The sequence below is a fragment of the Streptomyces showdoensis genome (assembly GCF_039535475.1).
GTDB classification, from domain to species: domain Bacteria; phylum Actinomycetota; class Actinomycetes; order Streptomycetales; family Streptomycetaceae; genus Streptomyces; species Streptomyces showdoensis.
This window is the reverse complement of the sequence record NZ_BAAAXG010000026.1, coordinates 2141406-2195754: the sequence shown is the minus strand read 5'-3', so window position 1 is coordinate 2195754 and position 54349 is coordinate 2141406. Positions and strand designations below refer to the sequence as shown.

56 protein-coding genes (2 of these 56 only partly in view) are annotated in these 54349 nt (G+C 72.0%); 25 read left to right on the top strand and 31 right to left on the bottom strand.

Translation table 11 applies throughout. From position 1 onward, the window contains the following. Nucleotides 1–470, top strand: the 3' portion of a protein-coding gene (locus ABD981_RS23065) for a GNAT family N-acetyltransferase (protein WP_046909959.1). 64 nt of this gene lie to the left of the window's left edge; 470 of the gene's 534 nt are visible here — the last part of the coding sequence; its start codon lies beyond the left edge, outside the window; the stop codon is at nucleotides 468–470. 6 nt (nucleotides 471–476) lie between these two features. On the opposite strand, the gene mqnE is transcribed toward ABD981_RS23065, so the two are convergent. Both mqnE and ABD981_RS23055 read right to left on the bottom strand, forming a co-directional pair. Beyond that, entirely contained in the window at nucleotides 477–1640 is a 1164-nt protein-coding gene (gene mqnE, locus ABD981_RS23060) for an aminofutalosine synthase MqnE (protein WP_046909960.1), read from the bottom strand. 93 nt (nucleotides 1641–1733) lie between these two features. Further along, nucleotides 1734–2189, bottom strand: coding sequence for an Lrp/AsnC family transcriptional regulator (locus ABD981_RS23055; RefSeq protein ID WP_046909961.1), 456 nt, complete (start codon nucleotides 2187–2189; stop codon nucleotides 1734–1736). 113 nt (nucleotides 2190–2302) lie between these two features. Between ABD981_RS23055 and ABD981_RS23050 the strand changes: the two genes are divergently transcribed. After that, nucleotides 2303–2440: a hypothetical protein gene (locus ABD981_RS23050; protein ID WP_165590983.1), complete on the top strand. Its 138-nt coding sequence runs from the start codon at nucleotides 2303–2305 to the stop codon at nucleotides 2438–2440. Here the strand turns inward: ABD981_RS23050 and ABD981_RS23045 are convergent. The 3 genes from ABD981_RS23045 to ABD981_RS23035 are packed head-to-tail and all read right to left on the bottom strand — an operon-like array spanning nucleotide 2437 to nucleotide 5495. After that, on the bottom strand, nucleotides 2437–3114 hold the full coding sequence (locus tag ABD981_RS23045) for a UbiX family flavin prenyltransferase (protein WP_123954858.1): 678 nt from the start codon (nucleotides 3112–3114) through the stop codon (nucleotides 2437–2439). The genes ABD981_RS23050 and ABD981_RS23045 overlap by 4 nt on opposite strands. 30 nt (nucleotides 3115–3144) lie before the next feature. Then, nucleotides 3145–4047 (bottom strand): menaquinone biosynthesis prenyltransferase MqnP, encoded by a 903-nt coding sequence (mqnP, locus tag ABD981_RS23040; protein WP_046909963.1) that lies wholly within the window; start codon nucleotides 4045–4047, stop codon nucleotides 3145–3147. Continuing rightward, on the bottom strand, nucleotides 4044–5495 hold the full coding sequence (locus tag ABD981_RS23035; RefSeq protein WP_046909964.1) for a menaquinone biosynthesis decarboxylase: 1452 nt from the start codon (nucleotides 5493–5495) through the stop codon (nucleotides 4044–4046). The genes mqnP and ABD981_RS23035 overlap by 4 nt, the downstream gene beginning before the upstream one ends. 90 nt (nucleotides 5496–5585) lie before the next feature. On the opposite strand from ABD981_RS23035, the gene ABD981_RS23030 reads away from it, so the two are divergent. Continuing rightward, on the top strand, nucleotides 5586–6041 hold the full coding sequence (locus tag ABD981_RS23030; protein WP_046909965.1) for a PLD nuclease N-terminal domain-containing protein: 456 nt from the start codon (nucleotides 5586–5588) through the stop codon (nucleotides 6039–6041). Further along, on the top strand, nucleotides 6041–6931 hold the full coding sequence (locus ABD981_RS23025) for a LysR family transcriptional regulator (RefSeq protein ID WP_046909966.1): 891 nt from the start codon (nucleotides 6041–6043) through the stop codon (nucleotides 6929–6931). Before ABD981_RS23030 ends, ABD981_RS23025 begins: the two co-directional genes overlap by 1 nt. Here ABD981_RS23025 and ABD981_RS23020 read toward each other — a convergent pair. After that, complete coding sequence (locus ABD981_RS23020) at nucleotides 6828–7757, bottom strand: DMT family transporter (RefSeq protein ID WP_123954851.1); 930 nt, start codon at nucleotides 7755–7757, stop codon at nucleotides 6828–6830. The two genes, ABD981_RS23025 and ABD981_RS23020, sit on opposite strands and share 104 nt — an antisense overlap. A 118-nt stretch (nucleotides 7758–7875) precedes the next feature. Here ABD981_RS23020 and ABD981_RS23015 point away from each other — a divergent pair, with 118 nt between their 5' ends. From ABD981_RS23015 to ABD981_RS23000, 4 genes are all read left to right on the top strand, one after another. Further along, nucleotides 7876–8418, top strand: coding sequence for a nucleoside deaminase (locus tag ABD981_RS23015; RefSeq protein ID WP_240495359.1), 543 nt, complete (start codon nucleotides 7876–7878; stop codon nucleotides 8416–8418). Next, a complete protein-coding gene (locus tag ABD981_RS23010) occupies nucleotides 8411–9319 on the top strand; it encodes an isopenicillin N synthase family dioxygenase (protein ID WP_046909967.1) in 909 nt (302 codons plus the stop codon). The genes ABD981_RS23015 and ABD981_RS23010 overlap by 8 nt, the downstream gene beginning before the upstream one ends. A 136-nt stretch (nucleotides 9320–9455) precedes the next feature. Further along, nucleotides 9456–11507 (top strand): hypothetical protein, encoded by a 2052-nt coding sequence (locus ABD981_RS23005; protein ID WP_240495360.1) that lies wholly within the window; start codon nucleotides 9456–9458, stop codon nucleotides 11505–11507. A gap of 4 nt (nucleotides 11508–11511) precedes the next feature. Continuing rightward, nucleotides 11512–13044 (top strand): ABC transporter substrate-binding protein, encoded by a 1533-nt coding sequence (locus ABD981_RS23000; RefSeq protein WP_046909968.1) that lies wholly within the window; start codon nucleotides 11512–11514, stop codon nucleotides 13042–13044. A gap of 34 nt (nucleotides 13045–13078) precedes the next feature. Here ABD981_RS23000 and ABD981_RS22995 read toward each other — a convergent pair whose 3' ends face one another. The 8 genes from ABD981_RS22995 to hemL form a co-directional block, all read right to left on the bottom strand. Further along, nucleotides 13079–13609 carry an SRPBCC domain-containing protein gene (locus ABD981_RS22995; RefSeq protein ID WP_046909969.1) on the bottom strand — a complete coding sequence of 177 codons (531 nt, stop codon included), beginning with the start codon at nucleotides 13607–13609 and terminating at the stop codon, nucleotides 13079–13081. Nucleotides 13610–13657: 48 nt separating this feature from the next. Further along, nucleotides 13658–14740, bottom strand: a complete 1083-nt coding sequence (gene ccsB, locus ABD981_RS22990) for a c-type cytochrome biogenesis protein CcsB (protein WP_046909970.1) — start codon at nucleotides 14738–14740, stop codon at nucleotides 13658–13660. Further along, nucleotides 14737–16434: a cytochrome c biogenesis protein ResB gene (resB, locus tag ABD981_RS22985; protein WP_046909971.1), complete on the bottom strand. Its 1698-nt coding sequence runs from the start codon at nucleotides 16432–16434 to the stop codon at nucleotides 14737–14739. Before resB ends, ccsB begins: the two co-directional genes overlap by 4 nt. Before the next feature lie 11 nt (nucleotides 16435–16445). Continuing rightward, nucleotides 16446–17183: a cytochrome c biogenesis CcdA family protein gene (locus ABD981_RS22980; protein WP_046909972.1), complete on the bottom strand. Its 738-nt coding sequence runs from the start codon at nucleotides 17181–17183 to the stop codon at nucleotides 16446–16448. 10 nt (nucleotides 17184–17193) lie between these two features. Next, a complete protein-coding gene (locus ABD981_RS22975) occupies nucleotides 17194–17799 on the bottom strand; it encodes a TlpA family protein disulfide reductase (RefSeq protein WP_046909973.1) in 606 nt (201 codons plus the stop codon). A gap of 77 nt (nucleotides 17800–17876) precedes the next feature. Continuing rightward, nucleotides 17877–19127, bottom strand: coding sequence for a polysaccharide deacetylase family protein (locus tag ABD981_RS22970; protein WP_046909974.1), 1251 nt, complete (start codon nucleotides 19125–19127; stop codon nucleotides 17877–17879). A 162-nt stretch (nucleotides 19128–19289) separates the two neighbouring features. Continuing rightward, nucleotides 19290–19997: a histidine phosphatase family protein gene (locus ABD981_RS22965; protein ID WP_046909975.1), complete on the bottom strand. Its 708-nt coding sequence runs from the start codon at nucleotides 19995–19997 to the stop codon at nucleotides 19290–19292. Further along, nucleotides 19994–21301 (bottom strand): glutamate-1-semialdehyde 2,1-aminomutase, encoded by a 1308-nt coding sequence (gene hemL / locus ABD981_RS22960; RefSeq protein ID WP_123954852.1) that lies wholly within the window; start codon nucleotides 21299–21301, stop codon nucleotides 19994–19996. Before hemL ends, ABD981_RS22965 begins: the two co-directional genes overlap by 4 nt. A gap of 244 nt (nucleotides 21302–21545) precedes the next feature. Between hemL and ABD981_RS22955 the strand changes: the two genes are divergently transcribed. Next, nucleotides 21546–22178, top strand: a complete 633-nt coding sequence (locus tag ABD981_RS22955) for a hypothetical protein (RefSeq protein ID WP_123954853.1) — start codon at nucleotides 21546–21548, stop codon at nucleotides 22176–22178. A 78-nt stretch (nucleotides 22179–22256) separates the two neighbouring features. On the opposite strand, the gene ABD981_RS22950 is transcribed toward ABD981_RS22955, so the two are convergent. Then, a complete protein-coding gene (locus tag ABD981_RS22950; protein ID WP_046909977.1) occupies nucleotides 22257–24224 on the bottom strand; it encodes an APC family permease in 1968 nt (655 codons plus the stop codon). Between the two features lie 138 nt (nucleotides 24225–24362). On the opposite strand from ABD981_RS22950, the gene ABD981_RS22945 reads away from it, so the two are divergent. Beyond that, the gene (locus ABD981_RS22945) at nucleotides 24363–24752 is read left to right on the top strand and encodes a MerR family transcriptional regulator (RefSeq protein ID WP_046910013.1); all 390 of its coding nucleotides are present in this window, start codon (nucleotides 24363–24365) and stop codon (nucleotides 24750–24752) included. 420 nt (nucleotides 24753–25172) lie between these two features. Here ABD981_RS22945 and ABD981_RS22940 read toward each other — a convergent pair whose 3' ends face one another. Then, a complete protein-coding gene (locus tag ABD981_RS22940) occupies nucleotides 25173–26021 on the bottom strand; it encodes a hypothetical protein (protein WP_046909978.1) in 849 nt (282 codons plus the stop codon). A 252-nt stretch (nucleotides 26022–26273) separates the two neighbouring features. Here ABD981_RS22940 and ABD981_RS22935 point away from each other — a divergent pair, with 252 nt between their 5' ends. Genes ABD981_RS22935 through ABD981_RS22925 form a run of 3 tightly spaced genes read left to right on the top strand, consistent with a single transcriptional unit; the run spans nucleotide 26274 to nucleotide 27995 of the window. Continuing rightward, nucleotides 26274–26516: a hypothetical protein gene (locus ABD981_RS22935; RefSeq protein ID WP_046909979.1), complete on the top strand. Its 243-nt coding sequence runs from the start codon at nucleotides 26274–26276 to the stop codon at nucleotides 26514–26516. Between the two features lie 40 nt (nucleotides 26517–26556). Next, complete coding sequence (locus ABD981_RS22930; protein ID WP_046910014.1) at nucleotides 26557–27393, top strand: helix-turn-helix domain-containing protein; 837 nt, start codon at nucleotides 26557–26559, stop codon at nucleotides 27391–27393. Nucleotides 27394–27407: 14 nt separating this feature from the next. Further along, nucleotides 27408–27995 carry a GNAT family N-acetyltransferase gene (locus ABD981_RS22925; RefSeq protein ID WP_123954854.1) on the top strand — a complete coding sequence of 196 codons (588 nt, stop codon included), beginning with the start codon at nucleotides 27408–27410 and terminating at the stop codon, nucleotides 27993–27995. On the opposite strand, the gene ABD981_RS22920 is transcribed toward ABD981_RS22925, so the two are convergent. Then, a complete protein-coding gene (locus ABD981_RS22920; RefSeq protein WP_046909980.1) occupies nucleotides 27976–28419 on the bottom strand; it encodes a GNAT family N-acetyltransferase in 444 nt (147 codons plus the stop codon). The genes ABD981_RS22925 and ABD981_RS22920 overlap by 20 nt on opposite strands. A gap of 79 nt (nucleotides 28420–28498) precedes the next feature. Between ABD981_RS22920 and ABD981_RS22915 the strand changes: the two genes are divergently transcribed. Then, nucleotides 28499–29248, top strand: a complete 750-nt coding sequence (locus tag ABD981_RS22915; RefSeq protein WP_046909981.1) for a Mut7-C RNAse domain-containing protein — start codon at nucleotides 28499–28501, stop codon at nucleotides 29246–29248. Between the two features lie 190 nt (nucleotides 29249–29438). Here the strand turns inward: ABD981_RS22915 and ABD981_RS22910 are convergent, their stop codons facing one another. Further along, nucleotides 29439–29942 (bottom strand): MarR family winged helix-turn-helix transcriptional regulator, encoded by a 504-nt coding sequence (locus ABD981_RS22910; RefSeq protein ID WP_046909982.1) that lies wholly within the window; start codon nucleotides 29940–29942, stop codon nucleotides 29439–29441. Nucleotides 29943–29968: 26 nt separating this feature from the next. Further along, nucleotides 29969–30529 carry a TetR/AcrR family transcriptional regulator gene (locus ABD981_RS22905; RefSeq protein ID WP_046909983.1) on the bottom strand — a complete coding sequence of 187 codons (561 nt, stop codon included), beginning with the start codon at nucleotides 30527–30529 and terminating at the stop codon, nucleotides 29969–29971. Between the two features lie 139 nt (nucleotides 30530–30668). Between ABD981_RS22905 and ABD981_RS22900 the strand changes: the two genes are divergently transcribed. Further along, nucleotides 30669–32294: an FAD-dependent oxidoreductase gene (locus tag ABD981_RS22900; protein ID WP_123954859.1), complete on the top strand. Its 1626-nt coding sequence runs from the start codon at nucleotides 30669–30671 to the stop codon at nucleotides 32292–32294. A gap of 12 nt (nucleotides 32295–32306) precedes the next feature. Here ABD981_RS22900 and ABD981_RS22895 read toward each other — a convergent pair whose 3' ends face one another. Then, the gene (locus ABD981_RS22895) at nucleotides 32307–32786 is read right to left on the bottom strand and encodes a hypothetical protein (RefSeq protein WP_046909984.1); all 480 of its coding nucleotides are present in this window, start codon (nucleotides 32784–32786) and stop codon (nucleotides 32307–32309) included. A gap of 74 nt (nucleotides 32787–32860) precedes the next feature. On the opposite strand from ABD981_RS22895, the gene ABD981_RS22890 reads away from it, so the two are divergent. The 3 genes from ABD981_RS22890 to ABD981_RS22880 all read left to right on the top strand — a co-directional run bounded on the left by ABD981_RS22890 (nucleotide 32861) and on the right by ABD981_RS22880 (nucleotide 35033). Beyond that, the gene (locus ABD981_RS22890) at nucleotides 32861–33196 is read left to right on the top strand and encodes a YnfA family protein (RefSeq protein ID WP_046909985.1); all 336 of its coding nucleotides are present in this window, start codon (nucleotides 32861–32863) and stop codon (nucleotides 33194–33196) included. Between the two features lie 65 nt (nucleotides 33197–33261). Further along, nucleotides 33262–34026 (top strand): SDR family NAD(P)-dependent oxidoreductase, encoded by a 765-nt coding sequence (locus tag ABD981_RS22885; RefSeq protein ID WP_046909986.1) that lies wholly within the window; start codon nucleotides 33262–33264, stop codon nucleotides 34024–34026. Between the two features lie 146 nt (nucleotides 34027–34172). Further along, entirely contained in the window at nucleotides 34173–35033 is an 861-nt protein-coding gene (locus tag ABD981_RS22880) for an LAGLIDADG family homing endonuclease (protein ID WP_046909987.1), read from the top strand. 53 nt (nucleotides 35034–35086) lie between these two features. Here ABD981_RS22880 and ABD981_RS22875 read toward each other — a convergent pair whose 3' ends face one another. Next, complete coding sequence (locus tag ABD981_RS22875; protein ID WP_046909988.1) at nucleotides 35087–36280, bottom strand: RtcB family protein; 1194 nt, start codon at nucleotides 36278–36280, stop codon at nucleotides 35087–35089. A 175-nt stretch (nucleotides 36281–36455) separates the two neighbouring features. Here ABD981_RS22875 and ABD981_RS22870 point away from each other — a divergent pair, with 175 nt between their 5' ends. From ABD981_RS22870 to ABD981_RS22860, 3 genes are all read left to right on the top strand, one after another. After that, nucleotides 36456–37337 (top strand): hypothetical protein, encoded by an 882-nt coding sequence (locus tag ABD981_RS22870; RefSeq protein WP_046909989.1) that lies wholly within the window; start codon nucleotides 36456–36458, stop codon nucleotides 37335–37337. Between the two features lie 117 nt (nucleotides 37338–37454). After that, nucleotides 37455–38186 carry a DUF3558 domain-containing protein gene (locus ABD981_RS22865; RefSeq protein ID WP_046909990.1) on the top strand — a complete coding sequence of 244 codons (732 nt, stop codon included), beginning with the start codon at nucleotides 37455–37457 and terminating at the stop codon, nucleotides 38184–38186. Between the two features lie 116 nt (nucleotides 38187–38302). Further along, nucleotides 38303–39559: a DUF2637 domain-containing protein gene (locus ABD981_RS22860; protein ID WP_046910017.1), complete on the top strand. Its 1257-nt coding sequence runs from the start codon at nucleotides 38303–38305 to the stop codon at nucleotides 39557–39559. A 19-nt stretch (nucleotides 39560–39578) separates the two neighbouring features. Here ABD981_RS22860 and ABD981_RS22855 read toward each other — a convergent pair whose 3' ends face one another. Continuing rightward, nucleotides 39579–39785: a hypothetical protein gene (locus ABD981_RS22855; protein ID WP_046909991.1), complete on the bottom strand. Its 207-nt coding sequence runs from the start codon at nucleotides 39783–39785 to the stop codon at nucleotides 39579–39581. A gap of 212 nt (nucleotides 39786–39997) precedes the next feature. Beyond that, on the bottom strand, nucleotides 39998–41719 hold the full coding sequence (lysS, locus tag ABD981_RS22850) for a lysine--tRNA ligase (RefSeq protein WP_046909992.1): 1722 nt from the start codon (nucleotides 41717–41719) through the stop codon (nucleotides 39998–40000). Nucleotides 41720–41953: 234 nt separating this feature from the next. On the opposite strand from lysS, the gene argS reads away from it, so the two are divergent. Beyond that, complete coding sequence (argS, locus tag ABD981_RS22845) at nucleotides 41954–43723, top strand: arginine--tRNA ligase (RefSeq protein WP_046909993.1); 1770 nt, start codon at nucleotides 41954–41956, stop codon at nucleotides 43721–43723. A gap of 67 nt (nucleotides 43724–43790) precedes the next feature. Here argS and ABD981_RS22840 read toward each other — a convergent pair whose 3' ends face one another. Next, nucleotides 43791–45035, bottom strand: coding sequence for a helix-turn-helix domain-containing protein (locus ABD981_RS22840; RefSeq protein ID WP_240495362.1), 1245 nt, complete (start codon nucleotides 45033–45035; stop codon nucleotides 43791–43793). 269 nt (nucleotides 45036–45304) lie between these two features. Here ABD981_RS22840 and ABD981_RS22835 point away from each other — a divergent pair, with 269 nt between their 5' ends. Next, nucleotides 45305–46006: a DUF4232 domain-containing protein gene (locus tag ABD981_RS22835; protein WP_046909994.1), complete on the top strand. Its 702-nt coding sequence runs from the start codon at nucleotides 45305–45307 to the stop codon at nucleotides 46004–46006. A 41-nt stretch (nucleotides 46007–46047) separates the two neighbouring features. Here the strand turns inward: ABD981_RS22835 and ABD981_RS22830 are convergent, their stop codons facing one another. The 7 genes from ABD981_RS22830 to ABD981_RS22800 all read right to left on the bottom strand — a co-directional run bounded on the left by ABD981_RS22830 (nucleotide 46048) and on the right by ABD981_RS22800 (nucleotide 52841). Next, nucleotides 46048–46320, bottom strand: a complete 273-nt coding sequence (locus tag ABD981_RS22830; RefSeq protein WP_046910019.1) for a DUF1876 domain-containing protein — start codon at nucleotides 46318–46320, stop codon at nucleotides 46048–46050. Between the two features lie 37 nt (nucleotides 46321–46357). After that, nucleotides 46358–47365 carry a porphobilinogen synthase gene (gene hemB / locus ABD981_RS22825; RefSeq protein WP_123954856.1) on the bottom strand — a complete coding sequence of 336 codons (1008 nt, stop codon included), beginning with the start codon at nucleotides 47363–47365 and terminating at the stop codon, nucleotides 46358–46360. A 131-nt stretch (nucleotides 47366–47496) separates the two neighbouring features. Beyond that, complete coding sequence (locus ABD981_RS22820) at nucleotides 47497–49167, bottom strand: bifunctional uroporphyrinogen-III C-methyltransferase/uroporphyrinogen-III synthase (protein ID WP_046909996.1); 1671 nt, start codon at nucleotides 49165–49167, stop codon at nucleotides 47497–47499. Next, nucleotides 49164–50150 carry a hydroxymethylbilane synthase gene (hemC, locus tag ABD981_RS22815; RefSeq protein WP_046909997.1) on the bottom strand — a complete coding sequence of 329 codons (987 nt, stop codon included), beginning with the start codon at nucleotides 50148–50150 and terminating at the stop codon, nucleotides 49164–49166. Before hemC ends, ABD981_RS22820 begins: the two co-directional genes overlap by 4 nt. Beyond that, a complete protein-coding gene (locus tag ABD981_RS22810) occupies nucleotides 50147–51511 on the bottom strand; it encodes a glutamyl-tRNA reductase (RefSeq protein WP_046909998.1) in 1365 nt (454 codons plus the stop codon). The genes hemC and ABD981_RS22810 overlap by 4 nt, the downstream gene beginning before the upstream one ends. After that, a complete protein-coding gene (locus ABD981_RS22805; protein WP_046909999.1) occupies nucleotides 51508–52293 on the bottom strand; it encodes a redox-sensing transcriptional repressor Rex in 786 nt (261 codons plus the stop codon). The genes ABD981_RS22810 and ABD981_RS22805 overlap by 4 nt, the downstream gene beginning before the upstream one ends. 272 nt (nucleotides 52294–52565) lie before the next feature. Next, nucleotides 52566–52841 carry a glutaredoxin family protein gene (locus tag ABD981_RS22800; RefSeq protein ID WP_046910000.1) on the bottom strand — a complete coding sequence of 92 codons (276 nt, stop codon included), beginning with the start codon at nucleotides 52839–52841 and terminating at the stop codon, nucleotides 52566–52568. Nucleotides 52842–52947: 106 nt separating this feature from the next. Between ABD981_RS22800 and ABD981_RS22795 the strand changes: the two genes are divergently transcribed. Both ABD981_RS22795 and ABD981_RS22790 read left to right on the top strand, forming a co-directional pair. After that, complete coding sequence (locus ABD981_RS22795) at nucleotides 52948–53907, top strand: HAD family hydrolase (protein ID WP_046910020.1); 960 nt, start codon at nucleotides 52948–52950, stop codon at nucleotides 53905–53907. A 441-nt stretch (nucleotides 53908–54348) separates the two neighbouring features. Continuing rightward, on the top strand, nucleotide 54349 holds a 1-nt sliver of the coding sequence (locus ABD981_RS22790) for an ECF subfamily RNA polymerase sigma factor, BldN family (RefSeq protein ID WP_046910001.1). It continues 785 nt past the right edge of the window; only 1 of the gene's 786 nt is visible here; only part of the start codon is in view: it crosses the right edge, with 1 base visible at nucleotide 54349; its stop codon lies off the right edge, out of view.

Genomic DNA, 54349 nt, shown 5'->3' with positions numbered 1-54349 from the left:
TCTGGGCGGACGTCTCCAACGCGGGCGGCTCCGTCGGTTTCGTCCCGCCCGTGACGCCCCAGGAGATCCGGCCCGCGCTGCTCGACCACCTGGTCGGGATGGCGAAGGGCACCACCCGGCTGCTGGTCGGCCGGGACGAGGGCGGCGAGGTCGCCGCGACCGCCTTCTTCCGGTACAACGACCACCCCCTGATGACGCACTGGGTGTGGCTGTACACGGTGATGGTGCACCCCCGGCACCAGGGCAGGGGGTACGGGCGCGAGCTGATGGCCGCGGTCGAGCGCGCCGCGCGGACCGCCGAGGGCTTCGAGCACGTCGAGGCCGTCCGGCTCACCTGCCGGGGCGGCAACGGGCTCGAAGCCTTCTACGCGCGGGCCGGCTACAAGGAGGTGGGACGCGTCCCGGCCGCCATCCGGGTGGCCCCGGGCGACGACCGCGACGACGTCATCATGCTGCTGACGCTGTCCTAGCGAGGATCAGAACCGCATGGGCTGCGGGGTCTCCCGCCGCTCCGCGTCCGGACCCGGGTACTCGCGGATGACCTCGTAGCGCGTGTTGCGCTCCACCGGGCGGAAACCGGCGTCCCGGATGAGCTCCAGGAGGTCCTCACGGCCGAGCTTGTTCGGGGTGCCGTAGTTGTCGGCGTCGTGCGTGATCTTGTACTCGACGACCGAGCCGTCCATGTCGTCCGCGCCGTGCTGGAGCGCCAGCTGCGCGGTCTGGACGCCGTGCATCACCCAGAACACCTTGACGTGCGGCACGTTGTCGAAGAGCAGCCGCGAGACGGCGAAGGTCTTCAGCGCCTCGGCCCCGGTGGCCATCGTGGTGCGGGCCTGGAGCTTGTTGCGGATCTTGCCGTCCTGCATGTCCACGAAGTCGTGCTGGTAGCGCAGCGGGATGAAGACCTGGAAGCCGCCGGTCTCGTCCTGGAGCTCGCGCAGCCGCAGCACGTGGTCCACGCGGTGGCGCGGCTCCTCGATGTGCCCGTAGAGCATCGTCGCCGGGGTCTTGAGCCCCTTCTCGTGCGCGAGGCGGTGGATCCGGGACCAGTCCTCCCAGTGGGTCCGGTGGTCCACGATGTGCTGCCGGACCTCCCAGTCGAAGATCTCGGCGCCGCCGCCGGTCAGGGACTCCAGACCCGCCTCGATCAGCTCGTCGAGGATCTCGGAGGCCGACAGGCCCGAGATGGTCTCGAAGTGGTGGATCTCGGTGGCGGTGAAGGCCTTGAGCGAGACGCTCGGCAGCGCCTTCTTCAGCTCGGAGAGCGAGCGCGGGTAGTAGCGCCAGGGCAGGTTGGGGTGCAGCCCGTTGACGATGTGCAGCTCGGTGAGGTTCTCGTTCTCCATCGCCTTCGCGAGGCGCACGGCCTCCTCGATGCGCATGGTGTACGCGTCCTTCTCCCCCGGCTTGCGCTGGAAGGAGCAGTAGGCGCAGGAGGCGGTGCACACGTTCGTCATGTTCAGATGACGGTTCACGTTGAAGTGCACCACGTCGCCGTTCTTGCGGGTCCTGACCTCGTGGGCCAGTCCGCCGAGCCAGGCGAGGTCGTCCGACGCGTACAGCGCGATGCCGTCCTCACGGCTCAACCGCTCGCCGGCGAGGACCTTCTGCTCCAGCTCCCGCTTGAGCCCCGCGTCCATACGGTCGCCTCCCACTCTCATCCGCTGCGTTCAGGCGCCCGGAACGGCGCCTCCCCACCGTACTCCCCCACCCTTCGGGCGGAGGGACCCCCATCAGCCCTCGTCAGGCAGGTCCCCGACCCGGTTCTCCCACTTCGTGGAGAGCACGATCGTGGTACGGGTCCGCGACACGCCCTTGGTCCCGCTGAGCCGGCGGATCGTCTTCTCCAGGCCGTCCACGTCGTCGGAGCGGACCTTGAGCATGAAGGAGTCGTCGCCGGCGATGAACCAGCAGTCCTCGATCTCGGCCAGGTCCTTCAGCCGGCGGGCCACGTCCTCGTGGTCGGCGGCGTCGGAGAGCGAGATGCCGATGAGGGCGGTGACGCCGAGGCCGAGCGAGGCGGCGTCGACGGTGGCGCGGTAGCCGGTGATGACTCCCGCCGCCTCGAGACGGTTGATGCGGTCGGTGACGGAGGGGCCGGAGAGCCCGACGAGCCGGCCGAGCTCGGCGTACGAGGCCCTGCCGTTCTCGCGCAGAGCCTGGATGAGCTGCCTGTCCACGGCGTCCATAGGTATGAAGCCTTCCATTGTCCAGCGATACCGCGAGTTTAGGTATAGAATCTAAGGTACACAGGGGCGACACCCTGTGAATCTTTCAGTGGATCAAAGACGATCTTTCAGGAGTGGTGATCACCGTGTACACGATCGAGATGGCCTACGCCCGTATGCGCGAGCTGCAGGAGATGGCCAACCGCTCGCGTGCCCACCAGTCGAACCCCGCCTCGAAGCGCGCCGCGAAGAAGCGCGCCAAGAAGCGCTAATCACCCGGGCGGAGGGCTCCACCGAGCTCTCCCTCCCACCGGCGGTACAGCGCGTGCGGCACCCCTGCCGCGTCGAGCACCCGCCCGACGACGAAGTCCACCAGATCCTGGATGTGCGTCGCCCCCGCGTAGAACGCCGGAGAGGCGGGCAGCACCACGGCGCCCGCCTCGTCCAGCGTCACCATGTGCTTGAGGGTCTGTCCGTTCAGCGGGGTCTCCCGCACCGCGACGACCAGCGGGCGCCGCTCCTTGAGCGTCACGCTCGCCACCCGCTGCAGCAGGTCCTTCGAAAGCCCGAGCGCGACCCCCGCCACCGCGGCCGTCGACGCCGGCACGATCAGCATCCCCTTGACGGCGTACGAGCCGGAGGACGGCCCGGCGGCCAGATCCCCGGCCGGCCAGTAGCGCACGTCCTCCAGGCCCTCCGGCACGCCGAAGGTGTCCGGCTTCCCGTCGGCCCCCCGGGCCAGCCACGTCGCCAGGTCCTCGCGCCAGTGCGCGTCCCGGAAGGCGATCCCGGTCTCGTCGAGCAGCGTCAGCCGCGAGGCCCGCGACACGACCAGATCGACGCTCTCCCCCGCTGCGAGCAGCCCTCGCAGCACGGCGGCGGCATACGGCGTCCCCGACGCCCCCGACACCCCGACGACCCACGGACGACGCTGTTGCTTGTTCACCTGCTCCACGCCGACGAGCCTAGCCGTCCCCTACAGGGACAGCCCGCGCACCAGCAGGTCGAGCAGCGCGCACACGAACAGCGCGATCCCGATGAAGCCGTTGACCGTGAAGAACGCCCGGTTCAGCCGGGACAGGTCGTGCGGCTTCACGATCGAGTGCTCGTAGCAGAAAGCCACCGCCACGATCACCAGACCGGCCCAGAAGAACACGCCCGCGTCGGTGGCCAGGGCGTACCAGACCAGCAGGCCCGTGGTCAGCACGGCCGAGACGCGGGCGCCCCACAGGGCGGCCGGGATGCCGAAGCGGGCCGGGACCGACATCACGCCGTGCGCGCGGTCCGCCTGGACGTCCTGGCAGGCGAAGATCAGGTCGAAGCCGCCGATCCAGATGCCGACCGCCAGACCCAGGATCACCGCGTCCCAGGACCACTCGCCGCTGACCGCCAGCCAGGCCCCGACGGGGCCGATCGCCTGGGCGAGGCCCAGGATCGCGTGCGGGAAGTTGGTGAACCGCTTCCCGTACGGATAGATCACCATCGGGATCACGGCGAGCGGCGCGAGCGCCAGGCAGAGCGGGTTGAGCAGGGCCGCGGCGCCCAGGAAGACGACGACGGCGACCCCGGCGCCGGTCCACGCCGACCGCACCGAGACCGCGCCCGTGACCAGCTCGCGCTGGGCGGTGCGCGGGTTACGGGCGTCGATCTCGCGGTCGATGATCCGGTTGCAGGCCATCGCGAAGGTGCGCAGGCCCACCATGCAGACCGTGACCAGGAACAGGGTCCACCAGTGGATCTCCCGGTCCAGCTGGTACATCGCGGTCAGCGCGGCGATGTACGCGAAAGGCAGCGCGAAGACCGAGTGCTCGATCATCACCAGCCGGAGGAACGCCTTCGTCCGTCCCGGCTGCGCGCCGGGCACCGCGGCCGTGGTCACAGCCCGTACTCCTTCCAACGGCGGTCCACCAGGGCCGCCGTCGCCGGGTCCGACTCGACCATGTCCGGCCAGCCGCCGTCGCGCGTGTAGCCCTCCTCGGGCAGCTTCTTCGTGGCGTCGATGCCCGCCTTGCCGCCCCAGAACTGCTGGTAGGAGGCGTGGTCGAGGTGGTCGACCGGGCCCTCGACGACGGTCAGGTCACGGGCGTAGTCGGTGTTCCCGAGCGCCCGCCAGGACACCTCGTGCAGGTCGTGCACGTCGCAGTCCTTGTCGACCACGATGATCAGCTTGGTGAGCGACATCATGTGCGCGCCCCAGATGGCGTGCATGACCTTCTGCGCGTGCTTCGGGTACTTCTTGTCGATCGAGACGATCGCGCAGTTGTGGAAGCCGCCGGACTCGGGCAGGTGGTAGTCCACGATGTCCGGGATGATGATCTTGAGGAGCGGCAGGAAGAAGCGTTCGGTGGCGCGGCCCAGCGGGCCGTCCTCGGTCGGCGGGCGGCCGACCACGATCGACTGGAGCAGCGGGCGCTTCCGCATGGTGATGCAGTCGATCTTCAGCGCGGGGAACGGCTCCTGCGGCGTGTAGAAGCCGGTGTGGTCGCCGAACGGGCCCTCGGGCAGCGTCTCGCCCGGCTCCAGCCAGCCCTCGATCACGACCTCCGCCTGCGCGGGGACCTGCAGCGGCACGGTCTTGCAGTCGACCATCTCGATCCGCTTGCCCTGCACGAAGCCGGCGAAGAGGTACTCGTCGATGTCCCCCGGCAGCGGCGCCGTCGAGGCGTACGTCACGGCCGGCGGGCAGCCGAAGGCGATCGCGACCGGCAGCCGCTCGCCCTTCGCGGCGGCGACCGCGTAGTGGTTCCGGCTGTCCTTGTGGATCTGCCAGTGCATGCCGATGGTGCGCTTGTCGTGCCGCTGGAGGCGGTAGAGGCCGAGGTTGCGGACCCCGGTCTCGGGGTGCTTGGTGTGGGTCAGCCCCAGGTTGAAGAAGGAGCCGCCGTCCTTGGGCCAGGTGAACAGCGCCGGCAGCAGGTCGAGGTCGACGTCGTCGCCGGTCAGGACCACCTCCTGCACGGGGGCGTCCTTCACCTTCTTCGGCGGCACGTGCACCATCGAGCCCAGCTTGCCGAAGGCCTCCCGGACCCCGACGAAGCCGTGCGGCAGCTCGGGCTTGAGCAGCCCGCCGATCTTCTCGCTGATCTCCTCGTACGACTTCAGGCCGAGCGCCTTGAGCAGTCGGCGGTCCGTCCCGAAGACGTTCATCGCGAGGGGCATGGCGGAGCCCTTCACGTTCTCGAAGAGCAGCGCCGGGCCTCCCGCCTTGTTCACCCGGTCGACGATCTCCCCGACCTCCAGGTACGGGTCGACTTCGGCCTTGATGCGCTTGAGGTCGCCTTCACGCTCCAGAGCCCTGAGCAGCGAGCGGAGATCGTCGTAAGCCATACGGGCAAGTATCGGTCACCGGCTACGCTGGCTGTGTCACCGGGGCCGTCGAAACGCGCTCCCGCCGCTGCTTCCAGGGGGCTGTCCCACATGCTCAGGGCGTTGATGTACATCCTGCCGCTGGCGCTGACGATCTACGCGTTCATCGACTGCCTCAACACCCCCGAGGAAGAGACCAAGCACCTGCCCAAGGTGGTCTGGGTCATCATCATCCTGCTCTTCTGGATCGTCGGCCCGATCGTCTGGTTCGCGGCCGGCAAGCAGCGCCGCGCCGTCCGCGGCGCCGCGGGCGGCTCCGGCGGCTGGGTCGCCCCGGACGACAACCCCGAGTTCCTGAAGTCGCTGAAGGAAGAGGCCGCGCCTGACGAGAAGCGGGCGAAGGACGAGTCCCTCCTCAAGGACTGGGAGGCCGACCTGCGCCGCCGCGAGGAGGAGCTGAAGCGCCGCGAGCAGGGCGACGGCGCCGGGGACGCCCGGGAATCCAAGGACTCCAGGGACTCCAGGGACGCCAAGGACGCCAAGGACGCCAAGGACACCGACGGCTGATGGAGCTGCGGCTCCTGGTCACCTTCGAGAAGGTCGCCACCGTCCTCTCCTTCACCCGCGCCGCCGCCGAGCTGGCCTACGCCCAGTCCAGCGTCACCTCGCAGGTCCGGGCCCTGGAGGCCTCGCTGGGCGTCGAGCTCTTCGAGCGGCTGGGCTCCCGGATCCGCCTCACCGAGGCCGGGGAGCGCCTGCTGCCGTACGCCCGGCAGATCATCGACCTCGCCGACGAGGCCAGGGCCGCGGTCACGGCGACCGACGAGCCGGCCGGCACGATCGCCGTCGGCACCGTGGAGTCGCTCACCTCCTACCGGCTGCCGCCGCTGCTGGAGCTCTTCCACCACCGCTACCCGAAGGTCCAGCTGACCCTGCGCCCGACGCTCGGCGACGCCACCCTGCGGGCGCTGCGCGAGGGCACGTTCGACCTGGGGCTGCTGCTGGAGCGGGAGACCCGGCACGAGGGCCTGGAGAGCGAGGTGCTGGGCGAGGAGCCGCTGGTCCTGGTCGCCGCCCCCGGTCACCCGCTGGCCGGTCGGAGGGGGCTGACCGCGGCGGAGCTGGCGGCGGTGGGCCTGGTGGGCACCGAGCCGGGCTGCGCCTACCGGGACCTGTTCGAGGCGGAGCTGGGCCCCTGGTCCCCGGCGTTCCTGGAGTTCGGCACGATCGAGGCGAGCAAGCGGGGCGTGGCCGCGGGGCTGGGGATCGCGCTGCTGCCCCGGATCACCGTCTCCGGGGAGCTGGCGTCCGGGGCGCTGACGGCGCTCGACTGGGAGCCGCCGTTCACCCTGTTCACGCAGATCGCGTGGCGGCGGGGGAAGCGGCTTCCGGCGCACGTGCGGCTGTTCGTGGAGCAGCTGCGGCGGCTCGTGTCCGAGTCGCCCGGGTCACCCTGAGGCTGGCGAGGACGATCAGCGGGACGCCCAGGGCCTGGACGGGGCCGATGTGGTGTCCGTACACGAGCCAGTCGGCGAGCATCGCGACGGCGGGGTAGGTGAAGGCGAGGACCGCGATCCGGGCGGTCGGCAGCTTGGCGTAGGCCGCGTACATGAGGACGTACATCAGTCCGGTGTGGATCAGGCCGAGTCCGGCGAGCCAGGCCCAGCCGGTGCCGAGCCGGGCGGCCTCGCCGAGGTCGGCGAAGGGCAGCAGCAGCGGGATGCCGACGGTGACCTGGACGAGCGCGACGAGGTGCGGCCGGACGCCGGTGATCCGCTTGGTGACGACCGTGGACAGGGCGTAGAGGACGGCGGCGGCCAGGGCGAGGCCGAGCCCCTTGAGCGAGGCGGTGTCCCCGGGGCGCACGCCCGACACCAGGACGAGCCCGGCGAAGGCGACCGCGAGCCAGCCCAGCTTGGCCGCGCTGATCCGCTCCCGCAGGACGACGGCGCCGAGCAGCACCAGGAAGAACGGCTGGGTGTGGTAGACGACGGTGGCGAAGGAGATCGAGGTGGCCTCGTAGGCCTCGAAGAGGAACACCCAGTTCAGCACGATGAACGCGCCGCCGAGCGCGGCGAGCCCCAGCTTCCGCGGGGTGAACCCGTGCCCGGTGAAGAAGCCGCGGGCCAGGCTGTAGGCGCCGAGGGCGGCCGCGCCGAAGACGCACCGGAAGAACACGACCGTGAAGGGCGAGGCGCCCGACTCCACGACGAAGACGCCGAGGGTGCCGGAGAGCACCATGGCGAGGGTCAGTTCGAGGGTTCCCCTGGTCTCGTTTCTCATGCCGACGACGCTACGAACGGGGGCCCGGGGCGGTCCACGGGCCAGTGGGGCGTCCTGCCGATGGCCCCATCGGGGGAGCCGATGGCTGGCCCGGCCGTCACCGGGGAAGGGTCCTCCCATGGACACCGTCGATCCCGCCGATCCGGCCGGCCCCGCCGATCCGGCCGGTCCCGCCGATGCCGCCGGTCCCGGCACGCCCCTCGGCCGGCTCGGCCCGGAGCGGGCCCGCCGCTGGCTGGCCGTCGCCCTCGACGAGGCGCGGGCCGGGCTCGCCGAGGGCGGGGTCCCGATCGGGGCCGCGCTGTACGGCGCGGACGGCGCGCTGCTCGGGCGCGGGCACAACCGGCGGGTGCAGGACGGGGATCCGTCGGCGCACGCGGAGACCGACGCCTTCCGGGCGGCCGGACGGCAGCGCTCCTACCGGGGCACGACGATGGTGACGACGCTGTCGCCGTGCTGGTACTGCTCCGGTCTGGTGCGGCAGTTCGGGATCGCACGGGTGGTGGTCGGGGAGGCCCGGACCTTCCACGGCGGCCACGACTGGCTGGCCGAGCACGGCGTGGAGGTCCTGGTGCTCGACGATCCCGACTGCGCCGCCCTGATGCGGGAGTTCGTCGAGCGGAACCCGGCCCTGTGGAACGAGGACATCGGCGATGACTGACGGCGGCATTCCGACCGTGGACCTCTCCGCCGCGGAGCCGGACCTCGGCACGATCGACCGGGCGCTGCGGAGGGCCGGCTTCCTGCTGGTCACCGGGCACGGCATCGACCCCGCGCTGCCCGCGGCGATCCGGGAGAGCGCCGGCGCCTTCTTCCGGCTGCCCGGGGAGACGAAGGAGCGGTACGCGGTGCGGGTCGGCGGGCGCGGCTGGCTCGGGCCCGGCGCCGAGGCCAACGGCTACGCGGAGGGCACCGCGACCCCGCCCGACCTGAAGGAGTCGCTCTCCTTCGCCGCGGACCGGCCCACCGGGCGCCCGGAGGTGGACGCCGAGTGGTTCCTGCCGAACACCTGGCCCGCCGAGGTCCCGGAGCTGAAGCCGCTGGTGGAGACCTACCTGGAGCGGATGCGGGCGCTGTCGGACCGGGTGCTCGACCTGCTCGGGCTCGCGCTCGGCGAGGGCGCGGACTTCTTCACCCGGCACACCGGCCACCCCACCTTCGGCTTCAACGTCAACTGGTACCCGGGCCGGGAGCGGCTCGGCGAGCCGGAGCCCGGGCAGTTCCGGATCGGCCCGCACACGGACTTCGGGACGGTGACCGTCCTGGACCGGCAGGCGGGCAGGGGCGGGCTGCAGGTGTACTCGGACGCGGAGGGCTGGCGGGACGCCCCGTACGACCCGGCGGCGCTCACGGTCAACATCGGCGACCTGATGGCGGGCTGGACCGGCGGGCGCTGGCGCTCGGGACGGCACCGGGTCCTGCCGCCGCCGGCGGACGCGCCGGCCGAGGAGCTGATGTCGCTGGTCTACTTCTACGAGTGCGACCCGGGCACCACGATCCACGGCATCGAGTCCCACGCGTACCTGCGCGCCCAGCTCGACGCGATCAGCGCGGACCGGTGAGACCCGCGAGACCGCATCGCAAACCGTACTGGATTCCCAACACCCTGTAGTTATCCTGGACTTGAGGATGTGACGGGGCACGTCTGGTGGGATGCGGGGGTGGCGGGTGGACAGAGTCCTCTACGGTCGCGAGGCGGTGTTCCACGACTCGGGACTCGCGGCGCGGCTCATCGGGCTCCGCGGCGGCGACTTCGCGCGGGTCCCGTTCGAGCACGGCGAGGACCCGCCCGTCGTGGTCTTCACCGGCGGGCGCGGCATGGGCAAGACCGCCCTGCTCAAACAGCTCCGCAACACCTACAAGGGCGCCACCCCGCTCGCCCTGGTCGACTGCGCCCGCATCGAGCCGCCCGCCGACCACGGGCCCGGCTGGACCGAGCTCACCGGCGCGCTCGCCGAGCTCGCCGTCCAGCTGTCGCCGCGGGTGACCGGGGCGAAGTCCGTGCAGTTCCCGCGGCTCTCGCTCGGCCTGGTCGCGGTCGCCTCCATCAGCTGGACCCAGGAGGACGAGGAGCGGGCCCAGCGCGACCTCCAGCGGCTCGGCCCGGTCCTGTCGACCGTCGACGCCACCAAGGGCGCCGCCACCAACTGGGTCACCAAGGTCCTCACCAAGCTGGCCGCCACCTTCGCCGACGCCGCCGCCCCGCTGGCCGGACTGCTCGCCGAGGCCACCGTCGAGACCGTCCTGGAGGAGGTGTTCGGCCGCTTCCACCAGAAGTCCGAGAACTGGTACGGGAGTTACCGCAACGCCGGCGGCCGCGGCAAGGCCGGGCTCCAGCAGCTCGCCATGGACTTCGACCAGGGCGGCCGGCGCCGCCAGGAGGCCGAGGACTTCCTCGTCGGCGCGCTCGTCGAGGACCTGGGCCAGGCCTACAAGGGGCTGACCCGGGTCGGCACCCGCCGCGGCCGGCCCGTCCTGCTCCTCGACAACGCCCACGTCGAACTCGGCCGCCGGCTCGTCGAACCGGTCCTCCGGGCCCGCCACGACGGCCGCCGCGACAAGGTCGTCGTCCTCGCCACCTCCCGCGTCCGCCGGCACGAGGGCATGCGGCACGCCCGCCGGGTGCGGCTGCCCGAGACCATGCACCGGGCCGCCTGCGAGCGCGGCGCCGACATCACCTCCGGCATCCTCGCCGTCGAGCTCACCCCGCTGTCCGCCGCCCAGACCCAGGCCGCCTTCGACCGCCTCGACCCCTCCGGGCTCACCCCCGCCGACCTGGCCCGGGGCGTCCACCGGCTGACCGGCGGCAGGCCGCTCGGCGTGACCCTGCTCGGGCAGGCCGCCGCCGAGACCCCGCGCACCGAGCGGCCCCGGCTCACCCCCGGCGCCCTGCTCGACCTGGACGTGGAACTCCGCGAGGACGCCCACCCGGTGCCCGTCGCCCCCACCCTGCTCGCCGCGCTCCTCCCGCAGCCGCGCCTGGAGCCCTTCACCGTGCTCGCCGCAGCCCACGACGAGGTCTCGGCCCGGCTGCTGGCCAGGACCCGGCTGCACACCGCGTCCCGGGACGGCGACATGGCGCTGCGGGTCCGCGACGAGCTGCGGGCCGAGGACTGGCCGGACGGCACCGAGCACTTCGTCGGCGACCCGCTGCTGCGCGCCCTGCTGCTGCACCGGCTGCGCTTCGCCGACGGCGACCACCCGCGCCACGCGGCCTGGCGGGCGGTCCACGAGACCCTGCACCGGCACTACGAGCAGGGCGAACAGGAGGGTCAGGACACGGCCCGCCCGTACCGGCTCCACCACGAACTCGCCCTGGGCCGGGCCGAGGGCGCCGTCGCCCATCTGAGCGGCACCTTCCACGAGCTCGACGTGCTGGGCTGGCTCGGCCGGCTGCGGTTCATCGCCGCCGCCCCCTATCCGCGCACCGCCGGCCACACCGGCCCCGACCCGCGCCGCGACGCCGCCCTCGGCCGCCACGTGCCCGACCTGCCCGACGGGCTCGACGCCGAGGCGACCGAACTCCACCTGTCCGTACGGCGGCTGCTGCACGCCGTATGGCTGCTCACCGATCCGCTCGCCCTGCCCGACGAGGACGTCACCGAGAAGCTGGCGCACGAACTGCGCCAGCTGTCCGGCCGTCATCTGACCGGCAACAGCCCGTTGTGGGACGCGGCCACCCACTGGCCGAGGGACATTCGAGCCTGGCGCCGCCCGTCGCTGCCGCCGGGCCGCGAGGACGGAGTCTGAGGCCATGCCCAACCGGCTGCGCAACCGCTACCTCTTCACCCCGAGGCAGAAGCTCTTCGCCGGACTGATCGCCCTGGTCGTGCTCGGCGTGCCGCTGTTCTACGGGATCAGGGCCTGGGTCACCCCGGAGGACCGTTCCTGCGCGGCGGGCGTCGAACGCCCCCAGGGCTCCGCCGAGTGCATCGGCGTCAACGGCGACGGCTACGCCTTCGGCGTCCCCGGCCTCGCCGAGGTGGCCGGGCTCATCCAGCGCGAGAACGCCACGCTGAAGCCCGACGAGTACGCCACCGTCGCCGTCCTCCTCCCCCTGACCTCGCCCGACCCGGGCATGCGGGTCAAGGTCCTGCACGAGCTCCAGGGCGCCTACGCCCGCCAGTACCGGGCCAACCACGAGTCCAACAGCGAGACCCCGAAGATCCGTCTGGTCCTCGCCAACACCGGCAAGGGCAACGCCCACTGGCAGACCACCGTCGAGCAGCTGAAGGGCATGACCGACGCCCCCGCCCGGCTGCGCGCGGTCACCGGCGTCGCCACCTCCTCCACCCCGATACGCCAGGCGGTGGCGGCCCTGACCGGCGCGGGCATCGCCGTCGTCGGCACCACCATCACCGCCGACGACATCGCCAACGGGCCCGGCCACAACCTCTACCCCGGGCTCGCCCGGGTCTCCCCCACCAACAGCGACGAGGCCAAGGCCCTCGCCCACTTCGGCAAGGTGAACGCCGCCAAGGCCCTGCTCGTCCAGGACACCCGCACCGGCGACCACTACACCGACACCCTGAAGGCCGCGTTCGCGGCCTCCCTCAAGGGCGCCCCCTACGAGCCGCAGCTGTTCACCTCGCCGCCCGACCCGACCGAGGAGGGCACCACCGCCAACACCTTCCGGCAGATCACCCACCTCATCTGCGACACCCGCGCCGAGACGGTCTTCTTCGCCGGCCGCCACACCCAGCTGCGCCAGTTCATCAACGCCCTGGGCGCCCGCGGCTGCGCCGAGCGCCGGTTCACCGTCCTCACCGGCGACGAGGGCTCCTACCTGGGCGGCGACGCCCGGCTCAACCGCGCCGCCCTCAAGGCCCGGCTGACCGTCCGCTACGCCTCGCTCGCCCACCCCGACGCCTGGCGCCCCGCCCCCGGCCGGCCGGTCCCGGCGACGGGCGGCTCCACCGTCGCGTACGACACCTTCGTCGGCGACATCGCCCGCGCCTCGAAGAAGCCGGTCGCCCTGGCCGACGGGCAGGCGATCATCGCCTACGACGCGATGGCGACGGCCGTCCACGCGATCCGGCAGGCCACCCCCGACAAGGCCGCCTACCCGGAGCTCGCCGACGTCCCGGTGCAGTGGCCGCAGGTGAAGGGCTCGCTGCGGGTGCAGGGCGCGAGCGGCTGGATCTGCCTGGACAACTTCGGCAACCCGTACAACAAGGCCGTTCCGATCGTGGAACTCGCCCAGGACGGCACCCAGCGCTTCGTGGAGATCGCCTGGCCCGAGGGCAGGCCCCCGGCGGAGAGCTGCCTGCCGCCCGGGCAGGGCTAGCCCCGGCGCCCACGACGGCGGCGCACGCCCCCGCCTACGGCTCCCACCGGGGCCAGGGGGCGTCGTCCCGCGCGTAGAGCTCCCTCAGCTCCCGCCACCGCTCGGGCGACCAGTCCCGCCACTCCGTGGGCCGCCCGTCCAGGGCCCGGACGAGTCGCTCCAGGTGCTCGTGCCACCCCGCCAGCATGTCCACCTTCGCGCCCCGCGGCCCCCGGAACTCCGCGGTGAAACGCAGCACGGCCGACCCGCCGCCGTCCGGACCCGGTTCCAGGTGGAAGCGGATCCGGCCGTGCGGCGGGCCGACCGTGTACTCGGCGACGACGTCGGGGTCCCAGGCGGTCACCCGGCCCGAGACGACCGTGTCGCCGTTGAGCCAGCGGAGAGTGACGCGTCCGTCGAGCCGCGGCTCCAGCGGGTCGGCCGCGCAGAGCCACTGCGGCAGGCCCTCGGGCGAGGCGACGGCGGCCCATACCAGGGGCACCGGGTGCGGGAGCCCGACCGTGAAGCGCAGCACGTGCGTGTCGCCGTCGTGGGTCTCGCTCCGGCCCCGGGGGATCTCGCTCATACCTCCAGCGTGACCCCGGGGCCCGCGCCCCGCTAGCTCGGAGCCGGCTCAGACGCCGGCGTAGGAGTGCTTGCTGCTGACGAAGATGTTGACGCCGTAGTAGTTGAAGAGGAAGCAGCCGAAGGCGATGAGCGCGATGTACGCGGCCTTGCGGCCCTTCCAGCCGGCCGTCGCCCGGGCGTGCAGGTAGGCGGCGTAGCCGACCCAGGTGATGAAGGCCCAGACCTCCTTGGCGTCCCAGCCCCAGTAGCGGCCCCACGCGTCGCCGGCCCAGATCGCGCCCGCGATGATCGTGAAGGTCCACAGCGGGAAGGTCGCCGCGTTGACCCGGTACGCGAACTTGTCGAGCGTCGCCGCCGAGGGCAGCCGCTCCATCACCGAGGTGGTGAAGGCGCTGGGCTTGCCGCCGTTCGCGAGCTTGTTCTCGTAGGAGTCGCGGAGCAGGTAGGCCACGGTGCCGACGGCGCCGAGGAAGAGCACCGAGCCGCAGATGATCGCGGTGGAGACGTGGATCCACATCCAGTACGAGTGCAGCGCGGGGACGAGCTGGTCGCTGGAGGTGTAGAGCACGGTGGTGGCGACGCCCAGGTCCAGCAGGACGACCGTGACCAGCGGCAGGCCGATCCAGCGGACGTTCTTCTTCGCGGCGAGGAAGCCGAGGAACGCGCCGACCGCCACCGTGGAGAAGGTGGTGGAGAACTCGTACATGTTGCCCCAGGGGGCACGCTGCACGGCGAGCGCGCGGACGACCACGCTGGTGGCCTGGATCGCGAAGGCGAGGACGGTCAGCGAGATCGCCATCCGGCCGTAGAGGTCGCCCTTGGCGGTGCCGCCGGCAGCGCCGGGGCCGTCCGGGACGTCCCGGGTGCCGGCCGCCGAGCGGACGACGACCTTCGGGCGGTCGAGGACGGCGGTGCCGCCCGCCGCGGCCCGCACGGTGACCGACGGGGCCGTGCCGGCCGCCTCGGGGCCGGTCAGCGCGGCTGCCGTGCGGGCGACCTTGCTGCGGCTGCCGAGCACCCACTCGGCGATGTAGAGCAGGAAGGCCAGGGTGTAGACGGCCATCGAGGAGTAGATGAGCGTGTTGCTCATCTGCGCCATGCTCTCGTTGGTGGTGGCGGCGAGATTCACTTCTCAGCCCCTTCGGCAGGTTCTTCCGCGGCTTCCGCGGTTCGTTCGGAGGGTTCCGGCGCGGTCGGCGCCTCGGTGTTGAGCGTGACCGCGAGCTCGGCCAGCTCCTCGGGCAGCTTGGCGGACTCGCTCCGGCCAAGGCCTGCCATCTCGACGACGGTGACGCCGTCCTCGCCCCGGACGGCCCGGACCCAGACCCGGCGGCGCTGGATGAACAGCGAGCCGCTGAGGCCGAGGATCGCGGCGACCGCGCCCGCGAGGGCGAGGCCGTTGCCGGGCTGCTGGGTGATGGAGAAGCTGGCCCACTCCTTGATCTCCTTCTCGAAGGTGATCGAGCCCGCTCCGTCCGGCAGCGTCATGGTCTCGCCGGGCAGCAGGCGGTTCGCGCTGCCCGTGCCTCCCTGGACCTTGAACTGCTTCATCTTGGAGGTGTCCAGCTGGTACACGTTCTGCGGCAGGCCGGAGTTCACGCGCAGGTCGCCGTGGTAGCCGGTGACGGCCATCACGGGGAAGTCGAGCGCGGGGAACTGCGAGAACATCTGGCCTTTGCCGGCGCCGGCGAAGGTCGGCACGAAGAAGGCGTTGAAGCCCAGCTGTTCCTTCTTGCCGTTCTTGTCGCGGTAGCCGTCCATCACCTTGATGGCGCCGGTCGAGGTGACGTTGTTGTCGAAGGGCAGCAGCGGGACGGCGCCGTGGTAGACGACCTTGCCGCGGCCGTCCTTGACGGTGACCACGGGCGCGTACCCGTGGGCGATCAGGAAGACCTTGGCGTCGCCGACCTTCAGCGGCTCGTTGACCCGGATGATCGCCTTCTTCTCGGGCTTGCCGACCTCGGAGTAGCGCACGGCCGCCTCGAAGGTGCGCGGGGTGCCGCGCTGCGGGCCGCTCTTCTCGTACGTGCCGGTGAAGCTGTCGAGGGTGAAGCCGAAGGGTTCGAGCTCGTCGGTGCCGAACTGCGAGCCGGACTTGAAGTCGTCGTACTGCGTGAGCGTGTTGGAGAAGCCGTCGCCCTCGACGATCAGCTTGCCGCCCTCGGACTTGAACATCACGCCCCAGGCGAAGGCCACCAGCATGACGATCAGCGCGATGTGGAAGACCAGGTTGCCGGCCTCGCGCAGATAGCCCTTCTCGGCGGCGACCGCGTCGCCGACGGTGTGGGCCCGGTAGCGGCGGCCCTTGAGCATCGCGAGGGCGGCCTCGCGGACCCGCTCGGGCTCGGCCTCGGTGCGCCAGGTCGTGTACGCGGGCAGCCGGGTGAGCCGCTTGGGGGCACCCGGCGGGCGGCTGCGGAGCTGGCCGACGAACTGCCAGGTGCGGGGCACGATGCAGCCGATGAGGGAGACGAAGAGCAGGATGTAGATCGCGGAGAACCACACCGAGCTGTAGACGTCGAAGAGCTGGAGCTTCTCGTAGATCGGCGTGAGCGTCTCGTGGGCCTCCTTGAAGGCACGCACCTTCACCTCGTCCGCGCTGGTCTGCGGGATGAGGGAGCCCGGGATCGAGCCGAGCGAGAGCATGAAGAGGAGGATCAGAGCGACCCGCATGGAGGTCAGCTGACGCCAGAACCAGCGCACCCAGCCGAACGGCCCCAGGGTGGGGCCGCCGATGACGGTCTCCTCCCGGGGCGCGGTGGACAGCTGGGCCCCGGCCTCGCCGAGGTGGTCCTGCTGCCCTGTCGTTTCGGTCTTGCTCATGTCGAAAACCCTCAGATCCCCACCGTGAAACCGCTGGACCAGCTCTGCATGTCGGCGACCATGCTGTCCCACACTCCTGTGAGGAGCAGCAGACCGGTGACGATCATCATCGCGCCGCCGATCCGCATCACCCACACGTAGTGCTTCTTGACCCAGGCGAACGCACCGAGCGCCTTGCGGAAGGCGATGGCGGTGAGGATGAACGGAAGCCCGAGACCGAGGCAGTACGCGACGGTCAGCAGGGCCCCGCGCCCTGCGCTGGCCTCGTTGGCGGCGAGCGCGGTGACGGAGGCGAGGGTGGGGCCGATGCAGGGCGTCCACCCGATGCCGAAGAGCGCGCCGAGCAGCGGCGCGCCGACGAGGCCGGTGACGGGCTTCTTGTGGAAGCGGAACTCGCGCTGGGTGAACCAGGGCATGAGGCCGACGAAGAAGACGCCCATGAGGATCATGAGCACGCCGAGCACGTCGGTCAGCGTCCCGCGGTACTCCTGGAGCGTCGAGCCGAAGTAGCCGAAGAGCGCGCCGCCGGAGACGAACACGACGGTGAAGCCGAGCACGAAGAGGCCGGCGCCGGCGGTCATCCGGCCGCGGCGGGCCTCGGCGAGGTCGGTGCCGGTGACCCCGGTGACGTAGCTCAGGTAACCGGGGACGAGCGGCAGCACGCACGGCGAGAAGAAGGAGACCAGACCGCCGAGCACGGCGATGGGCAGGGCCAGCAGAAGGGCTCCGCTGAAGACCGTCTCGTTCACGTCGTGCCTCTCACTTCTCCGCGATCAGGGGTTCGATCATGGAGCGGAGCTTGGTCTCGTCGAGCGCCATCAGCGAGCGCGCGGCGACCTTGCCGTTCTTGTCGAGGACGACGGTGGACGGGATGGCCTGCGGGTTGAGCGTGCCCTTGGGGAAGCCGCCGACGATGAGCTTGCCGGCCGGGTCGTACAGGCTCGGGTAGGGCACACCGTAGTCGTCCTCGAAGGCGAGCGCGGGCTGCTTGTTGGGGTCGCGGGTGTTGATGCCGACGAACTCCACGCCCTGCGCCTTGAGGTCCTTGGCGACCTTGGCGAAGTGCGGCGCCTCGGCGCGGCAGGGCGGGCACCAGGAGCCCCAGACGTTGAGGACGACGACCTTGCCCTTGAGGTCGGCGACGTCGAGCCGCTTGCCTTCGAGCGTGTCGCCCGCGAGCGCGGCGACCGGCTTGCGCTCGCCCTTGGCGACGGTGGAGATACCGCCCGTGTTGGTCACGAAGCCGGTGTCGCCGCCGCCCCCGGACTTGCCGTTGGTGTCCGAGCTGCAGGCCGAGAGGGCGAGCGCGATCGTCATCGTTCCGACCGCGAGCAGGGTGCGTCGCGAGGCGCGGCTAAGACTCATGTGAAAAGTTTCGCATGGGCGTTTCGCGGATCTTGGGCACCCCCCTACGTGCCCAAGATGCCCCTTGTCAAGATCGTTTAAGCCGGGCGGAGGAACGCGTTCCAGCCGCCGGCCGGCTGCTGGCCGACCTCCAGGGTGCGCAGCTTGGCGAGGATCTTCGGGTCCTGGACGTCCAGCCAGTCGCAGAACTGGCGGAAGGAGACCAGCCGGACGTCCTTCTTCCCGGCCATGCCCTTCAGGGCCTCCTCGACGGCGTCCATGTAGATGCCGCCGTTCCACTGCTCGAAGTGGTTGCCGATGTAGAAGGGGGCGCGGTTCGACTCGTAGGCGCGGTGGAAGCCGGCCAGGTAGGCCTCGGTGGCCTGCTTGCGCCAGCCCGGGTAGCGCGAGGGCATGCCCTTGGTCGAGTTCTTCGACTGGTTGGCGAGCATGTTGTAGTCCATCGACAGGACCTCGAAGGAGTGCCCGGGGAAGGGCACGGCCTGCAGCGGCAGGTCCCACAGGCCGCCGCGCTTGACCGGCCACGTCTGACGGCCGCCCGGGGAGCTGGCGTCGTAGCGCCAGCCCAGCCGCTTGGCGGTGGGCAGCAGGTTGTCCTGGCCGAGCAGGCAGGGGGTGCGGCCGCCGACGAGCTCCTTGGTGTAGTCGAAGGGCAGCGGGTCGAGGTCGGTCCAGCCGGTGTTGGTCTTCCACTTCGTGACGAAGCCGACGGCCTGGTCGATCTCGCTCTGCCACTGGGCGGGCGTCCAGTTGGCGACCGAGCCGGAGCCGCCGCAGAAGTGCCCGTTGAAGTGGGTGCCGATCTCGTGGCCTTCGAGCCAGGCCTGGCGGACGTACTTCAGGGTCTGCTTGACGTGGTCGTCGGTGAGGTAGCCGATGTCGGAGGCGCCGACGCGGTTGTTCGGCGGACGGTAGAGGGAGGCCTTCGACTCGGGCAGGAGGTAGAGCCCGGAGAGGAAGAAGGTCATGGCCGCGTCGTGGTTCTTGGCCAGTTCGAGGAAGCGCGGGAAGAGGCCGTTGCCGACCTCGCCGGCACCGTCCCAGGAGAAGATCACGAACTGCGGCGGGGTCTGGCCGGGTTCGAGCGGCACGGGGGCGTCGGGCTGGTTCGGCTGCTTTCCTGTGTCGGCGGTGGAACCGTCGCCGATGGGCCGGCCGTCGTCCTTGGTGGGCGCGGGGTTGTCCGGTCCGCCGGACGCGTCCCCACCCTTGCCGGGTCCGGAACGTCCACTCTTATCCTGATTGTTGCCACTGCACCCGGCGATGCCGAGCGCCGCGGCGGCACCGACCCCGGCCCCCAGAAGTCCCCTTCGACTGATCCCGCGCATGACATCCCCATTCGCGCTGACGTATGACCTGAAGTCATTCCAAACCGACAATCAGTGAGATGTCATGAGGAACACGAAGGTTCCGGAAAAACAGAACAAATATTTCAGGGCGGTCCCGCGGCACATCGCCGCCGGACCGCCCCGAACGATAGAGCGAAAAAGCTACGCGCCGAAGGCCTTCGCCTTACCCTTCACAGGCTTCGCACCCGCGCGCAGGTGCACCGGCACCAGATCCAGCGCCGGCTCGCTGTAGCCGACCGACACGATCCGGTCGCCCCGGTACGTGAACGAGGTCAGCGAGGCCAGCGTGCACTGCCGCCGCCGCGGGTCGTGCCACAGCCGGCGCTTCTCCACGAAGCTGCGCACGATCCAGATCGGCAGCTGGTGGCTCACGCACACCGCCTCGTGCCCGCGGGCCGCGTCCTTCGCCGCGTCGAGCGCGCCCATCATCCGGACGACCTGCTCCACGTACGGCTCGCCCCAGGACGGCTGGAACGGGTTGGTCAGGTGCTTCCAGTTGCCCGGCTTGCGCAGCGCCCCGTCGCCGACGCCGAAGGTCTTGCCCTCGAACACGTTCGCCGCCTCGATCAGGCGCCCGTCCGTGGCCAGGTCCAGACCGTGGGTCTTGGCGATCGGCGCGGCCGTCTCCTGCGCCCGCTCCAGCGGGGAGGCCACGACGTGCGTGACGTCCCGGCCGGCCAGGTGCTCGGCGACCCGGTCGGCCATCTGCCGGCCCAGCTCGGACAGGTGGTACCCGGCGCGGCGCCCGTACAGCACGCCGTCCGGGTTGTGCACCTCGCCGTGCCGCATCAGGTGCACGACGGTGATGTCCTCGTCGCTCACGTTCCCCTCGGGGCGCACGTCGCTCATGCCGTGGCCTCCGCGGCGGCGCGGGCGGCGGCCGGCAGGGCGGCGGCGATCCGCTCGACGGCCCGCTCGTCGTGGGCGGCCGACACGAACCAGGACTCGAACGCCGACGGCGGCAGGTAGACCCCGTCCGCGAGCATCGAGTGGAAGAAGGCGTTGAAGCGGAACGCCTCCTGCTTCTTCGCCTCCTCGTAGTTCCGCACCTCGGTGGAGGTGAAGAAGACCGAGAACATGTTGGACGCGGTCTGCAGCCGGTGCGCCACGCCCTCCTTGGCGAGCGCGTCGGTGACCAGGCCCTGGATCTCCGCGGAGACCGCGTTCACCTTCTCGTACGCGGCGTCGTCGAGCAGCCGCAGCTGCGCGAGGCCGGCGGCGGTCGCGACCGGGTTACCGGAGAGGGTGCCCGCCTGGTAGACCGGGCCGGCCGGGGCGAGGTGGCCCATCACGTCCGCGCGGCCGCCGAAGGCCGCCGCCGGGAAGCCGCCGCCCATGACCTTGCCGAAGGTCATCAGGTCGGGCTTCACGCCGTCGACGCCGTACCAGCCGGCCCGCGAGGTGCGGAAACCGGTCATGACCTCGTCGGAGATGAACAGCGCGCCGTTCTTCTCGCACGCGTCCTTCAGGCCCTGGTTGAAGCCCGGCAGCGGCGGGACGACGCCCATGTTGCCCGGGGACGCCTCGGTGATCACACAGGCGATCTCGCCCGGGTGGCGGTGGAACGCCTCGTGCACCGCCTCCAGGTCGTTGTACGGCAGCACGATGGTGTCCCCGGCCTGCGCGCCCGTCACGCCGGGCGTGTCCGGCAGGCCGAAGGTGGCGACGCCGGAGCCGGCCGCGGCCAGCAGCGCGTCCACGTGCCCGTGGTAGCAGCCGGCGAACTTGACGACCTTGGCGCGGCCGGTGAACCCGCGGGCCAGCCGGATCGCCGACATGGTCGCCTCGGTGCCGCTGGACACCAGCCGGACCTGCTCGACCGGCTCGATCCGCGCGACGATCTCCTCCGCCAGCGCGACCTCGCCCTCGCCCGGCGTGCCGAAGGAGGTGCCGCGGGCCACCGCGGCCTGCACCGCGGCGGTCACCTCGGGGTGCGCGTGGCCGAGGATCATCGGTCCCCACGAGCAGACGAGGTCGACGTACTCACGGCCGTCGGCGTCGGTGAGGTACGGACCGGTACCGGACACCATGAACCGGGGCGTACCGCCCACGGCACGGAAGGCGCGCACCGGTGAGTTCACGCCGCCGGGCGTCACAAGGGACGCGCGGTCGAAAAGCGTCTGTGAGACTGGGGCTTCGTATGAATACGGCACTGGGATCCTGACCTGCGAGTACGGAGGGATGGAGTGAGCACCCTCTGAATTACGCCGGGGCGTCTGTCCTCCGCGTCTGCGAAACTGGGGCGTCATAGGGATGGCTCACGGAATCCATGGTGTCAGAGGCCACGGCGTTCTTGCGGACAGGTGTTTCACCGTACGAACGTGGGGGAGGTCATTGTCACGATGATCGGGTCGCGCCGCGGAGACGCGCGGCTCGGAACAGCAGTCGGGTGGAGATATGCATCGCGGTGGCGGACCGGGCGAGGGGACTGACGACCTGGGTCCCGACCCTGTCCGGCGGGGGAGGCACCGGCGCCGGAGGGCCGAGGAGCCCAGGGCGAACGCCCCGAGGACCGGAGAGCCGGCGGAGCCCGGCGGACCTGGCGGACTCGGAGCCGGCGAGCGGAAGGCCGGGGAATCACGGGGTGGCGGCTTGGGGGTGACGTACAAGTACTTCGGCGCGCCCGACGGCGCGACGGCGGCCCGGGTGCCCATCTCGATGCGACCCGAGGAGCTGGGCGGCGACGAGCTCGGCATGGGCGGCCTGTTCACCAAGATCAAGCCGGAGACCATAGCCGCGATGGTGCTCACCGGCATCCAGGGCATGCCGCTGCACAAGGTGCCGCCGCTGGAACTGGTGGTGCTGCACCCCGACTACGCCGTGGTGAAACTGCCCATGACCGTGGTCGACCCGCTGCGCGGCATCGGCGAGGAGTCGGTCGGCGCCGCCGCCTTCATCTGGTCCACCGTCCCCGACCGCGGCGGCCCCCGGGACGCCTTCAACGTCTACCAGCTGCTCCACGAGTGGCAGGACTTCTCGGTCCGCCTGCACGAGGCCGGCCACCAGCCGTACTGCCTGGTGTGGCCGTAGACAGGCCGTGGCCACCGTAGGCAGGCCCCCGGACGGGCGGACCGGCCCGCCCCGGACGGATCCGGGACGCGGCTTTCCCTAGGGGCTCTCCCGCGCCGCCTCCGCGGCGGCCTTCGCGCGCTCGGCGGCCAGCTCCCGGGCCGACGCGAGCCGGTAGGGCACGTCGATGACCACGACGTTCTTCATGAACAGCAGCCGCGTCTTGAGCCGGAGCGCGCTCTGGTTGTGCAGCGGCTGCTCCCACCAGCGCCCGACGACGTACTCGGGGATGACCACGGAGACCACCGAGTCCGGGGAGCGCTCGGGCGCGTCGCGGATGTGCCGCAGCAGCGGCTGGACGATCGAGCGGTAGGGCGAGTTCAGCACCCGCAGCGGTACGTCGATGCCGTGGGCCTCCCAGGAGGCGCGCAGGACCTCCGCCTGGGCGGGGTCCTCGGCGACCGTCACCGCGGTCAGCGAGGCCGGCTTCAGGGTCTTCGCGTACGACAGGGCGCGCAGGCTCGGCGCGTTGACCGAGGCCACCAGGACCAGGACGTGGTTCGCGGCGAGCGGGTGCGGGTGGGCGTCGGGGGCGACGGCCACCTCGGCGGCGACGGCGTCGTAGTGCCGGCGCACCCCCTTCATCCCGGCGAAGAGCAGCGGCATCGCGATGACGACGATCCAGGCCCCGTGCGTGAACTTGGTGACCAGGACGATGACGAGGACGACGGCCGTCAGACAGGCGCCGAACGCGTTGATCGCCAGCCGCCGCAGGATGTGCGTCCGCTGGGCGGCCCCGGCCGGCGTGGCGAGTTCTCGCCGCCAGTGCTTGACCATGCCCGCCTGGGACAGCGTGAAGGAGACGAAGACGCCCAGGATGTAGAGCTGGATCAGCCGGGTGAGGTTGGCGTCGAAGGCGACGATCAGCGCGATGGCGGCCAGCGCCAGGAGCAGGACGCCGTTGGAGTAGACGAGCCGGTCGCCGCGGTGGACGAGCTGGCGGGGCGCGTAGCGGTCGCGCCCCAGGACGGAGGCCAGCATCGGGAAGCCGTTGAAGGCGGTGTTGGCCGCCAGGACGAGGACGCCCGCGGTGACGGCCTGGAGGGCGTAGAAGAGGACGTGCCAGTCGCCGAAGGTGGCGCGCCCGATCTGGGCGAGCGCGGTCGAGGTCGGGGTGCCGGGCGGCAGCCCCAGCTCGGTCGGGTCCTCGGCGACGTGCACCTCGTAGACCATCGCGAGCACCGTGATCCCGAAGAACATGGTCACGGAGAGCCCGCCCATCACCGCCAGGGTCGTGGCCGCGTTGCGGCTCTTGGGCTTCGCGAAGGCCGGCACGCCGTTGCTGATCGCCTCGACGCCGGTCAGCGCCGTGCAGCCGGAGGCGAAGGCCCGCAGCCCGAGCAGCACGAGCGCGATGCCCGAGTAGGTGGAGACCGCCTCGACGGGCAGGTCCGCCGACTCGGCGCGGATCGTCGCGCCCGACGCCATCCGCACCGCCGCGACCGCGAACATCAGGTAGATGACGGCGATGAACGCGTAGGTGGGCAGCGCGAACCAGCGGCCCGACTCCCGCACCCCGCGCAGGTTCAGCCAGGCCAGCACGGCCACGAACACCACCGACATGACCGTCGCGTGGCCGTCCAGCGCGGGCGCGGCCGAGGTGATCGCGGCGACCCCGGAGACGACGGAGACGGCGACGGTCATCACGTAGTCGATGAGCAGCGCGCTGGCCGCGGTGAGGGCCGCGGTGGTGCCCAGGTTCTCGGCCGAGACGACGTACGCCCCGCCGCCGCCCGGGTAGGCGTAGCAGGTCTGCCGGTAGGAGGCGACGACCACGAGCAGCAGCACGACGATGCCGACCGCCGCGTACCAGGCCAGATGGAGCACGGCGAGGCCGCCGAGGGCGAGGATCAGCAGGATCTCCTCCGTGGCGTAGGCGACGGAGGAGAGCGGGTCGCTGCAGAAGATCGGCAGGGCCAGCCGCTTGGGCAGCAGGGTCTCGCCGAGCCGCGCGCTGTCCAACGGACGTCCTACCAGCAGGCGTTTCGCCACGCTTCCAGCTCTCATAAGTGCTGAAGTTAGGACGAATCGGATCTAATGCGCGGAAGCCGCGCCCGCCGGCGCCCCGTACGAGGGGCCCCGCACGAGGAAGGACTCGACACCGTGAGCACAGCGCGCACCGCCCCCCGCCCGACCCGCGAGCCGATGCAGATCGGCGAGGTGGCGGCCCGGACGGAACTCTCCCTGCGCACCATCCGCCAGTACGAGGACAGCGGCCTCGTCGTCCCGTCCGCGGCCTCCCAGGGCGGCTTCCCCCTCTACACGGACGCCGACGTGGCCCGCCTGATGGTGATCCGCCGGATGAAGCCGCTCGGCTTCACCCTCGACGAGACCCGCGAGCTGCTCACCGCCGTCGACCGCCTCGCCGCCGACACCCCGGACACCCCCGACGAACTCGACCCGCCCACCCGCGCCGCCCTCGTCGCCCGCGTCCGCGGCTACGAACGCGCGGCGACCGAACGCGTCGCGGAACTCCACGCCCAGCTGACCCGGGCGGAGGAGTTCGCCGCGTCCCTGCGGGCGCGGTTGCCGTAGGGACCCCACAGGCGCGCCGCGACCCCCGCACGGGGCCGCGGCCCGGCAGGCGCCGTGACCCTGGACCGGGGGTCGGACCCGGTCCAGGGCATGGCCTTGGTGCAGGGGCATGGCCGCGGTCCGGGGGCGTCGCCCCGGTCCGAGGGCCTCGCCCCGGTCCAGAGACATAGCCCCGGTCAGGGACATGGCCCGCGCGGGGGGCGCGTGGCCTGCGCAGGAGGCACGTGGCCCGCGCAGGGGGCACGTGGCCTGTGCAGGGGGCACGTGGTCCGCGCGGGGGGGCGCGTGGCCTGCGCAGGAGGCACGTGGCCCGCGCGGGGGGCACGTGGTCTGCGCAGGGGGCACGTGGTCCGGTCAGAGGCATGGCCCGTGCAGGGGGGGGCGCGTGGTCCGGGCCCGAGGCCCCACGGCGCGCCGGGCCTACCCCTCCCGGTCCTCCAGGGCCGCCGCCAGGTCCTGGAAGAAACGGGCGCAGGCGGCCGGGCTCGGCGGGGTCTCCGGGTTCCAGGGGGCGAGCCGGGCCCCCGGCGGGACCGCGTGCGGCGGCACGGCGTTGGCCCGGCTGTCGAACAGCACCAGGTCCGGCGCGAGCCCGACCGCGTGCTCCCAGTCGGTCGTCAGCCAGTTCGCGCCCGGCCCCGGCCCCGGATCCACGAACCGCACCCCCAGCTCGGCCAGCCGGGCCAGCTCGGGCCAGGCGTGCGGCCGCGCCAGGTGCACCTGCTCGGGCCCGGCCCCGGACAGGGCCAGCACCCCCACGTCCGCACGCCCCGCGGCCGCCCGCAGCGCCGCCTCCGCGTCGCCCACCCGCCCCGAGGCCCCGGCCGCCGCCCCCAGGGCGGAGGCCAGCTCACCGAACCGGCCCACGATCGCCGGCAGCGCCAGCTCGCCGCCGACGGAGAGCGCCGCCAGCGGGGCCCCCGCCTCCTCCGCCAGCGCCTCGTCGAGCGCGTACGGGCTCTTCCCGTCGTACGTCACGTCGACGACCAGGTCCACCTCGCCCAGCGCCCGCAGCCGCTCCGCGTCCAGCGCCCGCCCCGGGCCCAGGTACGGCACCCCCGCCGCCGCCAGACCGCCCGACTTGACCGGATCGAGCAGGTCGCCGTCGTGCCCGGAGCCGTACACCGCGACCGGCCGCACCCCCAGGTCGAGCAGGGCCGCCCCGGCCCGTACGTACGCCACCACCCGCTCCGGCCTGCGCCGCGTCGCCAGGGCCGCGCCCCGGTCGTCCGTGAAACCCCACCCGCCCGTGCCCGTCGCGTCAGCCATTGGACCGCTCCCTCCCCGGCCGGAAACCTCCGTCCCCGCCACCTTGAAGCGGTTCCACCACGCGCACAAGAGGGCCTCCCGCCCCGGCGCACGCCCGGGACTTTGGTCCCGGACCCCCCTGCCGAAAGACCCCCAGGGTGGTGTTAACTGAACGGGTCGGGAGGAAGCAGTAGGAATCGACAGCGCCGTGCGGGCGCGCGCCCCCTGCCAGGGGCACGCCGCCGTCCGCGGCGCCCCGCCCTGGAGTCAGCCATGACCTTGCCCGGCCAGTTCTCGGACCCCCGCGTGATCACCCTCTTCGGCCTCCTCGCCCTCTCCGCCGCCGTCTGGGTCGCCCTGGGCCTGCGCGCCCGCGCCCGCCGCGAGCGGGCGAACACCCCGCTGGAGCGGATCTGGCACCCGCAGGAGACGGTCGCCCTCACCCCCGCCGAGGAACGGGCCTTCGGCCAGGTCGTCTCCCGGCTCTCCCTGGGCGCGGCGGGCCGCCTGCGCTGAGTCCTTGATCGGACGGCCCGGACCGGACACCATGCGCGACATGACCGCCGCCCCAGGACCGCGCCGGGACACCCGGGGCATCGTGGACCCCGCCGAACTCCTCACCCGCGTGCGCTTCCGCCGCCACTCCCCCGCCCCCGCGCTCCGCCCGTACCTGGAGCACTACTGGCTGATCGACTGGGACCTGACGGAGCCGTACGCGTCCCACGTCGTCCCGCACCCGTCGGTCAACGTGGTGTTCGAACGCGGGGAGGAGGCGGGCGACTCGGCCGTCCTCTCGGGCATCGGCCTGGAGCTCTTCACCAAGAAGCTGACCGGCACCGGCCGGGTCTGCGGCGTGCAGTTCCGCCCCGGCGGCTTCCGCCCCTTCGCCACCGCCCGGCCGGTCTCGCACTGGACCGGCCGGATCGCCCCGCTCACGGAGGCGTTCCCGGCCACCGGCACCGCCGAGGCCGCCGCCGTCCTCTCCCCCGCCGGCGACGACGCGCGCGTGGCGGCCCTCGACGCCTTCCTGCTGGCCCACGGCCCCGCGCCCGACCCGGCCGCCGCACAGGCCATGGCCCTGGTCGACCTGGTCCGGACGGACCGCGCGATGCGGCGCGTCTCCGCCCTCGCCGACCGGGCCGGGCTCTCGCCGCGCTCGCTCCAGCGCCTGTTCGCCGCCTACGTCGGCGTCGGCCCGAAGTGGGTCATCCTGCGCTACCGCATCCACGAGGCCCTGGAACGCGCCCGGGCCGCACCGGCGGCCGGCCCCCCGGACTGGTCCCGGCTCGCGGCCGAACTCGGCTACAGCGACCAGGCCCATCTCGTACGGGACTTCACGGCGACGGTCGGGATCCCGCCGACGGCGTACGCCCGGGCGCTGTCAGCGGCGTGACCTAGGGTGCGCCCATGGACGACGACAGCGCGAACGGCGGCCGGGGCGGACGCGACGGGAACGGCGGGAACGGCGGGAACGGCACGGTGCGGCTCGAACCCTGGTCGGAGGAGGACTTCGGGCTCCTCCGGGCCATGAACGCACCGGAGCTGATGGAGCATCTGGGCGGCCCGGAGACCGAGGAGCAGCTCGCGGCGCGCCAGGCGCGCTACGAGCGGCTGGGCGCGGACCCGGACCGCGCCGGGTGCATGTTCCGGATCGTGCTGCTGCCGGAGGAGGTCGCGGCGGGCGCGATCGGCTTCTGGGAGCACGCGGAGGAGGCGTCCGCCGCCTCGGTCTACGAGACGGGCTGGACCGTGCTGCCGGGCTTCCAGGGCCGGGGCGTGGCGACGGCGGCGACGCTCGCGGTGGTGGAACGCGCCCGCGCCGAGGGCCGCTTCCACCACCTGCACGCCTACCCGTCCACGGAGAACGCGCCGTCGAACGCGGTGTGCCGCAAGGCGGGCTTCACGCTCCTCACGGAGCGGGAGTTCGAGTACCCGCCGGGCCACCGGATGCGCTGCAACGACTGGCGGCTGGAGCTCACTCCCCCAGGGGCTTGAGCATCCGGGAGAAGTGGAAGGCCACGATGTCGAAGCGCTCGCGCAGGTAGAAGCGGTGGGCGCCGGTGCGGTGGGTGCCGGAGTCCAGGTTGAGCTCGTGGCAGCCGGCCGCGCGGGCGTGCTCCTCCAGGTGCCCGATCAGCGCGTGCCCGACGCCGGTGGACCGGCTGGCGGCCTTGGTCACCAGGTCGTCCACGTACAGCTGCGTCAGGGAGCTGGTGTTGTGGACGATCCGCCACCCGGCCACGCCGACGCACGCCCCGTCGTCGGCGTAGGCGGCGCTGAACCGCAGCCCCTGCGCGTGGCCGCGCTCGTACACGTCCCGGAACAGCTCGGGCGTCAGGTGCGGCCGGAGCTCGCTCAGGACGGGCAGGAGCTCGGCCTCCAGGCGCGGGTCGCCGGGCTCGACATCGATGATCTTCATGGCGGGACGGTACCCCGGGCCACCCGGGCGCGACGGGAATTCCCTGGCCAGGCGGTGCACCCGGTGCCATCCTGTCCCCGTGAACGGACCGGAGATCCAGATCAGTTTCGCCCCCGCCCTGCGGCTCTTCGTCGCGGCGGACCGCCGCGCGGGGCGCACCGCCGTGGCGACCGACGGCTCCTCCTCGCTCGGCCATGTCGTCGAGTCGCTGGGCGTGCCGCTGACCGAGGCCGGGCGGCTGCTCGTGGACGGGCGCGCGGTCGAGCCCTCGCACGTCCCCGCGGCCGGCGAGACCGTCGAGGTCGAGGGCGTCGCACGCCCCCAGTCGGTCCCCGGCGCCCCGCTCCGGTTCCTGCTCGACGTCCACCTCGGCACGCTCGCCCGGCGGCTGCGCCTGCTCGGCGTCGACGCGGCGTACGAGAGCCAGGACATCGGTGACCCCGCGCTGGCCGCCCGCTCGGCGGAGGAGCGGCGCGTGATGCTCTCCCGCGACCGCGGCCTGCTGCGCCGCCGGGAGCTGTGGGCCGGCGCGTACGTCTACAGCGACCAGCCCGACGACCAGCTCCGCGACGTCCTCGGCCGTTTCGCGCCGCGGCTCGCGCCCTGGACCCGCTGCACCGCCTGCAACGGGCCGCTGACGGAGGCCGACAAGGACACGGTCCGCGAGCGTCTGGAGCAGGGCACGGAGAACACGTACGACGTCTTCGCGCAGTGCACGGAGTGCGAGCGGGTCTACTGGCGGGGCGCCCACCACGCCCGCCTGGAGACCATCGTCTCGGACGCGCTGCGCGAGTTCGGCGGGACGGCGGCCCGCGAGACGGTGCTGTAGGACGGTCGCTCCCGTCAGGCCCTCCGGCCCGGGCGGGCGGGGCGGGCCGGGTGGCCCGGGTGGCCCGGACCGCCCGGTCAGACGCGCGGTCAGACGCGCGGTCAGACGCGCGGTCAGAAGGCCGGCAAGGCTGCCCGGTCGGACGGCCGGTCGGACGGGCCGGCCAGTCGGCCCGGTCAGGCGGCGCCGGTCAGACGCCCCCGTCCGGCTCCTCGAAGGCCCCCGACCGCAGCCGCTCGATCTGTACGGCGCTCAGCTCGACCGTCCTGCGCATGTAGCCGGTGAGCAGCGCGAGCTCGGACTCGTCGTAGTCCTCGAAGAGGGTGCCCCAGGTCCCGTTGAGCCGCCGCCACAACGCGCCCAGCCCGGCCATCCGCTCGGGCACCGGCGCGACCATGACCCGCCGCCGGTCCTCGGCGTCCCGCTCCCGCCGCACGTATCCGGCGCGCTCCAGGCGGTCGACGAGCCGAGTGGCGGAGCCGGTGGTCAGCCCGGTGAGCTCGGCGATCCGCCCGATGGTGACCGGGTCGCGCTCCAGGCCGAGCAGATTGAGGCACTGCACGTCCGTCGGGTGCAGCCCCAGGTGGTCGGCGACGGCCTGGTTGAACAGGGCGTAGGCGGCCATCGAGCGCCGGGCCTCGCCCTGGAGCTCCGTCATCAGCTCGTCGCGCCGTGCGCTGTTCTCCTGCGGCATGCAGAGAGTGTACGGACCAGGGAACTTCAGGGACGCTCGGCCGTGAGGTAGCGCTGGACGGTCGGCCCGAGCCAGGCGGCGACCTCCTCGCGGGTCATCTCGACGGCGGGCGGCAGGCGGAGCACGTAGCGGGCGAGCGCCATGCCGAGGATCTGGGAGGCGACCAGCGCGGCCCGGCGCGGCGCCTCGGCGGGGTCGGGGCAGACACCGCGGGTGATCGGCCCGAGCTGCTCGGCGAAGATCTCCTGCATCCGCTCGGTCCCGGCGGCGTTGGTGACCCCGACCCGCAGCAGCCCGGTGAGCACGTCGTCGCGCTCCCAGCGGTCCAGGAAGTGCGTGACGAGCGCGGCGCCGACGTGCCGGGCGGGCAGGGAGCCGAGCTCGGGGAGCTCCAGCTCGAAGTCGGAGGCGGCGGCGAAAAGCCCCTCCTTGTTGCCGAAGTAGCGCATGACCATCGACGGGTCGATCCCGGCGTCGCGGGCGATGGCCCGGATGGTCGCGCGCTCGTACCCCTCGCCGGCGAAGTGCTCGCGGGCGGCTTCGAGGATCGCGGCGCGGGTGGCGTCGGAACGGCGCGGGGTCGTCATGCCAACAACTGTAGGCCAACGGGCGTTGACACACCATCCCGAGCGGGTCCAGAATTGCCAACAAGCGTTGACCAACGGGCGTTGGCCAACGGCCGTTGATGTGCGAGCGAACAGGCCCCCGGAGGCGGCGATGAGCACGATGAGCACAGAGGACGCGAAGAACACGACAAGCACGACAAGCACGACAGGCACGACAGGCACGACAGGCACGACGAACACGGCGGCCACGGGGACGACCCCGGGCGCGGGTACGACCACGGGCACGGGCACGGCCCCGGGGGCGACCCCGGGCGCGGACCTCACCACGACCCCGGACACGGACGCGGACACCCCGACTCCGGACACGACCCCGACTCCGGACACGGACGCGGCCCCGGGCGCGGCCCCGGACGCGGACGCGGACGTCCTCGTGATCGGCGCGGGCCCCACCGGCCTCCTCCTCGCCGGCGACCTCGCCGCCGCCGGCCTGCGGGTCACGCTCGTCGAGCGCAGGCCCCCCGGGATCAGCAACCTCACCCGCGCCTTCAGCGTCCACGCCCGCACGCTGGAGCAGCTCGACGCCCGCGGCCTCGCGGACGACCTGGTCGCCACCGGCACCCCGGTCACCGACCTCCGCCTCTTCGGCCGCCTCGCGCTCGACCTGTCCCGGCTGCCCACCCGCTACCCGTACCTCCTCCTCACCCCGCAGTACGAGGTCGAGCGCCTGCTCGAACGCCGGGCGAGCTCCGCCGGCGTGGACTTCCGGTACGGGACCGAGCTGCGCGCCCTGCGCCAGGACGCCGGCTCCGTGACCGCCGAACTGGCCGACGGCACCGCCCTCCGCGCCCGTCACCTGGTCGGCGCGGACGGCTCGCGCAGCGCCGTGCGCACGGCGCTCGGACTGCCCTTCCCCGGCGCGTCCGTGATCCGCTCCATGGTCCTCGCGGACGTCCGCCTCGCCGAGGAGCCGGGCAAGCTCCTCACCGTCACGGCGTCCGAGGACGCCTTCGCCTTCATCGCCCCCTTCGGCGACGGCTGGTACCGGGTCATGGGCTGGGACCGCACCCGACAGGCGGACGACGACGAACCGGTCGGCCTCGACGAGGTGCGGGAGATCACCCGGCGCGCCCTCGGCAGCGACCTCGGCATGCACGACGCCCGCTGGATCTCCCGCTTCCACAGCGACGAGCGCCAGGCCCCGGCGTACCGCTCCGGCCGCGTCTTCCTCGCCGGGGACGCCGCCCACGTGCACTCACCGGCCGGCGGCCAGGGCATGAACACCGGCCTCCAGGACGCCGCCAACCTCTCCTGGAAGCTCGCCGCCGTCCTGCGCGGCGAGGCCCGGGACCCCGAGGCCCTGCTCGACAGCTACCAGGCCGAACGGCACCCGGTCGGCGCCACGGTCCTGCGCAGCAGCGGCGCCCTGGTCCGCCTCGCGATGGCCCGCACCCCGCTCCGGCGCGCCGCCCGCGCCCTCGCCACCCGGCTACTCGGCACCCTCCGCCCGGTCGCCGCCCGCGCCATGGGCCAGATCAGCGGCATCGGCATCGGGTACGCCTCCGGGGCGCGACGGGTCCCCGACGAGCCGCTGCGCGAGGGCAGGCTGTACGAGGCCCTCCGCGAGGGCGAGTTCGTCCTGATCGGCCCCGCCGGAGCGCCCGCACCGCTCCCGGCCACCGCTCCGGTCACGCCCGGGCGCCTCATACGGGCCGCCTGGGCGGACCCGGCCCGCCGCGACACCCTCCTGGTCCGCCCCGACGGCTACACGACGCCGCTCCAGGGCTAGCCCGGCCCGGAATCAGAAGACGTACGGATCACCGGTCGCCAGCACCAGCACCCGGTGGCGGTCGTTGCGCGCGTTCCCGTCGACGGCGCCGCCGTCCCGCCAGGCCGTGCGGATGTCCACGGTCAGCTCGTCCGGCCGGCCCGCCGTCCGCAGATCCAGGGCCAGCTCGGCGACGGCCCCGGCCGCCCGCAGCGCGCCGGTCCGGCAGGACACCACCCGGTCGCTGCTCCACAGACAGGCCGGCGGCAGCTCCTGGCCGCCGGCCATGGGCGCCGAGAAGGCGAGCCGGACGGTCGCCTGGGAGACGTCCGAGGGCCCGTGGTTCTCACTGACCAGCCACACCCCGAGCCGCCCGTCCCACAGGGAGACATGACCGTGGTGGGCCAGATCCGCCTCCGCCCCGGGCCCGGCCGCACGGGCACCGCCCCCCGCACCGACGACGAGGGCAGCGGCGAGGGCCGCGCCGAGCAGAGCCTTGCGCATCACACTCATGCGCAAAAGATACCGACATATACCCATACATTCTGACTACCCATCAGCCGCGTGTCCCGTGAAAGCCTCACCTCATGCTGATCGCCCGCTCCGCCGCCCTGTTCGTCCTCGCCGCCCTCTTCGAGATCGGCGGCGCCTGGCTCGTCTGGCAGGGCGTGCGCGAACACCGCGGCTGGGTCTGGATCGGCGCCGGAGTCCTCGCCCTCGGCGTCTACGGCTTCGTCGCCACCCTCCAGCCCGACGCCGAGTTCGGCCGCATCCTCGCCGCCTACGGCGGCGTGTTCGTCGCCGGCTCCCTCGCCTGGGGCATGGTCGCCGACGGCTACCGCCCGGACCGCTGGGACGTCCTCGGCGCACTCGTCTGCCTCGCCGGCATGGCCGTGATCATGTACGCCCCGCGCGGACGCTGACCACCCCCCGCCTATCCTGGCCGGGCGATCGACCCGCAATCGACCACACGCGCGAGGAGCACGTCATGACTGCCGCCGGTACCCCCATCGCCGTCGTCACCGGAGCGAGCAGCGGCATCGGCGCCGCCACCGCCCGACAGCTCGCCGCCGCCGGCTACCGCGTGGTCCTCACCGCCCGCCGCAAGGACCGCATCGAGGCCCTCGCCGCCGAGATCAACGAGGCCGGCCACCAGGCCACCGCCTACGCCCTCGACGTCACCGACCGCGCCGCCGTCGACGAGTTCGCCACCGCCTTCCGCAGCCTCGCCGTCCTGGTCAACAACGCCGGCGGAGCACTCGGCGCCGACCCCGTCGCCACCGGCGACCCGGAGGACTGGCGCCGCATGTACGAGGTCAACGTCATCGGCACCCTGAACATCACCCAGGCCCTCCTCCCCGCCCTCACCGCGAGCGGCGACGGCACCGTCGTCGTCCTCTCCTCCACCGCCGGACACTCCACCTACGAGGGCGGCGCCGGCTACGTCGCCGCCAAGAACGGCGCCCGCGTCCTCGCCGAGACCCTCCGCCTGGAGATCGTCGGCACCCCGGTCCGCGTCATCGAGATCGCCCCCGGCATGGTCAAGACCGAGGAGTTCGCCACCACCCGCTTCCGCGGCGACACCGACAAGGCCGCCAAGGTCTACGCCGGCGTGGCCGAACCCCTGACCGCGGACGACGTCGCCGACACCATCACCTGGGCCTGCACCCGCCCCCCGCACGTCAACATCGACCTCCTCGTCGTCCGCCCCCGCGCCCAGGCCTCCAACACGAAGGTCCACCGCGAACTCTGACGACACCCACACGAGTGAACTACCGCGAATCCCCCATACCGTACGAAACCCGAACCTAGGCTCGACACAACTCCATACAGAACGGCCCTCGGTCAGGACGGCAATCCGGACCGAGGGCCTCACCATCAGGAAGGCGAAAACTTCCCATGGCTGAACACGACCCTAGCGCCCCGACCCTCTTCGAACCCGACACGCCCACGACGTCCTTCATGGACCTGGAGAACCCCGAGTACGCCTACATGTTCGGCTTCCTCCAGGCCGACGGGCACCTCTCCCAGGGCAGGGGGCGAAAGGGCGCCCTGACCGTCGAGATCAACGCGCGGGACATCCACATCCTCCACGAGTTCCAGCGCTTGACCCCGCACTACAGCTCCATCACCGAGCGGGTCCGTTCCACCAACTTCGCCGAGCGGCACCACTCCGCCACGTGGTCCCTGTGCGCGCTCGAGGCCAGGACGACCGTCAATGCGCTCGGGATTCCTTACGGCAAGAAGTCGCAGACCATCCGGCCGCCCCGCGTCGAGTTCTCCCGGCCGGACTACATCCGCGGGCTCATCGACGCCGACGGGTCCCTCGGCTGGACCGCGCAGGGCTTCCCGTTCCTCTCGTTCACGTCGGCGAGCACCGCAGCAGCCGCATACTTCTGCCACTACGCGAAGAAGGTCACGGGCGTGGAGCGGATCGCGCGGCGCAACACGCGCGACCAGGTCTACGTCATCACGTACTTCAAGGAACAGGCTCAACAGCTCGCCAAGCACCTCTACTCTCCCGGCTGCCTCGCCCTGGAGCACAAGAAAGCCAACGCCGCAGCGATCCAGGCCTGGGTACGCCCCGCACACATGAGGATCGCACCGCCCCGTCGGCGCTGGACCGAGAAGGACGACCGCGAGCTGCTCCGGCTCGACGATCCCGCCGCAGCAGCCACCGCCCTCGACCGCACCGAACAGAGCTGCGCCATGCGCCTGTGGCGGCTCCGCACGGGCCGGACACCGGCACCCGCCGAGTAGCCCGGCCCGACGACGGGGTGCCGCTCATGGGGCACCCCGTCGCCTTTGTGTCCTCAGCCCTTCACGTTCACGACCTGCTTCAGCTTCGCGACCACCTCGACCAGGTCCCGCTGCTGCTCCATGACCTGTTCGATCGGCTTGTAGGCACCGGGGATCTCGTCCAGGACGCCGGCGTCCTTCCGGCACTCCACGCCCCGCGTCTGCTCCTCCAGGTCGCGGACCGTGAAGTGCCGCTTCGCCGCACTCCGGCTCATCAGCCGGCCCGCGCCGTGTGACGCCGAGTTGAACGCGGCCTCGTTGCCGAGTCCCTTCACGATGTACGAGCTGGTGCCCATGGAGCCGGGAATGATCCCGAGATCCCCGGAACCCGCGCGGATCGCCCCCTTGCGGGTGACCAGCAGGTCCATCCCCTCGTAGCGTTCCTCCGCCACGTAGTTGTGGTGACAGGAGATGACCCCCTCGAAGGTGACCTTGGCCTTGCGGAACTCCCTCCGCATGACCTCCTGCAGGAGCGCCATCATCACCTCACGGTTGTACTTGGCGTACTCCTGCGCCCAGTAAAGGTCGTTCCGGTAGGCAGCCATCTGTGGAGTGTCCGACAGGAACACCGCCAGGTCGCGGTCCACCAGGCCCTGGTTGTGCGGCAGCTTCTGCGCGATGCCGATGTGGTAGTCGGCCAGCTCCTTGCCCACATTCCGGGAGCCGGAGTGCAGCATCAGCCAAACCGCACCAGATTCATCCAAACAAACCTCAATCAGGTGATTTCCCGCGCCCAGCGTCCCCAGCTGCTTCTCGGCCCGCTCCCGGCGGAACTTCACCGGATCCGCGACCGTGTCGAAGCCCGCCCACAGCTTGTCGAAGCCGGCCGTCGGGAACTGGTAGAGCCGGCCCGGGTCCACCATCTCGCGGTGCAGGCCCCGGCCCACCGGGATCGCCTGCTCGATCTTCGACCGCAGCCGTGACAGGTCACCCGGCAGGTCGTTCGCCGTCAGGGACGTCTTCACGGCGGACATGCCGCAGCCGATGTCCACGCCGACCGCCGCCGGGCACACCGCGCCCTGCATCGCGATCACCGAGCCGACCGTCGCGCCCTTGCCGTAGTGCACGTCCGGCATGACGGCCAGGCCCTTGATCCACGGCAGGGTCGCCGTGTTCTGGAGCTGCCGCATGGCGCCGTCGTCGACCGACGCCGGGTCGGTCCACAGGCGGATCGGGACCTTCGCGCCCGCTACCTCTACGTACGACATAATGCCTCGATTCCCCCATAAAGTCTGATAGCGCAAAAACCGGAGCACAAGCCCGTACAGGTGACTACGGACCGGCATCAACAGCGGCGCGTGCGATAGACATTGTGTTCATCGCCCCATGCGGAGCGACAAACGGTTTTCGGGGGATGCCTCCGGGAGAAGGGAGCCTGGGATCGTGCAGCGAAAGGCGTACGCACTCGGCCGGACCAGGCCCGCGGTGCTCACCGCGACCGCCCTCGCCCTCGGTCTCGGTCTCGGCCTGAGCGGCTGTTCCTCCGGCACGACGACGGACATCGGCGCCGTCGACGCCAAGGCCGGCCCCGCCGCCTCCGCCGTGCCCCCCGGGCGCTACCGCACGCTCTTCGAGCCCTGCGGCGCCGTCCCGCAGGCCACCTTGAAGGACCTGCTCCCGGGCGCCGCCGCGCTGCCCGACCCCGAGCGCGACCGGGCCTACCGCGGCACCGCGGCCGTCACCTTCGACACCGACCGCCGGGTCGGCTGCAGCTGGAAGGCCGACTCCCCGGACGCGGCGCACCGGCTGACCCTGGACATCGAGCGGGTCGTCTCGTACGACCCGGCCGTCAGCGACGACGACCGGGCGCAGGAGGTGTACGCCGGGAAGCAGACGGCGGCGGGCATCCCGCTCACCCCGGCGACGCCGACCGCCCCCGCGACGCCACCCGCCACGGCGACGACGCCCCCTCCGGCACCCGGTGCGCACACCGCCGCGACGGCGCTCCCGACGACCGCGAAGCCTCCGGCGGGGGCTGCGGGGTCGACCGGTCCGACCACTCCGGAGGCGACGCCGACCACCGGTCTGGAGCCGCGCTCGCTCGACGGTCTGGGTGATGTCGCGTATCTCGACGACGCCCTGACGACGACCGGTCCCGCGGGTGTGAAGCGGCTCGTGAGCGTGGTGTTCCGCACATCGAACGTGATCGTGACGGTCCAGTACGAGGAGCAGTCGGCCGTCTCGACGGTGGCTCCGAGCAGCGTCGAGCTGCAGGAAAAGGCCCGGAATCTGGCCCGGCTGCTCGCCGAGCGGCTGGAGGAGTAGCGGTCCGGACCCGCTCCGTGAGCGGGTCCGGACCACGTAACGTGTCGGGGTACCCCGGCCGCCGGCCGCCCGGTCCGCGTGTGGCGCGGGCCTGTACGACAAGCGACTGAAGGAACCATGCAGCGATCCGCCTCGCGTCTTTCCCGCATACTCGCCTGCGCCGCCGTCCCGGTGATGCTCGTCGCCGCCGGCTGCTCGTCCGGCTCGGACTCCGGCGACAAGGGGTCCGGTTCGTCGGACGGGGCGTCGAAGTCGGCGTCCGCGGCGCCGAAGCCCACGCCGACGAAGACGGTGGAGGCGGCGAGGTTCGCGAAGCTGCCGGACGTGTGCAAGTCGGTGTCGGCGAAGACGACGGCGAGCCTGGTGCCGAAGGCGAAGGCGAAGAACGGCACGACGGCCGAGTCCAGCGATGCCGGCAGCCGGGGCGGCTGCTCGTGGAACGGGCTCGAGGACAAGGGCGTGAAGGGCTCGCAGTACCGCTGGCTCGACGTGTCCTTCTACCGTTACGAGTCGGACGCGACGCTCGGCAGCGGCCAGGAGCGGGCGGCGGACAACTTCGCCAAGGAGCTGGCGAAGGTCCAGGGCACGCAGGGTGCGAAGAACCTGAAGACGATGACCGCGGGCGGCGTCGGCGACGAGGCGAACACGGTGACGTACCAGCTGCGGAAGACCGACGAGGACTTCACGTACGCGTCCGTGGTGGCGCGTACGGGCAATGTGGTGGTGCTGCTGTCGTACAACGGCGCGGGGTACGCGGGTGCGGACGCGCCGTCGGCCAAGTCGATCACCGATGGTGCCCTGAAGGCGGCCAAGGAGGCCGTCGCGGCGGTCGCGGTGGCCAACAAGTAGTGGTTTGAGCTGTTTTGTGACGGGCCCGCCCCTCCCCCGGGGGTCGGGCCCGTCGTGCGTGTGCCACGCTGTGCCCGCGAGTTGTCGTTTGACGGGAGGGATCGCGGGTGGCCGCGATGCAGCTGACACGGACGCACCGGATACTCATCGGCTTGGTCGTCGCCGGTGCGCTGATCATCGCCGGGATCGGTTTCGCCGGCTCGTACGCCGCCGTGCGCGAGCTCGCCATCGACAAGGGCTTCGGCACCTTCTCGTACTTCTTCCCCATCGGCATCGACGCCGGCATCTGTGTGCTGCTGGCGCTGGATCTGCTGCTGACGTGGATGCGCATACCGTTCCCGCTGCTGCGGCAGACGGCGTGGCTGCTGACGGCGGCGACGATCGCGTTCAACGGTGCTGCGGCGTGGCCGGATCCGCTGGGTGTGGGCATGCACGCGGTGATCCCGGTGCTGTTCGTGGTGGCGGTGGAGGCGGCGCGGCACGCGGTGGGCCGGATCGCGGACATCACGGCCGACAAGCACATGGAGGGCGTGCGGCTGACGCGGTGGCTGTTGTCGCCGGTGCCGACGTTCCGGTTGTGGCGGCGGATGAAGCTGTGGGAACTGCGGTCGTACGAGCAGGTGATCAAGCTGGAGCAGGACCGGCTGATCTACCAGGCGCGGTTGCAGGCGCGGTTCGGGCGGGCGTGGCGGCGGAAGGCTCCGGTGGAGGCGTTGATGCCGCTGCGTCTGGCGAAGTACGGCGTGCCGTTGGCGGAGACGGCGGCGGCTGGTCTGGCGGCTGCGGGGGTGGAGCCGATGCTGCTGCCGCCGGCGCCGCAGCAGGCGCAGCAGTTCCAGCAGATGCAGCAGGTGCAGCAGGTGCCGCAGCAGCCCGAGTTGGGGCAGGCGGCTCCGTCGGCGGCGCAGCCGGCCCTGGTGCCGCAGCAGGCCCAGGCGGCCGCGCAGGTGGCGGAGGGCGCCGCTGAGGCGGCTGCGGCTTCGCAGGAGAGCCAGTGGTTCGCGGCTCAGGTGTCGCCGGAGACGTATCAGGGTTCGTACAACCCCCAGATCGTGGAGGGGCTCGAGCCGACTCCGGTGCCGATCCCGCAGGGTCCGGAGGATGTTCCTCCGCCGGGTCCGGAGGAGTTCGAGGAGTACTCGGAGTTCGTGGACGAGGAGCCTTCGGGGGACGAGTTCGCGGAGTCGGCGTACAAGGCGATGTGGGACTACCTGGAGGAGAACCAGGAGTTCCCGACCTCGGAGCAGCTCGACATACGGCTGAGCGACATGTACGGGATCACGCATCCGCGGAGTGCGTCGATCCTGCGTGAGCTGACGCCGCAGCTGCGGCACCGGATCGAGCAGGAGTGGGCGGAGACCCACACGCCGTAGGCGGTGGTCGGTGCGTGACTCAGGCCTTGGCCTTCTTCTTGGCCGTCTCGCCGTACGCGGCGATCACGGCGCCGACGGCGAAGAGGACGAGGTAGCCGGCGGTGGGAATGTCCCACCATTTCTGCAGCAGGCCCCAGGGGCCGTCCCCGAAGAGGCGGCCTCCGGCGCCGAGTCCGCCCTGGACGAGGGTGATCCAGCCGATGACGGTGAGGGCTTCGTTCTTCATGCCTCCACGGTCTCCCGGCCGGACCGGGGTTTCCTCGTGCGCACGGCGGAACCGGCCCTCCGTCGAAGGATGGAGAAGGCACCGGGAGGGCCCGCCGGGAGGGCCGCCGGAGGAAGCCTCCTGAAGGGGCGCCGGACTCACACGGAAGGCCGCCGCCCGCGGGTGCGGGTGGCGGCCTTCGTGGTTGCCGTACGGGCCGTGGGGGCCGTGGGTCAGGCGGCGAGCAGCTTGCGCACGCGGTCCGCGCCGACGGCGAGGAGCAGGGTGGGCAGGCGCGGGCCGGTCTCGCGGCTGACGAGCAGCTTGTAGAGCAGCGCGAAGAAGGAGCGCTGGGCCAGCTTGAGCTCGGGGGTCGGCTTGGCTTCGGGGGTGAGGCCGGCCATGACCTTGGGGACGCCGTAGACCAGGGTGGTCAGGCCGTCGAGGGACCAGTGGGTGTCCAGGCCCTCCAGGAGGAGCCGGAGCGATTCGCGGCCCTCGTCGTCCAGGGTGCCGAGGAGCTCGGTGTCGGGCTCCTCGCGGACGATGGTGCGCTGGTCGGCCGGGACCTGGGTGGTGATCCAGTTCTCGGCGCGGTCGAGGCGCGGGCGGACCTCGTCGAGCGTGAGGACCGGGTTCTCCGGGTCGAGCTCGGTGAGGATGCGGAGGGTCTGCTCGTCGTGTCCGGCGGTGATGTCCATGACGGAGGCGAGCGTGCGGTACGGGAGCGGGCGCGGGGTGCGCGGGAGCTCTCCGGCGGCGGTGCGGGCGGCGCGCGCGTGGGCGGCGGCGTCGGCGGGCAGCACGGAGCCGTCGGCGACCTTGGCCTCCAGCTTGTCCCACTCGTCGTAGAGCCGCTGGATCTCCGCGTCGAACGCGATCTTGAAGGACTGGTTGGGCTTGCGGCGGGCGTAGAGCCAGCGCAGGAGCTGCGGCTCCATGATCTCCAGGGCGTCGGAGGGCGTGGGGACGCCGCCGCGCGAGGAGGACATCTTGGCCATGCCGCTGATGCCGACGAAGGCGTACATGGGGCCGATGGGCTGGACGCCGTCGAAGATGCCGACGATCTGGCCGCCGACCTGGAAGGAGGAGCCGGGCGAGGAGTGGTCGACGCCGGAGGGCTCGAAGATGACGCCCTCGTAGGCCCAGCGCATGGGCCAGTCGACCTTCCAGACCAGCTTGCCGCGGTTGAACTCGCTGAGCTTGACGGTCTCGGCGAAGCCGCAGGAGGTGCAGGTGTAGGCGAGCTCGGTGGTGTCGTCGTCGTACGAGGTGACGGTGGTGAGGTCCTTCTCGCAGCGGCCGCAGTACGGCTTGTACGGGAAGTAGCCGGCGCCGGAGCCGGAGCCGTCGTCCTCGGCGGCGGCGCCGGAGCCTTCGGCGGCTTCCAGCTCGGCCTCGTCGAGGGGCTTCTGGGACTGCTTCTTCGGGGCCTTCTTCGTCCGGTACTGGTCGAGGATGGCGTCGATGTCGCCGCGGTGCTTCATCGCGTGCAGGATCTGCTCGCGGTAGACGCCCGCGGTGTACTGCTCGGTCTGGCTGATGGGGTCGTACTCGACGCCCAGCTCGGCCAGGGCCTCGACCATGGCGGCCTTGAAGTGCTCCGCCCAGTTGGCGTGGGGGGAGCCGGCCGGGGCGGGCACCGAGGTCAGGGGCTTGCCGATGTGCTCGGCCCAGGACTCGTCGATGCCGGCGACGCCGTTGGGCACCTTGCGGTAGCGGTCGTAGTCGTCCCAGGAGATGAGGTGCCTGACCTCGTGGCCGCGGCGGCGGACCTCGTCGGCGACCAGGTGCGGGGTCATGACCTCGCGCAGGTTGCCGAGGTGGATCGGGCCGGACGGGGAGAGGCCGGAGGCGACGACGACCGGTTTGCCAGGCGCACGTCGCTCCGACTCGGCGATGACCTCGTCCGCGAAACGGGAGACCCAGTCGGTCTCGGTGCTGCTCTGAGCCACGGTCGGTACGTCCTTCTTCCTGGATTCCTTGGATTCCTGATTCCCCTGCAACGCTTCGCAGCCTTGCAGCCTTGCTTCAGCCATTGTCCCAGACGGAACGGCGCGCTCCGAGGTTGTCCACAGGCCGAAGTTTGTCCACAGGCGTGGAAAACACGTTGCTGCCCCATGGGACACTTGACAAGCGAAATAGACCACCGGACGTCTCCCGGACAACCCCTACAGGAACGGAAGCTCATGGCCTCGGTCCCTTCCCTCGCTTCGACCGTGCAGCAGCGCCTCGCGGACGGCCTCTCGGCGGCACTGCCGGACGCCGGGTCCGCCGACCCGCTGCTGCGACGAAGCGACCGGGCCGACTTCCAGGCCAACGGCATCCTGGCGCTGGCCAAGCGGCTCAAGGGCAATCCGCGTGAGCTGGCGACGCAGGTCGTCGCGGCGATCCCGGAGAACGACGTGCTGCGGGAGATCGAGGTCTCGGGCCCCGGCTTCCTGAACATCACGGTGACGGACGAGGCGATCGTCCGGACGCTGGCCGCCCGCGCGGCGGACGCCCGGCTGGGTGTGCCGTTCAACCCGTCGGCGGGCACGACGGTGATCGACTACGCGCAGCCGAACGTGGCGAAGGAGATGCACGTCGGGCACCTGCGGTCGGCGGTGATCGGCGCGGCGATGGTCGAGATCCTGGAGTTCACGGGCGAGACGGTGGTGCGGCGTCACCACATCGGCGACTGGGGCACCCAGTTCGGCATGCTCATCCAGTTCCTGATCGAGCACCCGCACGAGCTGGACCACAAGGCCGACGGCGAGGGCGTGGAGGTCTCCGGCGAGGAGGCCATGTCGAACCTGAACCGGCTGTACAAGGCCTCGCGCGCGCTGTTCGACTCCGACGAGGAGTTCAAGGCGCGGGCGCGGGCCCGGGTCGTGGACCTGCAGGCGGGCGACGAGGAGACGCTGGCGCTGTGGCAGCGGTTCGTCGACGAGTCGAAGATCTACTTCTACTCGGTCTTCGACAAGCTGGACATGGACATCCGCGACCTCGACGTGGTCGGCGAGTCCGGGTACAACGACATGCTGCAGGAGACGTGCCGGCTCCTGGAGGAGTCGGGTGTCGCGGTGCGCTCGGAGGGTGCGCTGTGCGTGTTCTTCGACGACGTGAAGGGCCCGGACGGCAACCCGACCCCGCTGATCGTGCAGAAGTCCGACGGCGGCTTCGGCTACGCGGCGACGGACCTGTCGGCGATCCGTGACCGGGTGGGCAACCTGAAGGCGTCGACGCTGCTGTACGTGGTGGACGCGCGCCAGTCGCTGCACTTCAAGATGGTCTTCGAGACGGCCCGCCGGGCGGGCTGGCTGAACGACGAGGTGAAGGCCGTCCAGCTGGCCTTCGGCACGGTCCTGGGCAAGGACGGCAAGCCGTTCAAGACCCGTGAGGGCGAGACGGTCCGCCTCGTCGACCTGCTGGACGAGGCGATCGACCGCGCGTCGGCCGTGGTCCGCGAGAAGGCGCAGGACCTGTCGGAGGCGGAGATCGCCGAGCGGGGTGCCCAGGTGGGCATCGGCGCGGTGAAGTACGCGGACCTGTCGACGTCGGCGGCGCGGGACTACAAGTTCGACCTGGACCAGATGGTCTCGCTCAACGGCGACACGTCGGTGTACCTGCAGTACGCGTACGCGCGTATCCAGTCGATCCTGCGGAAGGCGGGCGACGCGAAGCCGGCCGCCCACCCGGAGCTGGCGCTGGCGGCGTCGGAGCGTGCGCTGGGTCTGCACCTGGACTCGTTCGGCGAGCTGGTCCAGGAGACCGCCGCGGAGTACGCGCCGCACAAGCTGGCGGCGTACCTCTACCAGCTGGCCTCGCTCTACACGACGTTCTACTCGGAGTGCCCGGTCCTGAAGGCGGACACCCCGGAGCAGGTCGAGAACCGTCTCTTCCTGTGCGACCTGACCGCCCGCACCCTGCACCAGGGCATGGCCTTGCTGGGCATCCGGACGCCCGAGCGCCTCTGACGGCTCGCACGGCCGGGGACCGGGGGCCCCGGCGTGGATCACCCGATCCGCGCCGGGGCCCTCGGCGTCACTGGTTGACGACCCAGGCCCCCTTCTGGGGCCAGTAGCCGAAGACCGGGCGTCCCTCGATGGCGGCGGTGCGGAACAGCTGCCCGCCGTCGTCCACGCGGATCGTGCCGTGCCGCTCGCCGCTGCTCCAGGCGAGTTCCAGGTACCAGGAGGCGGCGTACCCCTCGGTGTGCACGTCCAGGTTGAGGACCTGGGGGTCGCCGGTGGAGACCTTGTACGGGAAGTCCTTCGCCGGCACGACGCGGTCGCCGTCCTGCCCGGCGACGGGCTTCAGGTAGGGGCGCGGGGCGTCGAGGTCGGCGTCGAAGGTCTGCGGGGTGACCCCGCTGCCGCAGCCGTCGCCCATGGAGTACACCGAGCCGTCCAGCGGCTTGCCGCGCTCCGCGACCCGCACGTGGAGCGCGGTGAGGACGACGGGCGCCTGGGTGCGGCCGGTCACGGTGAGCTGGAGCCGCAGGTGCCCGCCGTCGATCCCGCCCAGCGCCCGGGCCCAGCCGCGGAAGTCCTGCGGCGGGGGCGGCGGCGGCACGTGGCCGGGCTGCTGGTCGAGCACGTAGTACTGGCCGCAGGGCTCGTCCCAGTTGTACGAGCTGATGCCGACGCTCAGCGGCGCGGGCGGCCCGGCGTCGGCGGCGTCCGCTCCGGCGGCTCCGACCCGGCCGTCGTCGGTGCGCCCGACGACGTACGCTGCGGGCACGACGAGTCCGACGACCGCGACGGCGGCGAGCAGGACGACGAGCCGCGTCCGCGACCGCCCGCCGGCACCCGGCCCGGCACCTGGCCCGGCACCTGCACCTGCCCCGCCCCCTGGCCCGGCACCTGCCCCGACCGGTGCCTCCGGCCCCGGCGCGGGTCCGGCCCCCGGACCGGCCGCCTCGTGCCCGGGCTCACCCTCGGCCGCCGCGGCCCCGGGCGCCGCCCCGCCCTCCGGCCCCACCGCCTCCGGCTTCCCCCGTCGGCGCGCCTCGTCCGCGAGGATCCAGGCCCGGTGCAGTTCGACGAGTTCCTCGCGGGTCGCGCCGCACAGTCGCCCGAGCCGGTCGACGGGGGCGAACTCGGTCGGTACGGCGTCGCCGTTGCAGTACCGGTGGAGGGTCGAGGTGCTGACGTGCAGCCGCTTCGCGAGCACGCCGTAACTGAGTCCGGACCGTTCCTTCAGCCCCCGCATGAGCTCCGCGAAGCCGTCCGTCCCCTCCATCAGCGTCTCCCCGCGTCCCGGGAACGCGTTCCAGGGGAGGGTCATTTCCCCAGGTCACAGCGGGTGTGAGCGTTCCAGCTTCCCCCATTGTTCCGTGCCGATTGCGGGTGGATCACCTCGACCCGCAGGGTTTGAGCCATGCCGAAGAGCAGCGTCACCGACGCCGTGGCCCTCGCCGTGCTGATCGCCTGCACGGCGGTCCTGATCGCTCTCCTGACCCATCACTGACCACTGACCACTGACCACTGACCACTGACCGCAGACCGCAGACCACTGACCGCACCACCCACCACCGAACTCACGGGGAACCCACCATGCGCACCGTCGCCCGCCGTCTCACCCTGCCCACCACCGCCCTCATGGCGGCGCTCGCCCTCACCGCCTGCCAGTCGGACGGGAGCAAGGCCGCCGCCGACCCGGCCCCCGTCGCCTCGGCCACGAACGCGTCGCCGCACACGAGCGCCCCGGCCGAGCAGCCGTCCACGACGGCCTCGCCGCGGCCCACCGCGTCGAAGCAGGCCGCGAAGCCGGACGCGAAGGCCCCGCGGACCACCGGGAACCCCGCGCCGAAGCCGACCGCCAAGCCCCACGAGCCGTCCTCGGGCACGCCCGTCACCGCCACCTGCACGGCGGCGCACACGAAGATCGTGGCCAGTAGGGTCAGCCGCCCGATCAACCACCTGGTGCTGACCGTCACCAACGTGGGAAGCCGCCCCTGCAACGCCCTGAACGCGCCCTTCGTGGGCTTCGACGACCCCCAGGCGGCGATCAGGGTCCTGGAGGAGAGCAAGCCGCAGGCGGTGGTGACGCTGATGCCGGGCGAGTCGGGCTACGCATCACTGCCCCTGACCGGCGAGCCGGGCCCGGACACCCACGGGCGGACCGTCCGCACGATCAAGGTGAACCTGACCCGGGACAGCGGGACGACGGTGACGGCGCCGGCCGGCACGTTCGCCGACGACGGCGCCGCCGTGTCGTACTGGCAGCGCACCCTGGAAGAAGCGCTCACCTACTGAGGTCGGCCGGGACCCGACGGAGGTCCGGCCGGGACCCGGCCTCAGCGGTTGATCGGCCGGGAGGACCGCCCCGAGACGTCGTCGATCTCGGTGTGGGCCTTCTGGAGCAGCTGCGAGGCCAGGTCCATGAGGGCACGGGCGCCGGCGATCTCCTCTCCGACCCGCAGCTGCTCCGGGTCGGAGGGGTGCCGATTGGCATTGCCGTGGGCGCGGAACTCGGTGCCGTCGCTGAGCCGCACCATCGCCGCGGCCCTCGTCCGGTCGCCCTCCTCCTGGAACTCCATCTCGACGTGCCATCCGACAAGCGTGTTCATCATGAGGACCACCTCCGGCGGGGTACCTGTCGGCTACCTATCCAGAGTGCGCCGCCCCCAGCTTCTGCGCGACCTCCGTCGCCCAGTACGTGAGGATCATCTGGGCGCCGGCCCGGCGGATGCCGGTGAGCGTCTCGAAGATGGCCTTGTCGCGGTCGATCCAGCCCTTCTCGGCGGCGGCCTCGACCATCGCGTACTCGCCGCTGATCTGGTAGGCGGCGACGGGCACGTCCACGGACTCCGCGACCTTGGCGAGGACGTCCAGGTAGGGCCCGGCGGGCTTCACCATGACCATGTCCGCGCCCTCCTCCAGGTCGAGGGCCAGCTCGCGCAGGGACTCGCGCAGGTTGGCGGGGTCCTGCTGGTAGGTCTTGCGGTCGCCCTGGAGGGAGGAGCCGACGGCCTCGCGGAAGGGGCCGTAGAAGGCGGAGGAGTACTTGGCGGTGTACGCCAGGATCGAGACGTCCTCCTTGCCGATGGTGTCGAGGGCGTCGCGGATGACTCCGACCTGGCCGTCCATCATCCCGGAGGGGCCGACGACGTGGACGCCGGCGTCGGCCTGGACCTGGGCCATCTCGGCGTAGCGCTCCAGGGTGGCGTCGTTGTCGACGCGCCCGTCGGCGGCGAGGACGCCGCAGTGGCCGTGGTCGGTGTACTCGTCCAGGCAGAGGTCGGACATGATCACGAGCTCGTCGCCCACCTCGGCCTTCACGTCCCGGATGGCGACCTGGAGGATGCCATCGGGGTCGGTGCCCGCGGTGCCGGCGGCGTCCTTCTTCGCGTCCTCGGGCACGCCGAACAGCATGATCCCGGAGACCCCGGCCGTCACGGCCTCGACGGCGGCCTTCCGCAGCGTGTCCCGGGTGTGCTGGACGACGCCGGGCATCGCGGAGATCGGCACGGGCTCGGTGACGCCCTCCCGCACGAAGGCGGGCAGGATCAGATCGGCCGGATGCAGCCTCGTCTCGGCCACCATGCGGCGCAGGGCGGGAGTCGTCCGCAGTCGGCGCGGGCGCGCCCCGGGAAAGGATCCGTACGAGTTCATGCCCCGAGGCTACGCCCGCCCGCCCCGTGCGTTTACCGACACCGTGTTGCCGCCGGTACGCGGAAAGGGGCCCGGATCCCGGGAAGGATCCGCGCCCCTTTTCACCGCTGCCGGCTCACGTCGGCGTCGGGTCAGGTCGTCCGGCGACGGCGCGCGCCGGGGCGCCGCTCGCTGGGCCGCGTCACCGGGTCCCCGGCCTCCAGGGCCGCCGCCCGGCGGCGCAGGCCGAAGTCGGCGAGGGCCTCGGCGAGCTTGTGGACGGAGGGTTCGGGCGACAGGACGTCGACCCGCAGGCCGTGCTCCTCCGCCGTCTTGGCCGTCGCGGGCCCGATGCAGGCGATGACCGTGACGTTGTGCGGCTTGCCGGCGATGCCGACCAGGTTCCGCACGGTCGACGAGGAGGTGAAGAGCACGGCGTCGAAGCCGCCGCCCTTGATCGCCTCGCGGGTGTCCGCCGGCGGCGGCGAGGCCCGTACGGTCCGGTACGCGGTGACGTCGTCGACCTCCCAGCCGAGCTCGATGAGCCCGGCGACGAGGGTCTCGGTCGCGATGTCGGCGCGCGGCAGGAAGACGCGGTCGATCGGGTCGAAGACCGGGTCGTACGGCGGCCAGTCCTCCAGGAGGCCGGCGGCCGACTGCTCGCCCGAGGGCACCAGGTCCGGCTTGACGCCGAAGTCGACCAGGGCGGCCGCGGTCTGCTCGCCGACGGCGGCGACCTTGATGCCGGCGAAGGCGCGGGCGTCGAGCCCGTACTCCTCGAACTTCTCCCGGACGGCCTTGACGGCGTTGACCGAGGTGAAGGCGATCCACTCGTAGCGGCCGGTGACCAGGCCCTTGACCGCCCGCTCCATCTGCTGTGGGGTGCGCGGCGGCTCGACGGCGATGGTCGGCACCTCGTGCGGCACCGCGCCGTAGGAACGCAGCTGGTCGGAGAGCGACGCGGCCTGCTCCTTGGTCCGCGGCACGAGCACCCGCCAGCCGAAGAGCGGCTTGGACTCGAACCAGGACAGCTGGTCGCGCTGCGCGGCGGCGCTGCGCTCGCCGACCACGGCTATCGCCGGCCGGTGGCCCTCGGGCGAGGGGAGCACCTTGCCCTGCTTGAAGACCTGGGCGATGGTGCCGAGGGTCGCGTTCCAGGTGCGCTGGCGGGTGGTGGTGCCGGCGATGGTGACGGTGAGCGGGGTGTCGGGCTTACGGCCCGCCGACACCAGTTCACCGGCGGCCGCGGCCACCGCGTCGAGGGTGGTGGAGACGACGACGGTGCCGTCGGAGGCTCCGACCTCGGCCCAGCAGCGGTCGTCGGCGGTCCGGGCGTCGACGAAGCGGACGTCGGTGCCCTGGGCGTCGCGCAGCGGGACGCCGGCGTACGCGGGCACGCCGACGGCGGTGGCGACACCGGGCACGACCTCGAAGGCGATGCCCTCGTTGGCGCAGGCGAGCATCTCCTGACCTGCGTTTCCGTCGAGGCCGGGGTCGCCGGTCACCGCACGGACGACCCGCTTGCCGCCCCGTGCGGCCTCCATGACAAGATTGGTCGCATCCCTCAACACGGGGATCCCGACGGTTGTTGACGCGTCGTCAACAACCGTCAGCTCAGGCGTGCTCACGCCCGCGCGCGCATGGCCGCGAACGACTTCGAGCACCTCCGGCTCGGCGATCAGGACGTCCGCGCCGGCCAGGGCTTCGACGGCCCTGAGCGTCAGGAGCCCGGGGTCGCCCGGGCCTGCGCCGAGGAAGGTGACGTGACCGTGGCCGAAGACGGCGGCGGACGCGGGGCTGGTGGTCGGGCTGGTGGGGCTCAAAGTGCTCGCTCCCCCATAAGACCGGCCGCACCCTTGGCGAGCATCTCGTCCGCGAGTTCGCGTCCGAGAGCCACCGCCTCGTCGTGCGAGGTGGGTACGGGACCGGTGGTGGACAGCTGCACCAGCGTGGAACCGTCGGTGGTGCCGACGACGCCGCGCAGGCGCATTTCGGTGACAACCTGCCCGTGACCGGGGTCGTCGGCCAGCAGGTCGGCCAGCGCACCCACGGGTGCGGAGCAGCCGGCCTCCAGGGCGGCGAGCAGGGATCGCTCGGCGGTCACGGCGGCCCGGGTGAACGGGTCGTCGAGCTCGGCGAGCGCGGCGACGAGAGCGGCGTTCGACGCCGGGCACTCGACGGCCAGGGCCCCCTGACCGGGGGCGGGCAGGACCGAGTCGACCGACAGGTGGTCGAGCGACAGGGAGCCGGTGAGCTCCTCGGTCCCGCCGATGCGGTTGAGTCCGGCCGCGGCGAGTACCACCGCGTCCAGTTCTCCGCTGCGTACATAGCCGACGCGGGTGTCGATGTTGCCCCGGATCGGTACGGTCTCGATGGTCAGGCCGTGGCTGCGCGCGTACGCGTTGAGCTGGGCCATGCGGCGCGGGGAGCCGGTGCCGACCCGGGCGCCCGCGGGCAGCCGGTCGAGCGTGACCCCGGGACCGGCGACGAGGACGTCGCGCGGGTCCTCGCGCTCCGGGATCGCGGCCAGCACCAGGTCGGGGTGCTGGGCGGTCGGCAGGTCCTTGAGGGAGTGCACGGCGAAGTCGACCTCGCCGGCGAGCAGCGCGTCGCGCAGGGCGGCGACGAACACACCGGTGCCGCCGATCTGCGCGAGGTGCTCGCGGGAGGTGTCCCCGTAGGTCGTGATCTCCACGAGCTCGACGGGCCGGCCGGTCACCTGCCGGACGGCGTCGGCCACATGTCCGGACTGGGCCATGGCGAGCTTGCTGCGCCTGGTCCCGAGCCTCAGTGCCCTCTCGGTCATACTCGCCCTCGGTTCTTGACGTCGCCGTCGTTCAGGTCGGCCCGGCTGACAGAGGCAACCGTCTCCGGGTCGAGGTCGAAGAGTGTCCGCAGTGCGTCGGCGTACCCGGCGCCGCCGGGCTCGCTGGCGAGCTGCTTGACGCGCACGGTCGGCGCGTGCAGGAGCTTGTCGACCACGCGGCGCACGGTCTGGGTGATCTCGGCGCGCTGCTTCTCGTCGAGGCCGGGCAGCCGTCCTTCGAGGCGGGCGACCTCGCCGGCGACCACGTCGGCGGCCATGGCGCGCAGGGCGACCACGGTCGGCGTGATGTGCGCGGCGCGCTGGGCGGCGCCGAAGGCGGCGACCTCGTCGGACACGATGGTGCGCACCTGGTCGACGTCGCCGGCCATGGGCGCGTCGGCGGAGGCCTCGGCCAGGGACTCGATGTCGACGAGGCGGACGCCCGGCATGCGGTGGGCGGCGGCGTCGATGTCGCGGGGCATGGCGAGGTCGAGCAGGTGGAGGGGCTCGGTGCGGCCGTGGAGCGCGGCCTCGATCTCGTCGCCGGTGAGGACGAGTCCGGTGGCCCCGGTGCAGGAGACGACGATGTCGGCACGTGTCAGTTCGTCGCCGACGGCAACCATTTCGACCGCGCGCGCGGCCACGCCCGTACCCCCGGGCTCGGTGAGGATCTCCACGAGCCGGTCGGCGCGGGCGGCCGTGCGGTTGGCGATGACGATCTCGGCGACGCCGGCCCGCGCGAGGGTGGCGGCGGCCAGCGAGGACATCGAGCCCGCGCCGATGACCAGGGCGCGCTTGCCCCCGGCCCAGGCGGCGGTCCCGTCGGCCTCGGCGACCCCGGCGAGCTGCTGGAGCCCGAAGGTGACGAGCGACTGTCCGGCCCGGTCGATGCCGGTCTCGCTGTGGGCCCGCTTGCCGACCCGCAGCGCCTGCTGGAAGAGGTCGTTCAGGAGGCGGCCCGCGGTGTGCAGGTCCTGGCCGACCGCGAGGGCGTCCTTGATCTGGCCGAGGATCTGGCCCTCGCCGACGACCATGGAGTCCAGGCCGCAGGCCACCGAGAAGAGGTGGTGGACGGCCCGGTCCTCGTAGTGCACGTAGAGATAGGGGGTGAGCTCTTCGAGGCCGACGCCGCTGTGCTGGGCGAGCAGCGTGGACAGCTCGGCGACACCGGCGTGGAACTTGTCCACGTCGGCGTAGAGCTCGATGCGGTTGCAGGTGGCCAGGACGGCGCCCTCGGCGGCCGGTTCGGCGGCGAGGGTGTCGTGCAGCAGCTTGGCGCGCGCGTCGGCGGAGAGGGAGGCCCGCTCCAGGACGCTGACGGGGGCGCTGCGGTGGCTGAGACCGACGACGAGGAGGCTCATGCCGGCATCACGGCGGGCATGTCCCCGTCAGGTCCCTTGCGCTCGCCCTCGTCCGCGCCGCGGCCGGCCGACGGGACGGCGGCGGCGCCGGGGGCCTCCGGGGCCTCGGCGCCCGGCTCCTCGCCGGCCTTGCGCTGCTCGTGGAAGGCGAGGATCTGCAGCTCGATGGAGAGGTCGACCTTGCGCACGTCCACGCCGTCGGGCACGGACAGCACGGTCGGGGCGAAGTTCAGGATGGAGGTGACCCCGGCGGCCACGAGCCGGTCGCAGACCACCTGGGCGACCCCGGCCGGGGTCGCGATGACGCCGATGGAGACGCCGTCCTCACTGACGATCTTCTCCAGGTCGTCGGTGTGCTGGACGGGGATCCCGGCGACCGGCTTGCCGGTCATGGCGGGATCGGCGTCGATCAGCGCGGCGACCCGGAAGCCACGGGAGGCGAAGCCGCCGTAGCCGGCGAGCGCGGCGCCGAGGTTACCGATGCCGACGATGACGACCGGCCAGTCCTGGGTCAGGCCGAGCTCGCGGGAGATCTGGTAGACGAGGTACTCGACGTCGTAGCCGACACCGCGCGTCCCGTACGAGCCGAGGTAGCTGAAGTCCTTGCGCAGCTTCGCGGAGTTGACCCCCGCGGCGGCCGCGAGCTCTTCGGAGGAGACCGTGGGTACGGACCGCTCCGACAGCGCCGTGAGGGCACGCAGATACAGCGGAAGGCGGGCGACGGTGGCCTCGGGAATTCCTCGGCTACGGGTCGCCGGTCGGTGAGTTCGGCCAGTTGCCACGGTGCTCCTGCGGGATGAGCGGGGCTGCAGGCGGCCGTGTGTCCCAGGACCGCCCCGTCGAATGCAGGCTATGTCTTTGTGAACGCGTGCACAAAGATGGTGTCCGTTTTGTCTGGCCAAAGTGACCGGGGTCACGCGGCCGGTTCGCGACGGTACGGAACCGCGGACGCCGTCAGAGCGTTGAGAACCCGAAGGGGGCAAAACGGAACACTCTCCTCACCGCGCCGCCCCCGAAACCCAACAAAACGTCCATGATGGTAACCGTCTTTCGGTCACGCACCCAGTTCGCGCCGAAGCCGCCCCGCGTCCACCCGCCAGAACGTGTGCTGTTCGCCGTCGACCAGGACCACGGGGATCTGCTCCCAGTACGCCCGGTACAGCTCCTCGTCCTGGGAGATGTCCTTCTCCTCCCAGAGTGCCCCCGTCTCGGCGCAGACGGCCTCGACCACCGCCCTGGCGTCGTCGCACAGATGACACCCGGGCTTCCCGATCAGCGTCACCGTGCGCGGACCGGCCTTCTTCTTCGTACGTCCGAACATGGCGTCCATTCTGCGCGGCCCGCACGGCCCGGGTAACACGCGCGGCGCCGAGTGTTCACACCACGGCATCCTCACAAGTCGGGAAGTACCGAACAGACTGGCTATGCTCAACGGCATGGCCGCTCTGGGATGGCTCACCCCCCGTAGGCGCTCCGCCACCGCGCGCAGCGTCCTGGCAGGCGAGGCCGCCGCCGAGGCGGCCCGCAAGACCTCGCAGCAGCTCGAACGGGAGAGAGAAGAGGAGCTGCGGGACGGGGCCGCGACGGAAACCGCGCCCGCCGAACCGGAGTTCCCGGTCGCCGGCGACACCGAGGCCGCCGCCTTCTTCGACCTCGACAACACCGTGATGCAGGGCGCCGCGATCTTCCACTTCGGCCGCGGCCTGTACAAGCGGAAATTCTTCCAGCGCCGCGAACTGGCCCGGTTCGCCTGGGCCCAGGTGTGGTTCCGGCTGGCCGGCGTCGAGGACCCCGAGCACATGCAGGAGGCCCGCGACAGCGCCCTGTCCATCGTCAAGGGCCACCGCGTCTCCGAGCTGATGTCGATCGGCGAGGAGATCTACGACGAGTACATGGCCGACCGCATCTGGCCCGGCACCCGGGCGCTCGCCCAGGCGCACCTGGACGCCGGCCAGAAGGTCTGGCTGGTCACCGCCGCCCCCGTCGAGACCGCCACGATCATCGCCCGCCGCCTGGGCCTCACCGGCGCGCTCGGCACGGTCGCCGAGTCGGTCGACGGCGTCTACACCGGCCGCCTGGTCGGCGAGCTCCTGCACGGGCCGGCCAAGGCCGAGGCCGTGCGCGCCCTGGCCGCCGCCGAGGGGCTGGACCTCGCGCGCTGCGCCGCGTACAGCGACTCGCACAACGACATCCCGATGCTCTCGCTGGTCGGGCACCCCTACGCGGTGAACCCGGACACCAAGCTGCGCAAGCACGCCCGGGAGCGCGACTGGCGGCTGCGGGACTACCGGACCGGCCGCAAGGCCGCCAAGGTCGGCATCCCGGCCGCCGCGGGCGTCGGCGCCCTCGCGGGCGGCACGGCCGCCGCGCTCGCCCTGCACCGCCGCCGTCGCTGAGGCCGAGACCCCGCCGAAGATCGCTCCCCCGGCGCGTCGCGCCCTGCGGATACGTTTCGGCTGCGATCATCCGGGACAACCCCGGACCAACCAGGCTCACCCGTACGTGGTCGAACACCCACGCGCGTGCCGACCCCCGGCCATTCCCCGGCCCCTACCCGGCAGCGGCCCCGCTCACTCCCGCGCCCCGTACTTGAGCACAACCCAACCTGCCCCCGGTCACACTCGGAAGTAATCCGATCAACAACCGGTCACGAAGTGCGACTTGTTCCGCCTGTAAGCAGTAACGGATGCGTCGGAATCGATGATTTGAGCAACTGGGTGTAGCGCTGCCTGTACGAAGCGTTATTCTCCTCAGACGCACAAGGGACCCCACACGTCGCCACGACGAGTGAACGGTCCCGCACTGCACGTGATGGAAGCTCTGCCTCTGGGAGTCCCG

What these genes read in the sequence shown, in the direction of transcription:
- mqnE (WP_046909960.1), bottom strand. Translation starts at nt 1,640, where the DNA reads ATGGACGCGGGGCTCAAGCGGGAGCTGGAGCAGAAGGTCCTCGCCGGC.
- ABD981_RS23055 (WP_046909961.1), bottom strand. Translation starts at nt 2,189, where the DNA reads ATGGACGCCGTGGACAGGCAGCTCATCCAGGCTCTGCGCGAGAACGGC.
- ABD981_RS23035 (WP_046909964.1), bottom strand. Translation starts at nt 5,495, where the DNA reads ATGGCTTACGACGATCTCCGCTCGCTGCTCAGGGCTCTGGAGCGTGAA.
- ABD981_RS23030 (WP_046909965.1), top strand. Translation starts at nt 5,586, where the DNA reads ATGCTCAGGGCGTTGATGTACATCCTGCCGCTGGCGCTGACGATCTAC.
- ABD981_RS23025 (WP_046909966.1), top strand. Translation starts at nt 6,041, where the DNA reads ATGGAGCTGCGGCTCCTGGTCACCTTCGAGAAGGTCGCCACCGTCCTC.
- ABD981_RS23020 (WP_123954851.1), bottom strand. Translation starts at nt 7,757, where the DNA reads ATGAGAAACGAGACCAGGGGAACCCTCGAACTGACCCTCGCCATGGTG.
- ABD981_RS23015 (WP_240495359.1), top strand. Translation starts at nt 7,876, where the DNA reads ATGGACACCGTCGATCCCGCCGATCCGGCCGGCCCCGCCGATCCGGCC.
- ABD981_RS23010 (WP_046909967.1), top strand. Translation starts at nt 8,411, where the DNA reads ATGACTGACGGCGGCATTCCGACCGTGGACCTCTCCGCCGCGGAGCCG.
- ABD981_RS23000 (WP_046909968.1), top strand. Translation starts at nt 11,512, where the DNA reads ATGCCCAACCGGCTGCGCAACCGCTACCTCTTCACCCCGAGGCAGAAG.
- ABD981_RS22995 (WP_046909969.1), bottom strand. Translation starts at nt 13,609, where the DNA reads ATGAGCGAGATCCCCCGGGGCCGGAGCGAGACCCACGACGGCGACACG.
- resB (WP_046909971.1), bottom strand. Translation starts at nt 16,434, where the DNA reads ATGAGCAAGACCGAAACGACAGGGCAGCAGGACCACCTCGGCGAGGCC.
- ABD981_RS22975 (WP_046909973.1), bottom strand. Translation starts at nt 17,799, where the DNA reads ATGAGTCTTAGCCGCGCCTCGCGACGCACCCTGCTCGCGGTCGGAACG.
- ABD981_RS22970 (WP_046909974.1), bottom strand. Translation starts at nt 19,127, where the DNA reads ATGCGCGGGATCAGTCGAAGGGGACTTCTGGGGGCCGGGGTCGGTGCC.
- ABD981_RS22965 (WP_046909975.1), bottom strand. Translation starts at nt 19,997, where the DNA reads ATGAGCGACGTGCGCCCCGAGGGGAACGTGAGCGACGAGGACATCACC.
- ABD981_RS22955 (WP_123954853.1), top strand. Translation starts at nt 21,546, where the DNA reads ATGCATCGCGGTGGCGGACCGGGCGAGGGGACTGACGACCTGGGTCCC.
- ABD981_RS22950 (WP_046909977.1), bottom strand. Translation starts at nt 24,224, where the DNA reads ATGAGAGCTGGAAGCGTGGCGAAACGCCTGCTGGTAGGACGTCCGTTG.
- ABD981_RS22945 (WP_046910013.1), top strand. Translation starts at nt 24,363, where the DNA reads ATGCAGATCGGCGAGGTGGCGGCCCGGACGGAACTCTCCCTGCGCACC.
- ABD981_RS22940 (WP_046909978.1), bottom strand. Translation starts at nt 26,021, where the DNA reads ATGGCTGACGCGACGGGCACGGGCGGGTGGGGTTTCACGGACGACCGG.
- ABD981_RS22935 (WP_046909979.1), top strand. Translation starts at nt 26,274, where the DNA reads ATGACCTTGCCCGGCCAGTTCTCGGACCCCCGCGTGATCACCCTCTTC.
- ABD981_RS22930 (WP_046910014.1), top strand. Translation starts at nt 26,557, where the DNA reads ATGACCGCCGCCCCAGGACCGCGCCGGGACACCCGGGGCATCGTGGAC.
- ABD981_RS22925 (WP_123954854.1), top strand. Translation starts at nt 27,408, where the DNA reads ATGGACGACGACAGCGCGAACGGCGGCCGGGGCGGACGCGACGGGAAC.
- ABD981_RS22920 (WP_046909980.1), bottom strand. Translation starts at nt 28,419, where the DNA reads ATGAAGATCATCGATGTCGAGCCCGGCGACCCGCGCCTGGAGGCCGAG.
- ABD981_RS22910 (WP_046909982.1), bottom strand. Translation starts at nt 29,942, where the DNA reads ATGCCGCAGGAGAACAGCGCACGGCGCGACGAGCTGATGACGGAGCTC.
- ABD981_RS22905 (WP_046909983.1), bottom strand. Translation starts at nt 30,529, where the DNA reads ATGACGACCCCGCGCCGTTCCGACGCCACCCGCGCCGCGATCCTCGAA.
- ABD981_RS22900 (WP_123954859.1), top strand. Translation starts at nt 30,669, where the DNA reads ATGAGCACAGAGGACGCGAAGAACACGACAAGCACGACAAGCACGACA.
- ABD981_RS22895 (WP_046909984.1), bottom strand. Translation starts at nt 32,786, where the DNA reads ATGAGTGTGATGCGCAAGGCTCTGCTCGGCGCGGCCCTCGCCGCTGCC.
- ABD981_RS22890 (WP_046909985.1), top strand. Translation starts at nt 32,861, where the DNA reads ATGCTGATCGCCCGCTCCGCCGCCCTGTTCGTCCTCGCCGCCCTCTTC.
- ABD981_RS22885 (WP_046909986.1), top strand. Translation starts at nt 33,262, where the DNA reads ATGACTGCCGCCGGTACCCCCATCGCCGTCGTCACCGGAGCGAGCAGC.
- ABD981_RS22880 (WP_046909987.1), top strand. Translation starts at nt 34,173, where the DNA reads ATGGCTGAACACGACCCTAGCGCCCCGACCCTCTTCGAACCCGACACG.
- ABD981_RS22875 (WP_046909988.1), bottom strand. Translation starts at nt 36,280, where the DNA reads ATGTCGTACGTAGAGGTAGCGGGCGCGAAGGTCCCGATCCGCCTGTGG.
- ABD981_RS22865 (WP_046909990.1), top strand. Translation starts at nt 37,455, where the DNA reads ATGCAGCGATCCGCCTCGCGTCTTTCCCGCATACTCGCCTGCGCCGCC.
- ABD981_RS22860 (WP_046910017.1), top strand. Translation starts at nt 38,303, where the DNA reads ATGCAGCTGACACGGACGCACCGGATACTCATCGGCTTGGTCGTCGCC.
- ABD981_RS22855 (WP_046909991.1), bottom strand. Translation starts at nt 39,785, where the DNA reads ATGAAGAACGAAGCCCTCACCGTCATCGGCTGGATCACCCTCGTCCAG.
- argS (WP_046909993.1), top strand. Translation starts at nt 41,954, where the DNA reads ATGGCCTCGGTCCCTTCCCTCGCTTCGACCGTGCAGCAGCGCCTCGCG.
- ABD981_RS22840 (WP_240495362.1), bottom strand. Translation starts at nt 45,035, where the DNA reads ATGACCCTCCCCTGGAACGCGTTCCCGGGACGCGGGGAGACGCTGATG.
- ABD981_RS22835 (WP_046909994.1), top strand. Translation starts at nt 45,305, where the DNA reads ATGCGCACCGTCGCCCGCCGTCTCACCCTGCCCACCACCGCCCTCATG.
- ABD981_RS22830 (WP_046910019.1), bottom strand. Translation starts at nt 46,320, where the DNA reads ATGAACACGCTTGTCGGATGGCACGTCGAGATGGAGTTCCAGGAGGAG.
- hemB (WP_123954856.1), bottom strand. Translation starts at nt 47,365, where the DNA reads ATGAACTCGTACGGATCCTTTCCCGGGGCGCGCCCGCGCCGACTGCGG.
- hemC (WP_046909997.1), bottom strand. Translation starts at nt 50,150, where the DNA reads ATGACCGAGAGGGCACTGAGGCTCGGGACCAGGCGCAGCAAGCTCGCC.
- ABD981_RS22810 (WP_046909998.1), bottom strand. Translation starts at nt 51,511, where the DNA reads ATGAGCCTCCTCGTCGTCGGTCTCAGCCACCGCAGCGCCCCCGTCAGC.
- ABD981_RS22800 (WP_046910000.1), bottom strand. Translation starts at nt 52,841, where the DNA reads ATGGACGCCATGTTCGGACGTACGAAGAAGAAGGCCGGTCCGCGCACG.
- ABD981_RS22795 (WP_046910020.1), top strand. Translation starts at nt 52,948, where the DNA reads ATGGCCGCTCTGGGATGGCTCACCCCCCGTAGGCGCTCCGCCACCGCG.